Source organism: Variovorax sp. Varisp85 (genome assembly GCF_047304045.1).
Classification (GTDB): domain Bacteria; phylum Pseudomonadota; class Gammaproteobacteria; order Burkholderiales; family Burkholderiaceae_C; genus Variovorax.
Genome location: NZ_JBGLYN010000047.1, coordinates 1 through 48,576, shown reverse-complemented (window position 1 = coordinate 48,576; position 48,576 = coordinate 1). Strand labels below are relative to the sequence as shown.

44 protein-coding genes are annotated in these 48,576 nt (G+C 67.7%); 28 read left to right on the top strand and 16 right to left on the bottom strand.

Annotated elements, in window-relative coordinates; translation table 11 throughout:
• Together ACCC97_RS18815 and ACCC97_RS18810 are read left to right on the top strand one after the other, a co-directional pair.
• Positions 1 to 1,049 (top strand): murein transglycosylase A (locus ACCC97_RS18815; protein ID WP_413334335.1); only part of this gene is annotated, 1,049 nt, incomplete at its 5' end.
• A gap of 125 nt (positions 1,050 to 1,174) precedes the next feature.
• Complete coding sequence (locus tag ACCC97_RS18810) at positions 1,175 to 3,448, top strand: PhoX family protein (protein WP_413334334.1); 2,274 nt, start codon at positions 1,175 to 1,177, stop codon at positions 3,446 to 3,448.
• Between the two features lie 123 nt (positions 3,449 to 3,571).
• On the opposite strand, the gene ACCC97_RS18805 is transcribed toward ACCC97_RS18810, so the two are convergent.
• Positions 3,572 to 4,039, bottom strand: coding sequence for an Lrp/AsnC family transcriptional regulator (locus ACCC97_RS18805; RefSeq protein WP_007829154.1), 468 nt, complete (start codon positions 4,037 to 4,039; stop codon positions 3,572 to 3,574).
• A gap of 105 nt (positions 4,040 to 4,144) precedes the next feature.
• Here ACCC97_RS18805 and mdeB point away from each other — a divergent pair, with 105 nt between their 5' ends.
• From mdeB to ACCC97_RS18755, 10 genes are all read left to right on the top strand, one after another.
• A complete protein-coding gene (mdeB, locus tag ACCC97_RS18800) occupies positions 4,145 to 6,802 on the top strand; it encodes an alpha-ketoglutarate dehydrogenase (RefSeq protein ID WP_413334332.1) in 2,658 nt (885 codons plus the stop codon).
• Between the two features lie 58 nt (positions 6,803 to 6,860).
• Complete coding sequence (locus ACCC97_RS18795) at positions 6,861 to 7,637, top strand: FadR/GntR family transcriptional regulator (RefSeq protein ID WP_007829150.1); 777 nt, start codon at positions 6,861 to 6,863, stop codon at positions 7,635 to 7,637.
• Positions 7,638 to 7,763: 126 nt separating this feature from the next.
• Entirely contained in the window at positions 7,764 to 9,098 is a 1,335-nt protein-coding gene (locus ACCC97_RS18790) for an MFS transporter (RefSeq protein WP_413334330.1), read from the top strand.
• Between the two features lie 16 nt (positions 9,099 to 9,114).
• The gene (ltnD, locus tag ACCC97_RS18785) at positions 9,115 to 10,038 is read left to right on the top strand and encodes an L-threonate dehydrogenase (RefSeq protein WP_413334328.1); all 924 of its coding nucleotides are present in this window, start codon (positions 9,115 to 9,117) and stop codon (positions 10,036 to 10,038) included.
• A 23-nt stretch (positions 10,039 to 10,061) separates the two neighbouring features.
• Positions 10,062 to 11,075: a D-erythronate dehydrogenase gene (gene denD, locus ACCC97_RS18780; protein ID WP_007829145.1), complete on the top strand. Its 1,014-nt coding sequence runs from the start codon at positions 10,062 to 10,064 to the stop codon at positions 11,073 to 11,075.
• 3 nt (positions 11,076 to 11,078) lie between these two features.
• Positions 11,079 to 12,350: a 3-oxo-tetronate kinase gene (otnK, locus tag ACCC97_RS18775; protein ID WP_413334326.1), complete on the top strand. Its 1,272-nt coding sequence runs from the start codon at positions 11,079 to 11,081 to the stop codon at positions 12,348 to 12,350.
• Entirely contained in the window at positions 12,347 to 13,012 is a 666-nt protein-coding gene (locus tag ACCC97_RS18770; protein ID WP_413334324.1) for an aldolase, read from the top strand. The genes otnK and ACCC97_RS18770 overlap by 4 nt, the downstream gene beginning before the upstream one ends.
• 12 nt (positions 13,013 to 13,024) lie before the next feature.
• Positions 13,025 to 13,843 carry a 2-oxo-tetronate isomerase gene (gene otnI, locus ACCC97_RS18765; protein ID WP_413334321.1) on the top strand — a complete coding sequence of 273 codons (819 nt, stop codon included), beginning with the start codon at positions 13,025 to 13,027 and terminating at the stop codon, positions 13,841 to 13,843.
• Positions 13,840 to 15,036 carry an amidohydrolase family protein gene (locus tag ACCC97_RS18760; RefSeq protein WP_007829138.1) on the top strand — a complete coding sequence of 399 codons (1,197 nt, stop codon included), beginning with the start codon at positions 13,840 to 13,842 and terminating at the stop codon, positions 15,034 to 15,036. The genes otnI and ACCC97_RS18760 overlap by 4 nt, the downstream gene beginning before the upstream one ends.
• Complete coding sequence (locus tag ACCC97_RS18755) at positions 15,033 to 15,503, top strand: RidA family protein (protein WP_007829136.1); 471 nt, start codon at positions 15,033 to 15,035, stop codon at positions 15,501 to 15,503. The genes ACCC97_RS18760 and ACCC97_RS18755 overlap by 4 nt, the downstream gene beginning before the upstream one ends.
• On the opposite strand, the gene ACCC97_RS18750 is transcribed toward ACCC97_RS18755, so the two are convergent.
• The 8 genes from ACCC97_RS18750 to ACCC97_RS18715 form a co-directional block, all read right to left on the bottom strand.
• Positions 15,496 to 16,161: a TetR family transcriptional regulator C-terminal domain-containing protein gene (locus ACCC97_RS18750; protein ID WP_007829134.1), complete on the bottom strand. Its 666-nt coding sequence runs from the start codon at positions 16,159 to 16,161 to the stop codon at positions 15,496 to 15,498. The genes ACCC97_RS18755 and ACCC97_RS18750 overlap by 8 nt on opposite strands.
• A complete protein-coding gene (locus ACCC97_RS18745; RefSeq protein WP_413334319.1) occupies positions 16,158 to 17,117 on the bottom strand; it encodes a PDR/VanB family oxidoreductase in 960 nt (319 codons plus the stop codon). The genes ACCC97_RS18750 and ACCC97_RS18745 overlap by 4 nt, the downstream gene beginning before the upstream one ends.
• Positions 17,118 to 17,147: 30 nt before the next feature.
• Positions 17,148 to 17,738, bottom strand: a complete 591-nt coding sequence (locus tag ACCC97_RS18740) for an NAD(P)H-dependent oxidoreductase (RefSeq protein WP_007829130.1) — start codon at positions 17,736 to 17,738, stop codon at positions 17,148 to 17,150.
• A gap of 156 nt (positions 17,739 to 17,894) precedes the next feature.
• The gene (locus tag ACCC97_RS18735; protein ID WP_007829128.1) at positions 17,895 to 18,920 is read right to left on the bottom strand and encodes an ABC transporter substrate-binding protein; all 1,026 of its coding nucleotides are present in this window, start codon (positions 18,918 to 18,920) and stop codon (positions 17,895 to 17,897) included.
• 56 nt (positions 18,921 to 18,976) lie between these two features.
• Complete coding sequence (locus tag ACCC97_RS18730; RefSeq protein ID WP_413334317.1) at positions 18,977 to 20,374, bottom strand: FAD-binding oxidoreductase; 1,398 nt, start codon at positions 20,372 to 20,374, stop codon at positions 18,977 to 18,979.
• 120 nt (positions 20,375 to 20,494) lie between these two features.
• Positions 20,495 to 21,382, bottom strand: coding sequence for an ABC transporter permease (locus tag ACCC97_RS18725; protein ID WP_007829124.1), 888 nt, complete (start codon positions 21,380 to 21,382; stop codon positions 20,495 to 20,497).
• Entirely contained in the window at positions 21,360 to 22,160 is an 801-nt protein-coding gene (locus tag ACCC97_RS18720) for an ABC transporter ATP-binding protein (RefSeq protein WP_413334315.1), read from the bottom strand. The genes ACCC97_RS18725 and ACCC97_RS18720 overlap by 23 nt, the downstream gene beginning before the upstream one ends.
• Positions 22,161 to 22,173: 13 nt before the next feature.
• Complete coding sequence (locus ACCC97_RS18715; RefSeq protein WP_007829120.1) at positions 22,174 to 22,995, bottom strand: creatininase family protein; 822 nt, start codon at positions 22,993 to 22,995, stop codon at positions 22,174 to 22,176.
• 194 nt (positions 22,996 to 23,189) lie between these two features.
• Here ACCC97_RS18715 and ACCC97_RS18710 point away from each other — a divergent pair, with 194 nt between their 5' ends.
• Genes ACCC97_RS18710 through ACCC97_RS18685 form a run of 6 tightly spaced genes read left to right on the top strand, consistent with a single transcriptional unit; the run spans position 23,190 to position 28,424 of the window.
• Positions 23,190 to 23,705, top strand: coding sequence for a DUF1269 domain-containing protein (locus ACCC97_RS18710; protein ID WP_413334313.1), 516 nt, complete (start codon positions 23,190 to 23,192; stop codon positions 23,703 to 23,705).
• Positions 23,706 to 23,752: 47 nt separating this feature from the next.
• Positions 23,753 to 24,919 carry a cytochrome c oxidase subunit II gene (locus ACCC97_RS18705; protein WP_007829111.1) on the top strand — a complete coding sequence of 389 codons (1,167 nt, stop codon included), beginning with the start codon at positions 23,753 to 23,755 and terminating at the stop codon, positions 24,917 to 24,919.
• 26 nt (positions 24,920 to 24,945) lie between these two features.
• The gene (gene ctaD / locus ACCC97_RS18700; protein ID WP_042672769.1) at positions 24,946 to 26,712 is read left to right on the top strand and encodes a cytochrome c oxidase subunit I; all 1,767 of its coding nucleotides are present in this window, start codon (positions 24,946 to 24,948) and stop codon (positions 26,710 to 26,712) included.
• Between the two features lie 59 nt (positions 26,713 to 26,771).
• The gene (locus tag ACCC97_RS18695; protein WP_007829107.1) at positions 26,772 to 27,389 is read left to right on the top strand and encodes a hypothetical protein; all 618 of its coding nucleotides are present in this window, start codon (positions 26,772 to 26,774) and stop codon (positions 27,387 to 27,389) included.
• 10 nt (positions 27,390 to 27,399) lie between these two features.
• Complete coding sequence (locus tag ACCC97_RS18690; RefSeq protein ID WP_007829105.1) at positions 27,400 to 28,101, top strand: heme-copper oxidase subunit III family protein; 702 nt, start codon at positions 27,400 to 27,402, stop codon at positions 28,099 to 28,101.
• Positions 28,102 to 28,109: 8 nt separating this feature from the next.
• Entirely contained in the window at positions 28,110 to 28,424 is a 315-nt protein-coding gene (locus ACCC97_RS18685; RefSeq protein WP_007829103.1) for a cytochrome C oxidase subunit IV family protein, read from the top strand.
• A gap of 24 nt (positions 28,425 to 28,448) precedes the next feature.
• Here the strand turns inward: ACCC97_RS18685 and ACCC97_RS18680 are convergent, their stop codons facing one another.
• The 4 genes from ACCC97_RS18680 to ACCC97_RS18665 all read right to left on the bottom strand — a co-directional run bounded on the left by ACCC97_RS18680 (position 28,449) and on the right by ACCC97_RS18665 (position 32,286).
• The gene (locus tag ACCC97_RS18680; RefSeq protein ID WP_007829101.1) at positions 28,449 to 30,074 is read right to left on the bottom strand and encodes an MFS transporter; all 1,626 of its coding nucleotides are present in this window, start codon (positions 30,072 to 30,074) and stop codon (positions 28,449 to 28,451) included.
• A 29-nt stretch (positions 30,075 to 30,103) separates the two neighbouring features.
• Positions 30,104 to 30,874: an amino acid ABC transporter permease gene (locus tag ACCC97_RS18675; protein WP_007829099.1), complete on the bottom strand. Its 771-nt coding sequence runs from the start codon at positions 30,872 to 30,874 to the stop codon at positions 30,104 to 30,106.
• An 86-nt stretch (positions 30,875 to 30,960) separates the two neighbouring features.
• Positions 30,961 to 31,719: a basic amino acid ABC transporter substrate-binding protein gene (locus ACCC97_RS18670; RefSeq protein WP_413334310.1), complete on the bottom strand. Its 759-nt coding sequence runs from the start codon at positions 31,717 to 31,719 to the stop codon at positions 30,961 to 30,963.
• 90 nt (positions 31,720 to 31,809) lie between these two features.
• Positions 31,810 to 32,286 carry an Lrp/AsnC family transcriptional regulator gene (locus ACCC97_RS18665; RefSeq protein WP_007829095.1) on the bottom strand — a complete coding sequence of 159 codons (477 nt, stop codon included), beginning with the start codon at positions 32,284 to 32,286 and terminating at the stop codon, positions 31,810 to 31,812.
• A 176-nt stretch (positions 32,287 to 32,462) separates the two neighbouring features.
• On the opposite strand from ACCC97_RS18665, the gene ACCC97_RS18660 reads away from it, so the two are divergent.
• From ACCC97_RS18660 to ACCC97_RS18640, 5 genes are all read left to right on the top strand, one after another.
• Positions 32,463 to 36,074 carry an indolepyruvate ferredoxin oxidoreductase family protein gene (locus ACCC97_RS18660; RefSeq protein ID WP_413334308.1) on the top strand — a complete coding sequence of 1,204 codons (3,612 nt, stop codon included), beginning with the start codon at positions 32,463 to 32,465 and terminating at the stop codon, positions 36,072 to 36,074.
• Positions 36,075 to 36,358: 284 nt separating this feature from the next.
• On the top strand, positions 36,359 to 36,694 hold the full coding sequence (gene yajC / locus ACCC97_RS18655; RefSeq protein ID WP_007829092.1) for a preprotein translocase subunit YajC: 336 nt from the start codon (positions 36,359 to 36,361) through the stop codon (positions 36,692 to 36,694).
• Positions 36,695 to 36,773: 79 nt separating this feature from the next.
• Positions 36,774 to 38,657: a protein translocase subunit SecD gene (secD, locus tag ACCC97_RS18650; protein WP_007829091.1), complete on the top strand. Its 1,884-nt coding sequence runs from the start codon at positions 36,774 to 36,776 to the stop codon at positions 38,655 to 38,657.
• 18 nt (positions 38,658 to 38,675) lie between these two features.
• Positions 38,676 to 39,629 carry a protein translocase subunit SecF gene (gene secF, locus ACCC97_RS18645; protein ID WP_413334306.1) on the top strand — a complete coding sequence of 318 codons (954 nt, stop codon included), beginning with the start codon at positions 38,676 to 38,678 and terminating at the stop codon, positions 39,627 to 39,629.
• 157 nt (positions 39,630 to 39,786) lie between these two features.
• Positions 39,787 to 42,165 (top strand): DUF1631 family protein, encoded by a 2,379-nt coding sequence (locus ACCC97_RS18640; RefSeq protein WP_007829089.1) that lies wholly within the window; start codon positions 39,787 to 39,789, stop codon positions 42,163 to 42,165.
• 19 nt (positions 42,166 to 42,184) lie between these two features.
• Here the strand turns inward: ACCC97_RS18640 and ACCC97_RS18635 are convergent, their stop codons facing one another.
• The 3 genes from ACCC97_RS18635 to ACCC97_RS18625 form a co-directional block, all read right to left on the bottom strand.
• Positions 42,185 to 42,703, bottom strand: a complete 519-nt coding sequence (locus tag ACCC97_RS18635; RefSeq protein ID WP_007829088.1) for a DUF494 family protein — start codon at positions 42,701 to 42,703, stop codon at positions 42,185 to 42,187.
• A gap of 151 nt (positions 42,704 to 42,854) precedes the next feature.
• Positions 42,855 to 44,000 carry a DNA-processing protein DprA gene (gene dprA / locus ACCC97_RS18630; RefSeq protein WP_413334304.1) on the bottom strand — a complete coding sequence of 382 codons (1,146 nt, stop codon included), beginning with the start codon at positions 43,998 to 44,000 and terminating at the stop codon, positions 42,855 to 42,857.
• 34 nt (positions 44,001 to 44,034) lie between these two features.
• Positions 44,035 to 45,252 carry a LysM peptidoglycan-binding domain-containing protein gene (locus ACCC97_RS18625; RefSeq protein ID WP_007829086.1) on the bottom strand — a complete coding sequence of 406 codons (1,218 nt, stop codon included), beginning with the start codon at positions 45,250 to 45,252 and terminating at the stop codon, positions 44,035 to 44,037.
• Between the two features lie 159 nt (positions 45,253 to 45,411).
• Here ACCC97_RS18625 and def point away from each other — a divergent pair, with 159 nt between their 5' ends.
• From def to ACCC97_RS18600, 5 genes are read left to right on the top strand one after another with little or no spacing between them, the layout of a single operon-like run.
• Positions 45,412 to 45,930: a peptide deformylase gene (def, locus tag ACCC97_RS18620; protein ID WP_056592978.1), complete on the top strand. Its 519-nt coding sequence runs from the start codon at positions 45,412 to 45,414 to the stop codon at positions 45,928 to 45,930.
• A gap of 4 nt (positions 45,931 to 45,934) precedes the next feature.
• Positions 45,935 to 46,444, top strand: coding sequence for a hypothetical protein (locus ACCC97_RS18615; RefSeq protein WP_413334302.1), 510 nt, complete (start codon positions 45,935 to 45,937; stop codon positions 46,442 to 46,444).
• Entirely contained in the window at positions 46,441 to 47,400 is a 960-nt protein-coding gene (gene fmt / locus ACCC97_RS18610; protein WP_413334300.1) for a methionyl-tRNA formyltransferase, read from the top strand. Before ACCC97_RS18615 ends, fmt begins: the two co-directional genes overlap by 4 nt.
• Positions 47,400 to 48,140 (top strand): AzlC family ABC transporter permease, encoded by a 741-nt coding sequence (locus tag ACCC97_RS18605; RefSeq protein ID WP_056592968.1) that lies wholly within the window; start codon positions 47,400 to 47,402, stop codon positions 48,138 to 48,140. Before fmt ends, ACCC97_RS18605 begins: the two co-directional genes overlap by 1 nt.
• A 32-nt stretch (positions 48,141 to 48,172) precedes the next feature.
• A complete protein-coding gene (locus ACCC97_RS18600; protein WP_126021278.1) occupies positions 48,173 to 48,484 on the top strand; it encodes an AzlD domain-containing protein in 312 nt (103 codons plus the stop codon).
• Positions 48,485 to 48,576 lie beyond the last annotated feature (92 nt).

Below are 48,576 nucleotides of genomic sequence, written 5' to 3'. Positions count from 1 at the left end.
CCGCCACCCCGCCGCGCGACCTCGGTCCGCTCACCGGCTCGCTCGCGCATCCCAAGAGCCGCTGGGTGCCGGTCGGCTGGACGGAACTGCCGGGCTTCGGCGAAGACCCGCTGCACGAGGCGTGGATCGCGCTGCTGGCGAACTGCGTGCGACCCAACGCCGCCTTCGCGCCGCTGTGCCGCGACGTGCGCCAGCTGACCATCGCCACGCCCGAAGAGCAGCGCCAGTGGATGACCGAGCGGCTGCAGCCCTACCGCGTCGAGGCGTTGAACGGCCAGACCGAGGGCAAGCTCACCAGCTACTACGAGCCGGTGTACGAAGCCTCGCGCGTGCCCACCGCCACCTTCAACGTGCCGATCTACCAGGCCCCGGACGGCCTGGTGCCGCGCCGCCCGTGGTACACGCGCCAGGAGATCGAGACCCTGCCCGAGGCGCAGGCCGCGCTGCGCGGCCGCGAGATCGCGTGGATGGCCGACCCCATCGACGCGCTGATGCTGCACATCCAGGGCTCGGGGCGCCTGCGCATCACCGAGGCCAACGGCTGGCAGCACACCGTGCGAATGGCCTTCTCGGCCACCAACGAGCAGCCCTACCGCAGCGTGCAGCAATGGCTGATCAGCCAGGGCGTGGCCAAGGTCGGCAAGTGGCCCGACGACACCAAGGCCTGGGCCGCGCAGAACCCGCAGCGCGTGTCGCAACTGATGTGGAGCAACCCGCGCTACGTGTTCTTCCGCGAAGAGACGATGAGCGAGGTCGACGCCGCCTTCGGCCCGCGCGGCGCGCAAGGCGTGCCGCTCACGGCCGGCCGCTCCATCGCGGTCGACCGCGAGAGCATCCCGTACGGCACGCCGGTGTGGCTGGCATCCAGCGGGCCGGCGGCGCAGCTGCAGAAACTGGTGGTGGCGCAGGACACCGGCAGCGCCATCCTCGGCGCGGTGCGCGCCGACTACTTCGCGGGCACCGGCGCCGATGCGGGCCGCCTCGCGGCGAGCATGAATCAGCCGCTGCGCCTGTGGGCGCTGTGGCCGAGGCAGTCGCCCGCTCCCTGAGCAGGGCGCGGCACCTGGTGGATCAATTCAACCTGACGGGAAGCTGAGTGTTTCATTGAGCCGTCATACGAAGTGCCTAACTTCACGGGCTGGTTTCCCCCAATCCATGAAGAAAGACATTGCGCATGACCGCAAATACCCGCACCGACGATCCTTCGGTCGACCTCGACGACATCGGCACCAACCCCACGTCGAACCCCTCGTTCACCGACCTGATCGCCTCGCGCCTGAGCCGCCGCCACCTGTTCGGCCTGGGCGTCGGCACCGCCGGCACGGCGCTGCTGCAGGCGTGCGGCGGTGGTGGAGGTGGCGGCACCGCGTTCCCGGTGCTGCCTCCGGCACCCGCTCCCGCCCCGGCGCCTTCGCCAGCGCCCGCACCCGCGCCCGCGCCCGCACCTGCCGCTGCGATGAAGCTCGGCTTCAATCCCGTGGCCAAGAGCCTCGCCGATGTCGTGACCGTGCCCGCAGGCTACACCGCCAGCGTGCTCTATCGCCTGGGTGATCCGATCGCTTCGGGCGTCGCCGCCTACAAGAACGACGGTTCCGACGACGCCACCACGTACGACCGTCGCGCGGGTGACCACCACGACGGCATGACCTACTTCGGCATGAACGCGTCGAACAAGTGGGACCCCGCCGGCGCATCGCGCGGCCTGCTCGTGATGAACCACGAGGCCATCACGCCGTTGTTCCTGCACCCCGCCGGCCAGACCATCAGCGGCACCGGCAACGCGGCCGCGCGCACCGTCGCCGACGAAGTGCTGCGCGAGTTCTACCTGCACGGCGTGAGCCTGATCGAGGTCAACAAGAGCGGCAGCACCTGGAGCTACAAGCAGGACTCGACCCTCAATCGCCGCGTCCACACGCTCACCGAGATGAGCTTCTCGGGCCCGGCCGCCAAGACCGACTACCTGAAGACCAAGTACTCGACCGACGGCAGCAAGACCCGCGGCACGCTCAACAACTGCGCCAACGGCACCACGCCGTGGGGCACGTACCTCACCTGCGAGGAAAACTGGGCCGGCTACTTCCGCCGCATCGCCGCCAACGACAATGCCAACCGTACGGCCAAGGAATTGGCGTCCTTCAGCCGCTATGGCGTTTCGAGTACTGGCCGCGAGCTGTGGGCCACCGTCACGCCCGATACGGCCGACAACCTCTACGGCCGCTGGAACACCGAAGTCGTGGTCGTGGGCGGCACCGCCGCCGACGACTACCGCAACGGCTCCAACACCTACGGCTGGGTCGTCGAGATCGACCCGTTCAACCCCACGAGCACGCCGAAGAAGCGCACTGCGCTCGGCCGCTTCGGCCATGAAGGCGCCTGCCTGGGCCCGGTCGTGGCCGGCAAGCCGCTGGTCTGGTACATGGGCGACGATTCGCGCAACGAGTACATCTACAAGTTCGTCTCCACGAAGAACTGGGACGCGGCCGACATCGGCGGCGGCATGGCCGCCGGCGACAAGTACATGGACGACGGCCGCCTCTACGTGGCCAAGTTCAAGGCCGACGGCACGGGTGACTGGCTCGAACTGAAGCTCGGCGCCAACAACATCACCGCGAGCTACTCCGCCTATGCCTTCGCCGACGCGGCCGACGTGGTGGTCAATGCGCGCCACGCCGCCGACGCCGCCGGCGCTACCAAGATGGACCGCCCCGAGTGGACGGCCGTCAACCCGAAGACCGGCGAGGTCTACGTCACGCTGACCAACACCAACGCCAGCTCGCGTCCGATCGGCAAGACCGACGCCGCCAACCCGCGCTTCTACAACGACAAGACGACCACCGGCACGGACCAGAAGGGCAACCCGAACGGCCACATCGTGCGCTTTGCCGACACCAACGGCGACCCGACCGCGGTGACCTTCAAGTGGGACGTGTACCTGTTCGGTGCTCGTTCGACTGCATCGGCCGACGTGAACCTGTCCGCCCTCGGCGCCGACAATGACTTCTCCAGCCCCGACGGCATGTGGTTCAGCCAGGCGGCGCCCGGCCTGCTGTGGCTGGAAACCGACGACGGCGCGTACACCGACGTGACCAACTGCATGCTGCTGGCCGCCCTGCCGGGCAAGGTCGGCGACGGCGGCGCGAAGACCATCACCAACGTCGACGGTTCCACCACCGCCACGCAGGCCACCTTCATCGGCAAGGCCCCCGGCACCGACGGCCTGCGCCGCTTCCTGGTCGGCCCGATCGACTGCGAGATCACCGGCATCGCCGAATCGGGTGACGGCCGCGCGCTGTTCGTGAACATCCAGCACCCGGGCGAGAGCACGGCCAAGGGGAACATCTCCGATCCGACGAAGTTCCTCAGCCACTGGCCCGATGGCGGCAACACCCGCCCACGCTCGGCAACCATCGTCATCACGAAAAACGACGGCGGCCTGATCGGCCTCTGATCGTCGCAGGAGCCAGCCCCCTTTCGGGAAACACCGAGGAACCGGCTTGGCCGGGCCTCTGGTGTTGCCCCCGGCGAGGGGGAAGGCGAAGCGACACGAAGTGCGCGAAGCCTGGGGGAGTACCTACTCCCTCGGCAACGGCAGCGCCGTCTTGTATCTGACCTGCTTCAGTGCAAAGCTGGAGCGGATCTTCTCGATCCCCGGAATCGGCGTGAGCTGTTCCAGGATGAATTTCTCCAGCGCCGCCATGTCAGCCACCGCGATGCGGATCAGGTAGTCGCTGTCGCCCGTCATCAGGTAGCACTCCATCACCTCGTCGTGCTCGGCGATGCGCTGCTCGAAATCGGCGAGCGACTGCTTGCTCTGCGTCGTGAGGCTGATCGAGATGAACACGTTGAGCCCCAAGCCCAGCGCCTTGGCGCTGAGGAGCGCCACATAGCGGCCGATCACGCCGTTCGCTTCGAGCACCTTCACCCGCGCGAGGCAGGGCGATGGCGACAGGTGCACGCGCCGCGCCAGCTCCACGTTCGACAGCGCGCCGTCGCGCTGCAGCTCGTCGAGAATGCGCAGGTCGATGGCGTCGAGTTGCATGAAATGCCGGAAGGTTGAAGATTGACGGAATTTTATGCTGCGACGCTTGCAGGGAATTGGCTTCGCCAGTAGCTAATTTTTCGCGTGGCGGCCTAAAGTGCCGATATGAACGCCCCGATTTCGCCCGACCAGATGCGTGCCCTGCTGCTCGACACGCCGCTCTCGCACGACCCCGACCCCGCCGAGACCGCCGAATGGCGCGACGCCTTCCTGGCGCTGGCGCAAACGCAGGGGCCGCAGCGCGCAAAGCAGATGCTGGTCGAGCTGGCCCGGCTCGCGCGGCAGCAGCGCATCGGCTGGCAGCCCGAACTCGCGACGCCGTACGTCAACACCATCGCGGTGGAAGACCAGCCGCCGTTCCCGGGTGACCTCGCCATCGAGGAAAAGCTCGCCTCGCTGATGCGCTGGAACGCGCTCGCGATGGTGGCCAAGGCCAACCAGGCGTATGGCGAACTCGGCGGCCACATCGCCAGCTACGCGAGCGCGGCCGATCTGTTCGAAACCGGCTTCAACCACTTCTTCCATGCGCGCAGCGAGCAGCACCGCGGCGACCTCGTGTTCTTCCAGCCGCACAGCGCGCCGGGCGTCTATGCGCGCGCCTACCTCGAAGGCCGTCTCGGCGAAGAAGACCTGAACCACTACCGCCAGGAACTCACCGCGCCCGCCTTCACCGACGGCAGCGGCGCGCGCGGCCTGTGCAGCTATCCGCATCCGTACCTGATGCCGGACTTCTGGCAGTTCCCCACCGGCTCGATGGGCATCGGCCCCATCAGCTCGATCTACCACGCGCGCTTCATGCGCTACCTCACGCACCGCAACCTGCTGAATTGCGAGGGCCGCAAGGTGTGGGGCGTGTTCGGCGACGGCGAGATGGACGAGCCCGAATCGATGAGCGCGCTGACGCTCGCCGCGCGCGAGAAGCTCGACAACCTCGTGTGGGTGGTCAACTGCAACCTGCAGCGCCTGGACGGCCCGGTGCGCGGCAACGGCCGCATCATCGACGAACTCGAAAAGCTCTTTGCCGGCGCGGGCTGGAACGTCGTCAAGCTCGTGTGGGGCAGCGACTGGGACGGCCTCTTCGCACAGGACGTGAGCGGTGCGCTCGCGCGCGTGTTCGCCAACACCGTCGACGGCCAGATGCAGACCTTTGCGGCCAAGGACGGCCGCTTCAACCGCGACAACTTCTTCGGCCAGAACCCCGAGCTCGCGCGCCTGGCCGAAGGCATGACCGACGAGCAGATCGACCGCCTGAAGCGCGGCGGCCACGACCTCGTGAAGATCCATGCGGCTTACGCGGCAGCGGCCAGGCACAAGGGCCAGCCGACCGTGATCCTCGCCCACACCAAGAAGGGCTACGGCATGGGCAGCGCCGCGCAGGGCAAGATGACCACGCACTCGCACAAGAAGATGGGCGACGTGGACCTCATTGAGTTCCGCGACCGCTTCAACCTGCCGCTCACCGATGCGCAGGCCATCGCGATGGATTTCTACCGCCCGGCCGAGGACAGCGCCGAGATGCGCTACCTGCGCCAGCACCGCGAGGCGCTCGGCGGCGCCATGCCGCGCCGCGAGACAGCGTGCGACATCGTGCCCAAGCCCGACATCGCGAGCTACGCACAGTTCGCGACCGCCGCGGCCGGCAAGGAGATGAGCACCACCATGGCCTTCGTGCGCATGCTGGGCAACCTCATGAAGGACGCTGCGCTCGGCCCGCGCATCGTGCCCATCGTGGCCGACGAGGCGCGCACCTTCGGCATGGCCAACCTGTTCAAGCAGGTGGGCATCTATTCGAGCGTGGGCCAGCGCTACGCGCCCGAAGACATCGGCTCGGTGCTGAGCTACCGCGAAGCGACCGACGGGCAGATTCTTGAAGAAGGCATCAGCGAAGCCGGCGCCATCGCGAGCTGGACGGCCGCGGCCACCAGCTACAGCGTGCATGGACTGGCCATGCTGCCCTTCTACATCTACTACTCGATGTTCGGCTTCCAGCGCGTCGGCGATGCGATCTGGGCCGCGGCCGATCAGCGCGCACGAGGCTTCCTGCTCGGTGCCACGTCGGGCCGCACCACGCTCGGCGGCGAAGGCCTGCAGCACCAGGACGGCAGCAGCCACCTCGTGGCCGCGACCATTCCCAACTGCAAGGCCTATGACCCGGCCTATGCGGGCGAGATGGCGGTGATCGTCGACGCGGGCATCCGCGAGATGATGGTCGAGCAGAAGGACGTGTTCTATTACGTCACGCTCATGAACGAGAACTACGCGCAGCCCGATGTGCCGGAAGGTGCGGAAGGCGACATCCTGCGCGGGTGCTACCGCTTCGGCGTGTATTCGCCGGCCTCCGGCAAGGCGAAGAAGAAGGTCACGCTGATGGGCTCGGGCGCGATCCTGACGGAAGTCGTCAAGGCCGCGCAGCTGCTGGCCGATGAAGGCATCGAGGCCGAGGTGTTCAGCGTCACGAGCTGGAGCGAGCTTGCGCGCGACGGCCAAGCCTGCGAGCAGCGCGCGCTGGCTGGTGAAGAAGCCGGCACGCCCTTCATCGCGCAGCAGCTCGGCAAGGGCAGCGGCAAGGCACCGGTCATTGCCGCCACCGACTACGTGCGCGCCGTGCCCGAGAGCGTGCGCGCCTTCCTGCCCGAAGGCCGCCGCTACCTCACGCTGGGCACCGACGGCTTCGGCCGCAGCGACACGCGTGCGGCGCTGCGCGGATTCTTCGGGGTGGATGCCGCGAGCATTGCAAACGCCGCGCGGCACGCGCTGAACTGAGCGCCGGCGGCCGCGCAGGGCCTGCGTTAGAGTCGCAGGCCCCACCTCCATCGCACCCATGACCGCCCGCTTCCAGTCCCTCGCTCCCGCCGTCCGCCTCGCCGACCAGGTGGCCGATGCGCTCGCGGCCGAGGTGCGCAGCGGGCGTCTTTCCGAAGGCGACCGCCTGCCGACCGAGGCCGCGCTGGCCGAGCAGTTCGGCGTCAGCCGCACGGTGGTGCGCGAGGCTGTGTCGCGGCTCAAGTCGCTGGGGTTGCTCGACTCGCGCCAGGGCAGCGGCGTGTACGTGCGTGCCGCCGGTGTCGAGCCGCTGCGCTTCGAGATGCCGCACGTCGCCTCGCGCGAAGCCGTCATCCAGATGGTCGAGGTGCGCCGTGCGCTCGAGGCCGAAGTGGCCGCGCTGGCCGCCGAGCGCCGCACGGCCGACGACGTGCAGCGCATCCGCGAGGCCATCGATGCGCTGCATGCGGCGGTCGAGGCGGGCGGCAACGGCGCCGACGAGGACGTGCGCTTCCACCGCGCCATCGCCGAGGCGGCGCGCAATCCGTTCCTGATCGGCACGCTGCAGTACCTGCGCCAGTTCCTGCATGGCGCCACCCGCGTCACGCGCGCCAACGAGGCGCGCCGCGCCGACTTCGCGCGCGAGGTGGCGCAGGAACACGCGCGCATCGTCGAGGCCATCGAGGCCGGCGACCCGCTGCGCGCGCGCGAGGCGGCCAAGAACCACATGGACAACGCGATCCGCCGCATCGAGCTGGCCGATCCCGCGTTCTGGCAGCAGGAAGGCGCGCAACTCGCGCGGCCCCTGGTCGAAGGCTGGCCCGTCGGCAGCTGAGTCCGCCGACACATAAAGACACCAGAAAGTCGCCGCAGGAGGCGTTGCCTTCGGGTTTCCCCGGGTCAATCAACAAAACTCAGATTTGTATGATGACCTGACAAATCAAGCGGGACAAACCTTTTCATGACTTCTTCCACCCTCCCGGCCGGCGCCACGCACGCCGCGCCGTCCGCCACAGCCGATGCCGCGCTCGAAAAGCGCACCTACGCCAAGGTGTTCTGGCGCCTCGTGCCCTTCCTCATGCTCTGCTACGTGGTCGCGTACCTCGACCGCGTCAACGTCGGCTTCGCCAAGCTGCAGATGGGGCAGGACCTGGGCTTCAGCGAGACCGTGTTCGGCCTGGGTGCGGGCATCTTCTTCCTCGGCTACTTCCTGTTCGAGGTGCCGAGCAACCTGCTGCTCAACCGCGTCGGAGCACGCATCTGGATCGCGCGGATCATGATCACCTGGGGCCTGCTGTCGGCCTGTTTCATGTTCGTGAAGACGCCGACCAGCTTCTACATCCTGCGCTTCCTGCTCGGCGTGGCCGAGGCGGGCTTCTATCCCGGCGTGATCCTGTACCTCACGCACTGGTACCCGGCCCACCGGCGCGCGCGGATCATCGCGGTGTTCATGTCGGCGATTCCGGTGGCGGGCATCTTCGGCAACCCCCTGTCGGGCTGGATCATGGACAGCTTCCACGGCGCGGCGTCGCTGAGCGGCTGGCAATGGATGTTCATCATCGAGGCCGTCCCGGCCGTGATCGTGGGCGTGATGGTGCTGGTCTACCTCGACAACGGCATTGCGCAGGCACGCTGGCTCGACGCGGCGGAAAAGGCGCTGCTGCAGCGCGAGATAGCGCGCGATGCCGACCACGGCGCCAAGGGGCCGCACTCGGTGGCTGGCGTGTTCCGCGATGTGCGCATATGGTGGATGGCGTTGATCTACTTCGCCTTCGTCATGGGCCAATACGCGCTGACTTTCTGGCTGCCCACGCTGGTCAAGGCCACGGGCGTGCAGGGCAACCTCCACATCGGGCTGCTCAGCGCGATCCCGTTCGTCTGCGCCATCGTCGCGATGAACCTCTTCGGCCGCAGCGCCGACCGTCGCCAGGAGCGCCGCTGGCACCTGATCGTGCCCGCGCTGATGGGCGCCATCGGCTTCACGGTCGCGGCTTCGTACACGCAGAACACCGCCGTGTCGCTCGCCTTCCTGTCGCTCGCCGCGGCCGGCGTGCTGACCTGCGCGCCGCTGTTCTGGTCGCTGCCTACCGCCTTTCTGTCGGGCACGGCGGCTGCGGCCGGCATCGCGGCCATCAACTCGGTGGGCAACCTCGCGGGCTTCGTGAGCCCGTACCTCATCGGCTATCTGAAAGACCTGACGGGCAGCACGCAGATCGGCATGTACGTGCTGGCCGCGGCGCTGGTGCTCGGCGCCATCGGCGTGTGGCTCACGCCGAAGCAACTCGTGAATCGCTGATCGAAAGAACATCCTGATGACCTCTTCCTCCAACTCTCCAGTCGTCGGCCTCGTGGGCCTCGGCGCCATGGGCGCCGGCATGGCGCAATCGCTGCGCCGCGCGGGTCATGCGCCGCACGTGTTCGACGTGCGCCGCGAGGTGGCCGAAGCCTTCGCGCGCGACGGCGGAACGGCCTGCGGCACGCTGGCCGCGCTCGGCGCGCAGTGCGACATCGTGGTCAGCGTGGTCGTGAATGCCGCGCAGACCGAGTCGGTGCTGTTCGGCGACGGCACCACGCCCGGATGCGCCGCGTCGATGAAGCCTGGCAGCCTGTTCGTGATGTGCTCCACTGTGGACCCGAACTGGTCGGTGGCGCTCGAGGCGCGCCTCGCGAAGCTGGGCATCCTGTACCTCGACGCGCCGATCTCCGGCGGCGCCGCCAAGGCCGCGAGTGGCCAGATGACGATGATGACCGCCGGCACGCCCGCCGCCTACGAGAAGGCAGGCGCCGTGCTCGACGCGATGGCCGCCAAGGTCTACCGCCTGGGCGACTCGGCAGGCGCTGGCAGCAAGGTGAAGGTCATCAACCAGCTGCTGGCCGGCGTGCACATCGCGGCCGCGGCCGAGGCGATGGCGCTGGGCCTGCGCGAAGGCGTGGACCCGGCCGCGCTCTACGAGGTCATCACGCACAGCGCGGGCAACAGCTGGATGTTCGAGAACCGCATGGCGCATGTGCTCGCGGGCGACTACACGCCGCTGTCGGCGGTCGACATCTTCGTGAAGGACCTGGGCCTGGTGCTCGACGTGGCGCGCGCCAGCAAGTTCCCGCTGCCGCTGTCGTCCACCGCGCACCAGATGTTCATGCAGGCCTCGACCGCGGGCTATGCGCGCGAGGACGACAGCGCGGTCATCAAGATCTTCCCGGGCATCGAAGTGCCGGCCCCGAAAAAACAAGCCTGAAGTAGAAAGCAGAGACACACAGCATGAACATCCTCATCACCGGCGGCTGCGGCTTCCTCGGCGCCCGCCTCGCTCGCACGCTGCTCGCGGGCGGCAACCTCGCACTGGCCGGCGGCGCCGCGCAGCCCGTGTCGCGCATCACGCTGGCCGACCGCGTGCCGCCGCCCGCCGACCTGGCCGGCGACGCGCGCATCCAGTTCGTGCAGGGCGACCTGCTCGAACAACTAGGCAACGGCGCGCTGCCCATCGCCGAGACGCAGCTCGTGTTCCATCTCGCCGCCGCCGTCAGCGGTGAATGCGAGGCCGACTTCGACCTCGGCATGCGCAGCAACCTCGACGCCACGCGCGGCCTGCTCGAAGCCGCGCGCCGCGCGGGCCACTCGCCGGTGTTCGTGTTCTCCAGCTCGGTCGCGGTGTTCGGCGATTCGCCTGAACAGCGCCTGCCGGCCGTGATCGAGGACACCACGCTGCCGACGCCGCAGAACAGCTACGGCATCCAGAAATTCATCGGCGAGCAGCTGGTGGCCGACTTCACGCGCAAGGGCTTCGTGCAGGGCCGCAACGTGCGGCTCATGACGGTGTCGGTGCGCCCCGGCCGGCCCAACGGCGCGGCCTCCAGCTTCCTGAGCGGCATGCTGCGCGAGCCGCTGGCCGGCGAGCGCGCGCGCTGCCCGGTGTCGCCCGACACGCCGGTCGCGCTGGCCTCGCCCGGCAACACCGTCGCGGGCATCGTGCGCGCGGCCACGGCCAGCACTGCCGAATGGGGGGCGCGCACCGCCATCAACCTGCCCGCGCTGACGACCACCGTGCGCGAGATGGCGCAGGCGCTCGAACGCATCGCCGGCAAGGAGGCAACCGGACTCATCGACTGGGAGCCCGATGCGGCCATCGCGAAGATCGTCACCAGCTGGCCCAGCCGCATCCACGCGGCACGCGCCGAGGCGCTGGGCCTGAAGGCCGACGCAAGCTTCGACGCCATCCTGCGCGACTACGTTCGCGAGAACGCGCAGGCCGTGAAGCTGCCTGTGAAGGGCTGAGCCATGGCCAAGCTCGTGCTCGGCTGCATTGCCGACGATTTCACCGGTGCCACCGATCTCGCCAACAACCTCGTGCGCGCGGGCATGCGCGTGGTGCAGGCCATCGGCGTGCCCGAAGGCCCGCTCGATGCCGACGTCGATGCCGTCGTCGTCGCCCTCAAGTCGCGCACCATCGCGCCGGCCGAGGCCATCGCGCAGTCGCTCGACGCATTGCGCTGGCTGCAGGCGCAGGGCGCGCGGCAGATCTACTTCAAGTACTGCTCCACCTTCGACAGCACGGCGCAGGGCAACATCGGCCCCGTGACCGAGGCGCTGATGGACGCGCTGAACTGCGACTTCACCATCGCCACGCCCGCCTTTCCAGACAACAAGCGCACCGTGTTCAAGGGCTACCTGTTCGCGGGCGAGGTGCTGCTCAACGAGAGCGGCATGCAGAACCATCCGCTCACGCCGATGACCGACCCGAACCTTGTGCGCGTGCTGCAGGCGCAGTGCAAACGCAAGGTGGGACTGATCGACTATGCGGTGGTGGCGCGCGGCGCGGCCGCCATCGACGAGCGCATCGCTCAGCTGAAGGCCGAGGGCGTGGGCATCGCCATCGTCGACGCGGTGTCGAACGACGACCTGCTGCGCATGGGCCCGGCACTTGCGAAGATGCCGCTGCTCACCGCAGGCTCGGGCGTGGCCATCGGCCTGCCGGCCAACTTCGGGCTTGCGCCTTCGTCGCAGGCCAGTGCGTTGCCCAAGGCCGGTGGCAGGACCGCGGTGGTCTCGGGCAGCTGCTCGCTCGCGACCAACCGGCAGGTGCTCGATTTCATCCAGCGCGGCGGCCAGGCGATGGCCATCGACCCGCTGCGCATCGCGGCGGGCGTGGACGTTGCCGCCGAAGTGCTGGCCTGGGCCACGCCCTTGATCGACAAGGGCCCCGTGCTCGTTTACTCGACCGCCGAAGCCGGCGCCGTGAAGTCGGTGCAAGGCAGGCTCGGTGTCGAGGAGGCCGGCGCGATGGTCGAACGCACCATTGCAGCCATCGCGCGCGGCCTGGTCGAACGCGGCGTACACCAGCTGGTGGTGGCCGGCGGTGAAACCTCGGGTGCATGCGTGCAGGCGCTAGGCATCGCGCAGATGCAGATCGGCCCGCAGATCGACCCCGGTGTGCCGTGGTGCCACGCGCGCTCCGACGCCGCGCCCGAGACGGGTGTGCACATCGCACTGAAGTCCGGCAACTTCGGTAGTGACGATTTCTTCACCAAGGCCTTTACAGTGCTCGCATGACCGAGAACGAAGCCCGCGCAGAAATCTGCCGCGTCGGCCGCAGCCTGTTCGAGCGCGGCTACGTGCATGCCACGGCCGGCAACATCAGCGTGCGGCTGGACGACGGCTTTCTGATCACACCGACCGACGCATGCCTCGGCTTTCTCGACCCGGCCCGATTGGCAAGGCTCGACGCACAAGGCCAGCAGACCAGCGGCGACCGCGCGAGCAAGACCATCGCGCTGCACACGCGAATCTACGCAGCCGCTCGCAAGTTCGATGCGAACACGGCCTGTGTGATCCACACGCACAGCACGCACTGCGTGGCGCTCACGTTGAACAACCCGGGTGACGAGCTGCTGCCCGCCCTCACGCCGTACTTCGTGATGAAGGTCGGCCACGTGCCGGTCATTCCGTACCACCGGCCCGGCGCACCCGAAGCGGCCGAACAGGTGGCGCAGGCCATCGAGCGCCTCGGCGCTGCCGGCACCCCGATCCGTGCCGTGATGCTCACGCGCCTGGGCCCCAATGTCTGGCACGACACGCCGGCCGCCGCCATGGCCGTGCTCGAGGAACTAGAGGAAACCGCCCGGCTTCAAATGCTTGCGAGCGCCGCAAGGCCTGCACCGCTGAACGCCGAACAGATCGATGAACTGCGCCGCACCTTCGGAGCGCGCTGGTAGTAGAAACACCCCATGCCCCAATTCGCCGCCAACCTCTCGATGCTCTATCCGGAGCTCGCCTTTCTCGACCGCTTCGACGCCGCCGCGAAAGACGGCTTCAAGGCCGTGGAGTACCTCTTCCCGTACGACTTTTCGAAAGACGAGATCCTCGCAAGGCTGAAGCACAACGGCTTGCAGCAGGTGCTGTTCAACGGCCCTCCCGGCGACTGGAACGGCGGCGAACGCGGCCTGGCCTGCCTGTCCGGACGCGAGGCCGAGTTCCGCGAAGGCATCGCCAGGGCCATCGACTACGCCGTGGCGCTCGACTGCCCCCGCATCCACGTCATGGCCGGCCTCGTGCCCGAAGGCCTGGAGCGCGATGCGCTGCGGCCCGTGTACCTGGACAACCTGCGCTGGGCCGCGGCCGAAGCTGCCAAGGCAAACCGCGACGTGCTGATCGAGCCGATCAACACGCGTGACATTCCGGGCTTCTTCCTCAACCGCCAGGACCAGGCGCACGAGATCGTCGAGGCCGTCGGCGCACCGAACCTCAAGGTGCAGATGGACCTGTACCACTGCCAGATCGTCGAAGGCGACGTGGCCATGAAGATCCGCAAGTACCTGCCCACCGGCCGCGTCGGCCACATCCAGATCGCCGGCGTGCCAGAGCGCCACGAGCCCGACATCGGCGAGCAGAACTACCCGTACCTGTTCGACGTGATCGACGAAGTGTCGGCGCAGTGCGGATGGCAGGGCTGGGTCGGCTGCGAATACCGGCCGCGCCGCGGTTCGGAGCCGGGCGGCACCTCGGCCGGGCTCGGCTGGTTGCGCGCTTTGCAGCAGCGCGCATGAAGCTCGAAGCGCTGCGCATTCCGGTGCCGCTGCGAGGTTTCGCGGCGGGCGATGCGCAGCTGTTCGACGTCACGCTGGCCGGCGACAGGGTCGGGTCCGTCGTGGCCAGCGCTCAACAGCAGCACGCGCGCGGCACGCTGCTGAGCGCACTGGTCGAGGCGCATGCGCACATCGACAAGAACTACACCGTGCAGGACGTGGGTGCGGCGCAGGGCAATCTGTTCGCCGCCATCGACCGCATGAACAAGCACCGCGACAGCTGGACCGGCGAGTCGCTGCGCCTGCGCATGGAGCGCGCGCTGCACGACGCATGGCAATCGGGCGCGCGCGCGCTGCGCACGCACCTCGATTGGGTGCAGCCCGAGCCGCCCGCCGCCCTGCCCGTGTTCGAGGCACTGCGCGAAGAATGGCGTGGCCGCGTCGAGCTGCAGTTCGTTTCGCTCACGCCGCTCGACCTGTTCGCCGACCTTGCCGCTGGCGAGCGCATTGCATGCGAGGTGAAGCGTGCGGGCGGCGTGCTCGGCGCGTTCGTCTACCGCAACGAAGGCATCGTCCACAAGCTCGGGCGCGTGTTCGACCTCGCGCAGCAGCACGGGCTGGGGCTCGACTTCCATGTCGACGAAGGCCTCGACGCCGAAGCCAGCGGTCTGCGCAGCATCGCGCAACTGGTGCGTGCGCGCAATTTCAGGAACGGCGTGGCCTGCGGCCATGCCTGCTCGCTGTCGGTGCAGGGCGATGGAGTTGCCAATGAAACACTGGCGCTGTGCGCCGGCGCGGGCATTCACCTCGTCGCGCTGCCCACCACCAACCTCTACCTGCAAGGCGCCTGGGACCGCACGCCCGTGCAGCGCGGCATCACGCGCATCCGCGAGGCGGCGGCATGGGGCTTGCGTGCAAGCCTGGCAACCGACAACGTGCAGGACGCCTTCTATCCCTACGGCAGCTACGACCTCCTGGAGACCTTCGGCCTTGGTGTGCAGATGGCGCACCTGGCACCGGCCTCCGACTGGCTCGACGCCGTCACCGTGAGCCCCGCGAAAGCCCTGGGGCTCGCATGGGACGGGCGCATCGCGCCGGGCTGCCCGGCGGACCTGCTGGTGTTGGCGGCAACCGACGAACACGAACTCATCGGCCCGCGCGGACGGCAACGCACCGTCATCCGCGCCGGCCGGGCACTGGAGAAAACACAATGAGCATGGGCAAGCCAATGGCCAATTACGCCGCCGCCAGGCGCGTGGGCGATTTCGTCTTCATGAGCGGCGTGGTCGCGGTCGACCCCGCCACGCGCCGCGCAGTCGCAGGCTACGACGCGATTCCCGAGGCCGCACGCACCGCGCTGCAGGGTGTCGGCTACGCCACGGGGCAGATGTCGGTCGACGTGTTCGAGGCGCCCATCGTCGCGCAGAGCTGGTTCGTGCTCGAGCGCATCCGCCAGATCGCGGCCGAGCATGGCGGCACGATGGAAGACGTGGTGAAGCTGGTGCAGTACTTCCGCCACCTGCCGCACTACGCGTTCTACAACCGCGTGCGCGGCCTGTTCTATCCGGGCGAGCCGCCGGTGAGCACGGTGGTGGAGGTGTCGCGCTTCTTGCCGGGAGACGAAGTGCTGGTGGAAGTCGAAGCCACCATGTACCTGCCCCAGCGCTCGCCTTCTACTTGACGCCCGCGCCCTTCAGCAGGAACTCCGTCACCTGCTCGATCAGGTAGCGCCGGTCCTTGTCGTCGCCCTGCTGGGCCACGTTGCGGAAGTACGCGGCCTGGGTGGCGTGGTCGGCATAGAACTGCGTCACGGCCCAGATGTGGAACAGCACCAGCATCGGGTCGGCCTTGTCCATCAGGCCCTGGTTCATCCAGTTCTGGATCACGGCGGCGGCCTGGTCGGTGCGCTGCTTGCTCGTGTCCATCATGTCGTCGATGACCGGCGCGCCGCGCAACATCTCGGCGGTGAAGATGCGCGAGCGCAGCGGGTGCTCGAACGAGAACATCATCTTGCGCTGGATCAGGTCGCCCAGCACCTTGCGCGGGCCGAAGGCCTCGTCGCTGAAGCCGAACACCACGATCCAGTCGGTGAGGATGTCCTGCAGCACCTGGCGATACAGCGCTTCCTTGCTCTCTATGTAGTAGTGCAACTGCGCCTTCGAGAGCCCGGCCTTGTCGGCAATGGCCTGCGTCGATGCGCCGGCCAGCCCCTCGCTGGCGAACACTTCGATGGCGGCCTGGTTGATGAGGCCGAGCACCTGCGTGTACTTGCGCGAGCGGCCGCGCGTGGCGGGCGCCTCGCCGTCGCCTTCTTCGTTGATGGGAGGACGCGCGCTCACAGCTGGAGTTCCAGTTCCTGCCCCTTGGCGCGCGAGCAGCACAGGGCGACCTTGTGGCGGCGCTCGCTGCCTGTGAGGCAGAAGTCGCGATGCTCGGCGCCTGCACCGTCGCCCTCGACCACGCAGGTGCCGCACAGGCCCTGCTGGCACGACACGGGGATGTCGATGCCGACTTCGTGCAGCGCGTCGACGGCAGTCTGGTCTGCGGCAACGGGCACGCTGATGCCGCGCCGTGCGAGCTTCAGCGTGAAGGGCAGGCCGGTTGGGGTACCGGCATCGGTGGGTGTGGCGAAATATTCGGCGTGCAGCGCGTCTTCGGGCCAGTGCGCGGCCGCGTCGCGCACCGCCTGCATGAAGCCGCCGGGGCCGCACACGTACAGGTGCGTGCCAGGTGCGGGTCGGGCCAGCAGCGCTCGCAGGTCGATACGCTGCGAGGCGTCGCCCTGGTCGAGATGCAGCCGCAGATGCGGCGCCAGCGCGGGGTCGCGCAGCGCGCCGGCAAAGGCCAGGTGCTCCTCGCTGCGCGCGAACACGCAGAGCGTGAACGATGCGCCGCGCGCCGCGAGCGCCTGCGCCATCGCCAGGAGCGGCGTCATGCCGATGCCGCCGGCCATCAGCAGATGGTGCGCGGCCTCCTCGCGCAGCGGAAAGGTGTTGCGCGGCGCGCTGATCGCGAGCAGGTCGCCTTCGCGCACGCGCTCATGCATCGAGGCCGAGCCGCCGCGGCTGTCGAGTTCGCGCTTCACGCCGATCACGTACGAGTTGGCGCCGCAAGGCGCGCGCGCCAGCGAATACGGCCGCGAGAACCCACCAGGCATGTGCACGTCGATGTGCGCGCCGGCCTCGTAGGAAGGCAGCGGCCGGCCCCACGGATGGGCCAGTTCGAAGGCCAGTATTTCAGGCGTCTGCCGCGAGATGCGTTCGACGCGGACGGTGAGCGTGCGTTCGAGGCTCATGGTGATGTGTCTCCCTGCTTTCTGCGTTCTCTAGATGCTGCCCAGCTTGCGCGACACGCGCTCGATGAAGTGGCTGCGGTCGCTTGCAGTCACGGCGTTCATGTCGTGCAGCTGCAGCCACGTCACCTTGCAGCGCCATGCGAACAGCGCGCGCAATGCGCGCGTGAACAGCCGCCGGCCCGGGTCGCCGATCATCATCACGAACCAGCGCGGCGAGCCGCCGGTGGTCACCACCGTGAGCCGCTGGATGTGCCGCAGCCCAGACTTCGCGATCTGCCCCTTGCGCTGCGCCGGCAGGAAGGCCACGCCCGGCAGCCACACCCGTTCGAGCCAGCCCTTGAGCATCGACGGCGGTCCGTGGAACCAGGTCGGAAACACGAACACCAGGTGCTCGGCCCACAGCAGCGCCTCGACGTGGGGTTTCACGCGTTCGCGGATCAGGTCGGGGTTGTCGAGGTAGGCGATGCGCTCTTCGCGGGTCAGCGTCGGGTCGAAGCCCTCGGCGTACAGGTCGATGGCCTTGACGGGGTGCCGCGGCTGGAGCGCTTCGAGCGCGGTGCGGTAGAGCGCGTGGTTGAAGCTGTCAGGGTTCGGATGGCAGTGGATGACTAACGTTTTCATGGTTGAGGGCCGGTTCGCTCAGCGTTTCTTTGTTGCTGGCGAGACGGGGTCAGAGCCCAGGGGATAAAAGGCCGCGCAGTGCCTTATGGCAACCCAGGCGCCGGCATCTGACCCCGGCGCAAGCCCCGCGCGACCCACGGGAAAAAACGAAGCCGCCTACTTGCCCGTCAGCTTCTTGCGGACGTCGACACCGACGCCCTTGTTCACGAACTGCGTGGTGACGACCTTCGACAGGTCGACCTCGCCCGGCTTGTACAGGCCGGCCTTGACCATCTTGTCGTAGAAGTCCTTCACGCGCGCCTCGTCCATCGCGCCGATGCCCTTGGCGAGCGATTCGCCGCTGTCGACGATGCCCATCTTCTTCATCAGCTCGATGGAGCCCTGCGATGCGGCCACGGGCGAATCGGGGTTGATCTTGGCGATCATCTCGTTGGCCGCCTTGTTGTCGCCGTAGAGGTAGTTGTTCCAGCCGATGATCGAGGCCTCGACGAACTTGCGCACCGTCTCGGGCTTGTTCTTGATGAGGTCGGCGCGCGTCTCGACGGTGGTCGAGTAGGTCGAGAAGCCGTTGTCGGCCAGCAGCTGCACCACCGGGTCGAAGCCGGCCTGGGCCTTGATCGACAGCGGTTCCGAAATCGCATAGCCCTGCTGGATCGATTTCTTGTCGGCCAGGAAGGGGCCGACGTTGAAGGTGTAGGGCTTGAGCTGCGAGTCCTTGAAGCCGTGCTCCGATTTCATCCACTGCCAGAAGCTGAACTGGCCGTCCTTGCCGATGAAGGCCACGGGCGCCTTGGCCATGTCCTTGAAGGTGTCGAAGCCCTGGCCCGGGTGCGCGAACATGGCCTGCGGGTCTTTCTGGAAGAAGGCCGCGACGACCACGGTGGGCACGCCGTTCTTCACGTTGTCGAAGGACTGCAGCAGGTTGCCGGTCATCAGGAAGTCGACCTTGCCGGCCGGCAGCATCGGCCGGTTGTTGACCATCGGGCCGCCCTGCTGGATGTCGACGTCGAGGCCGTATTTCTTGTAGGTGCCGTCCACCAGCGCCTGGTAGAAGCCGCCGTGGCCGGCCTGCGCCTTCCAGTTGGTGGCGAATACCACTTTTTCCTGCGCCTGCGCGGCGAAGGCTGCGGTCAGCGCCAGGCCGAAGGCCAACGGGCGGAGATGGAAGGCGGGGATGCGCATGGGGACGTGCTCCTGTGGAGGTTTGGGAAAGTACGGGATGCGAAGACTATTCTTTTTCAGCGGTCGCGGGCCATGTCGGGCGACCAGCCGCGTGTTTTTCCGGGGTTCATCAAACCCATCGGATCGCTGCGCTTCTTGAACTCGATCTGCTGCGTGTCGATGGTCTTCATGCCGCCGTCCTCGATGGTGACGACATGCGGATTGAAGATCTTGCAGCCGCCCTGCGACTCGATCTCGCGGATCAGCTCGTACTGGTGGGCCTCGCCCTTCCAGCGCACGAGCAGGATGCCGAAGGTGCCGCACTCGCCGTTGGCGCGCGCGAAGTCCTGGTGCTGCAGCACGTCGTCGCCGAAGATTTGCAGATGGCGCTCGACCACGGCCGGGTCGAAGGGCTGGGCGTAGGCCACCTGCAGGTAGGTCCAGCTGCGATCGGCCTTCAGAGCCTGCAGCGTCGTGTGGTTGAAGGCGCACTCGTAGGCCGGGGGCAGGCCTTCGGCGAGCAGCTCGGCCTCGGTGCCGGCGACCGAGATCGTGCCGCCCTGTGCATCGGCCAGCGCACGAAAGTCCGCCATCGACCCGGGCGAGACCATGGCGAACACCGCATGCCGGTCGGCAGGAAAACGGTCGCGCATGGCCGTGTAGTAGGGCGAGAAGCGCGCCTCGACCGTGGACAGCAGGAAGATGTCGAGCGCGGGCGCCTGCGCCGCGACGGCGAAGGCTAGCGCGCCGCGGTACGTTTCGAACAGCACCGTGCAGTGCACCCATTCGACGGCCGGGCTCAGCGCGACCTCGACGTCGAGGATCACGCCGTTGGTTCCGTAGGCGTGGTGCACTTGCTGGATCTCGTCGCCATGCAGCTCGATGACGCGCGGCTCGCGCTCCACCGTCATCACGCGCGCGCGCAGCAGGTTGCCGGGGTCGCGCAGGATGCCGTGGCGGAATGAGCCGATGCCGCCGAAGCCGCCCGCGATGAAGCCGCCGATGGACGCCACATGCCAGGTCGAGGGCCACATGCGCAGCGCCTGCCCGGTCTCGCGTGCGGCGAGGTCGATGTCGTGCATGCGCGCGCCGGCCTCGACGCGGATGCGTCCGGGGTTGATGTCGAGCACGCGGCACATCTGCGTCACGTCGAGCACGATGCCGCCTTCGAGTGGCACGCACTGGCCGTAGTTGCCGGTGCCGCCGGCACGTACGGTGAGCGGCAGCTTCCATTTCGCGGCCACGGCGGCGGCCTGCCGCACGTCGTCCTCGGTGCTGACCTTGACGACGAGGTCGGCCACGCAGCCCGCGAGCTGCGCGGTGAGGATGGGGCTGTACCAGTAGAAGTCTTTCGACAGCTGCTTGCGTTGCGCCGGCGCGGTGATCAGGTTGAGGCCGTGCAGGTCTTCGCGCACTGTGTCCCAGTCGGCGGCAGGCGCGCTGGTTCCGTCGCATCCGGCAGGCACGGAGTTCATGGAACTTCCTGTCGTCTCTGTTCGGGGAACACCGCGGAACCGGCTTTACCGGGCCGCTGGTGTTGCCCCCGGTAGGGGGTTTGCGAAGCGACACGAAGTGCGCGAAGACTGGGGGCGAGCCTAGTTCTCACGGCGCATCTCGCTTTCGTGCCAGTGGCCGAGCACGAGGCGCGACAGGGCGGCGAACACGATGAAGATCACGATGCCCAACAACGACACCAGCAGCAGCGCCGCGAACATCATCGGAATCTCGGTGCGGAAGCTCGACTCGAGAATGCGCGATGCAAGACCCGTTTCCTTGCCCGCCGTGCCGGCCGTGAACTCGGCCACCACCGCGCCGATCAGGCTCAGCCCGCCCGCGATCTTCAGGCCCGCCATGAAGTACGGCAGCGCGCTGGGCGCGAGCAGGTAGCGGAAGGTCTGCCACGGCGAGGCCTTGTAGAGCTGGAACAGGTCGCGAAGATTGCTGTCGGCGCTTTTCAGGCCGATGACGGTGTTCGACAGGATCGGAAAGAAGGCCACGATCCACGCGCACAGCAGCAGCGCCGCGGTGGTGTTCGACACGTAGATGAGGATCAGCGGCGCGATCGCGATGATCGGCGTCACCTGCAGGATCACGGCGATGGGGAACAGGCCGATTTCCACCCACTTGAAGAGCGCGAACGCGATCGCCAGAAGCACGCCCCCGACGATGGCCGCACCGAGCGCGAGCAGCGTGAGCTTGATCGTGAACCACAGGGCGCTGGAGAGCGAATCCCAGTTGTCGAACAGCGTGCGAAGAATGAGCGAGGGTGCGGGGAGGATGTAGTGCGGGATGTTGTTGGCGCGCACGGTCCATTCCCAGAGCAGCAGGAGCGCCGCGATGATGACGACGGGCGCCACGATGCGCAGCATCGACTCGCGGCGGCGCAGCTTGTCTTCGTGGGCGCGCAGCGCGGCCTCGGAGGGCACCGCATCCGCATTGGCGTCCGCAAGGGCGACGGGCTCAGTGATCGATGTCGAGGCCATGCAGCGCTCCGTGCAGGGATTGGGACACCGCCGTGCAATGCGCGTTGTAGCGGCTCGATGTGCGGAACTCTTCGCCGCGCGGGTAGGGCTCGTCGATGCGGATCTCGTCGATCACGCGCCCTGGGCGCGCCGCCATCACGACGATGCGGTTCGACAGGTACACCGACTCGTACACGCTGTGCGTGACGAACACCACCGAGAAGCGGTGCTCGCGCCAGATGGCGAGCAGATCGTTGTTGAGCTTGATGCGCGTCATCTCGTCGAGCGCGGCAAAGGGCTCGTCCATCAGCAGCAGGCGCGGGTGCGTGACCAGCGCGCGCGCGATCGACACGCGCATCTTCATGCCGCCCGAGAGCTCGCGCGGATACACGTCGGCAAAGCGCGAGAGGCCGACCATCTCGAGCACCTGCTGCACCACCGGCGCCGCTGCGTCGCGGCTCATGCCGGCGAGCTTGAGCGGCAACCACACGTTGTCGAACACCTTGGCCCAGGGCATGAGCGTGGGCTCCTGGAACACGAAGCCCAGGTCGCGGTCGCTCTGCGTCTTTCCGGTGTTGGCGCCCGACCAGTGCATGTCGCCCGAGCTGAGCCGCGTCAGCCCCGCGATGAGGCGCAGCGCGGTGCTCTTGCCGCAGCCCGAGGGGCCGAGGAAGCTGATGAAGTCGTGCTCGCCGATGTCGAGCGACATGCCCTGCAACGCGAGCGTGCCGTTGGCGAAACGCTTGCTGACGTTGCGCAGGGTGACCAGCGGCGGGGTGGATGGCGTGGTGCTTTCCATGATGGCTGCGAGCCTAGCGCCAGGCGGGTTGGTTGGCGAGGCGCGACAGCGGGAAGCGGTCGACCTCGTGCAGCAGCTCGACGAAGCGGCGGCCCACGTGGTCGAGCACCGCCGCGCCCTTTTCGGCGGTGGCGCGCGTGGCGTCGCCGGCTGCGCCCGCGGGGTTGATGTCGTGCATCTGCCAGCCGAGCTTGCCGCTGGGGGTGATCGACAGGAACTTGTTCTCGGCGGCCAGTTGCTCCGTCATCGAGCTGAAGTTCTGGAACTGGTCCTTGCGCACGCAGTCGGGCGCGAGGTGCAGCATGACCGAGCTTTCGAGATCCCCGGCGTGAATGCCGTGCCGGCCCTCGTGCGCGGTGAACAGGCCCTCGGGCAGGCCCAGCGTGTACCAATTGGCGGCTACGACCATCATGTCGTGTTCCTCGCGCAGGTCGCGCGCAACGATGTCCATCACGCTCATCTGGCCGCCGTGGCTGTTGTAGAGCACCAGCTTGCGCACACCGGCCTTCGCGACGCAGGCGCCGATGTCCTTCCACAGCGAGATCAGCGTGTTGGCGGACACCGTGAGCGTGCCCGGATAGCGCGAATGCTCGTTGCTCTTGCCGTAGGGCACGGCGGGCAGAAACAGCACCGGCAGGTCGTCGGGCAGGTGCGGCAGCGTGGCGTGCACCATGCCGTCGATGGTGGCGGTGTCGGTCGACATCGGCAGGTGCGGGCCGTGCTGCTCGGTCGCGCCCACGGGCAGCACGGCAATGAGCCGTTCACGGTCGAGGCGGGAGAACTCTTCGCTGGTCAGGTCGGACCAGAAACGGCTGCGCAAGGGGACCGGGTTCATCGTGGCGTACCTCGTGGTGACGGGCAGTAGGAGCGGGGATGATGATCTAAATCATCCATTCGGTCAAAAAAAGATGGATTGGCAGGTTACCCACGCCGCGGCCGCCGAATGCAGCACCCCTTGATGGCGGCTCTCCTTGGGCATATAAGTCGTTCATGTTTCCTCGGCTTGTCGCAAGGCGGAAAGGGGACGCTATGAAGAGACGCATCTACTGGCTGATGCCGGACCTGGCGAGCGCCAGGCGGGCGATGGACGATCTGGTGCGGGCGCGCGTCGACGTTGCGCGCATTCATTTCGCCGGACCGGAAGGCATGGACATGGCCGGGCTCCATGCGGCCAACGTGTGGCAGACCTCGGACGTGGTCCACGCAGCCAAGACCGGGTGGGCGGTCGGCAGCGCCTGCGGCATCGTCGTCGGCCTCATGGCTGCCCTGATGTTTCCGATCTTCGGCGACGATCCCGAATGGGAAGTGGCCGTGCTGGTGGCCGTCGTGGGTGGCGTGGTCGGCACTTGGTCGGCCAGCATGATCGGCATTTCCATCCCCAGTCCCAGGCTGCAGCGTTTCGAGGGCGCCATCGCGCAGGGACAGATCCTGCTGATGGTGGACTTGCCGCGTTCGCGCGTGCGGGACATCGAGGCGCTGCTGCAGTCTGCGCATCCCGAGGCCCGGTTCGAGGGCGAAGAGCCGCGAGTTCCGGCGTTTCTCTGAAGCGCGAATGAGCCCTGAACCCATGATGCCGAGCCGAGGGACCGCACATGATCATGGCCGTCGCCCTGTTGCTCATCGTGCTCGGCTCGGTGCTGTTCCACGTCTTCAATCCATGGTGGACGACGCCCCTGGCTTCGAACTGGCAGCCGATGGACGACACCCTGACCATCACGCTGGTGATCACGGGGATCTTCTTCGTCGTCATCAACGTGTTCGTCGCCTACATGCTGGTGCGCTTTCGCCATCGCGAGGGGCACCGGGCGGCGCATGAGCCCGAGAACAGGAAGCTCGAGCGCTGGCTGATCGGCGGCACCACCGTCGGCATCATGGCGCTGCTGGCGCCCGGCCTCGTGGTGTACGCGAACTACGTCAGGGAGCCCCGCGACGCCCTCGTGCTGGAGGTGCTGGGCCAGCAATGGCAATGGCGCTTCCGCTTCCCGGGGCCGGACGGCAAGCTGGGCGCGAGCGACGCGCGCTTCGTCAGCGCCACCAATCCGTTCGGGATCGACCCGGGCGACCCCGCCGGGCAGGACGACCTCCTGATCCCCGGCGACGAGGTGCACCTGCCGCTCGGCAAGCCGGTGCTGGTGCTGATGCGCTCGAACGACGTGCTGCACGACTTCTTCGTACCGCCGTTCCGCGCCCGGATGAACATGGTGCCGGGGCAGGTCAGCCGCTTCTGGTTCACCCCGAGCGTCGCGGGCCGCTACGAGGCGCTCTGCGCGCAGCTGTGCGGCGTGGGCCATCCCAACATGCGCGGCTACGTGGTGGTGGAGGACCCGGCGAACTACAAGGCCTGGTACGCGGCTCTGCCGAGCTTCGCCAAGTCGCAGGCCAAGGCGCCCGAGGCGCCTGCCGCTCCGGCCGGCGCCTCTGCGGCAGGCGGCGCACGCGTCGAGCAGGGCCGCGCGCTGGCGGACGCCAAGGGATGCGTGGCCTGCCACACGATCGACGGCAGCCCGCGCGTGGGGCCGACCTGGAAGGGCCTGCACGGCAAGACCGAGACCATGGCGGACGGCTCCACCGCGCTGGTCGACGAAACCTATCTGCGCAGCTTCATCCGCGATCCGCAGGCCCGCCATGTGAAGGGCTTCCCGCCGGTCATGCCCAAGATCGAAATGACCGATGAAGAACTGGCCGCGCTGGTGGCCTACATCCAGAGTCTGGGCAGCCCGCCGGCGCAGGCTGCCGCCGAACAGAAGGCTGCGCGATGAACTCTTCTTCGCCCACGGGGCAGGCCATGCCCCACGCCGACGACGCCGGGCACCCCGCGCCGCAGAGTTTCCTGACCCGCTACGTCTGGAGCCAGGACCACAAGGTGATCGCCGTCCAGTACGCCTGCACCGCCATCGCAGTGGGCGTGGTGGGCCTGGTGCTGTCCAACCTGATGCGGCTGCAGCTCGGCTTTCCCGGCCAGTTCGAGTTCATCAACGCCGAGCGCTACTACCAGTTCGTGACCATGCACGGGATGATCATGGTGATCTACCTGCTCACGGCGCTGTTCCTCGGCGGCTTCGGCAACTACCTGATCCCGCTGATGGTGGGGGCGCGGGACATGGTCTTTCCCTACCTCAACATGCTGAGCTTCTGGGTCTACCTGCTGTCGGTGGTGGTCCTGATGGCGAGCTTCTTCGTCCCGGGCGGCCCCACCGGCGCGGGCTGGACGCTGTATCCGCCGCAGTCGATCCTGCCCGGCACGCCGGGCCATGCGGGCGGCATCGTGCTGATGCTGGTGTCGCTGCTCATCTTCATCGTGGCGACCACGATGGGCGGCCTCAACTACGTGACCACCGTGCTGCAGGCGCGCTGCGAAGGCATGACGCTGCTGCGCATGCCGCTCACGGTGTGGGGCATCTTCGTGGCCACCATCCTCGCGCTGCTCGGTTTCCCGGCGCTGTTCGTCAGCGGCGTGATGCTGCTGCTCGACCGGACGCTGGGCACCAGCTTCTTCATGCCGGCGCTGGTGTCGATGGGGCAGGTGACAGGCTACAAGGGCGGCAGCCCGCTGCTGTTCCAGCACCTGTTCTGGTTCTTCGGCCACCCCGAGGTCTACATCGTGGCGCTGCCGGCCTTCGGCATCGTCTCCGACCTGATCAGCGTGCACGCGCGCAAGTGCATCTTCGGCTACCGCATGATGGTGTGGGCCATCGTCGCCATCGGCGCGCTCAGCGTGGTGGTCTGGGCGCACCACATGTTCGTGAGCGGCATGAACCCGTACTTCGGCTTCTTCTTCGCGACCACCACGCTGATCATCGCGGTGCCCACCGCGATCAAGGTCTACAACTGGATCCTGACGCTGTGGCGCGGCGACATCCACCTGACGGTGCCGATGCTGTTCGCGCTGGCCTTCCTCTGCACCTTCCTCATCGGCGGGCTGACCGGCCTGTTCCTTGGCAACGTGAGCGTGGACATCCCGCTCTCGGGCACCTATTTCGTGGTGGCGCACTTCCACATGGTGATGGGTGTGGCGCCGCTGCTGGTGGTGTTCGGTGGCATCTACCACTGGTTTCCCAAGGTCACGGGCCGCATGCTCGACGACCGGCTCGGCCAGCTGCATTTCTGGATCACCTTCCTGGGCACCTACCTGATCTATTTCCCGATGCACTACCTCGGGGTGCTGGGCATGCCGCGGCGCTACTACAACTTCGACGGCTACAAGTTCATCCCGCCCTCGGCATTCACCCTGAACACGTTCATCACCGTGGTCGCGCTGATCGTCGGCGTGGCGCAGCTGCTCTTCATCGCCAATCTCGCCTGGAGCGCCTGGCGCGGACAGCGGGCCGACGCCAATCCATGGCGTGCCGCCTCGCTCGAATGGCAGACGCCCGCCACGCCGCCGGGCCACGGCAACTGGGGGCCACGGCTGCCGGTGGTCTACCGGTGGGCCTATGCCTATGGAGAGCCGGGCGCGGCGGAAGATTTCGTCGCGCAGAACGCGCCGCCGCAGGCCGGGGCCGGGGAGCCCGAGCCGGAAGGCCAGAGCGAGGTCCGGGGAGCGCCGGCATGAGCGCAGCGCCGGGCCGTTCCCAAGCAAGCTCGCACCGCAGTGCGCAGCACGGAGGTCTCTTGACGACCGCGGTTGCCGCCTGGAGCGACCGCGGCGGCCGGCCCCGCGATGCGCGCGCGAGCGCGGCCAGCATCGGCCTGTGGGTCTTCATGGGCGTGGCCACCGCGCTGTTCTCGCTCTTCATCGTGGCCTACGTGATGCGCATGAGCGGCGACGACTCGATGACGATCGCGCTGCCGTGGCAGCTCTGGCTCAGCTCGGCGCTGCTGGTGGCGGGCAGCGTGGCGCTGCAAGGGGCCGGTGGCGCATCGCGCGGCGCCGACCCGAAGCGGGCGCGCCGCCTGCTGCTGGCGGGAGGTCTCTGCGCGGTGGGCTTCCTGGGCGTGCAGCTGTGGGCCTGGCAGGCGCTGCTGAGCGCGCAGGTGATGCCGGCCGGCAATCCGGCGGGCAGCTTCTTCTATCTGTTGACCGCGATGCACGGGCTCCACCTGGCAGGTGGGCTGGTCGGGTGGGCCTGGATGGCGCACGCCGCATGGCCCGATCCCGCCAGGGCCGCATGGCGCATCGCGCTGTGCGCGCGCTACTGGCACTTCATGCTGGCGGTGTGGCTGGTGCTGTTCGCGCTGCTGGGGTGGGTGACGCCGGAGGTGGCGCGCTTCGTCTGCGGCACATCCTGAGGAGGCATCCATGAACAACACCGCAACCATCGCGGCAACGCCGTTGAATCCGACCCTTGCCGCAAGCGGCTGGCGCGGGCTGATTGCCGACTGGTCTTCCGATCGCCAGGCGTTCCACGTCTCGTGGGGCAAGGCGATGATGTGGATCTTCCTGCTCAGCGACACCTTCATCTTCAGCTGCTTCCTGACCGGCTACATGACGGTGCGCGTCTCGACCACCGTGCCGTGGCCCAACCCGAGCGAGGTGTTCGCGCTCCACGTGGCGGGCGCCGACGTCCCGTTGCTGCTGATCGCGATCATGACCTTCGTGCTCATCAGCAGCAGCGGCACGATGGCGATGGCCGTCAATTTCGCCTACCGCCGTGACCGCGTGAACGCCGCCACGCTGATGATCGTGACTGCGACCCTCGGCGAACTCTTCGTCGGCATGCAGGCCTTCGAGTGGTCCAAGCTGATCCTGCATGAAGGCGTGCGGCCCTGGGGCAACCCGATGGGCGCGGCGCAGTTCGGCTCGACCTTCTTCATGATCACGGGCTTTCACGGGCTGCACGTGTCGGCCGGCGTGGTCTTCCTGTTCACCGTGGCCTTCAAGCTGATCCGCGGCGACTACGACAAGAAGGGCAACTACCAGATCGTCGAGATCGCCGGGCTGTACTGGCACTTCGTGGACCTCGTGTGGGTCTTCATCTTCGCGCTGTTCTATCTCTGGTGAGGACGACCATGAACCCTGACACCGGCCAACAACATCCGATCGGCCTCTATCTCAAGATCTGGGGGCTGCTGTTCGTGCTCAGCACGATGTCGTACCTGGTCGACTACTTCCATTTCCATGGGTACCTGCGATGGACCCTGATCATTGTCTTCATGCTGCTGAAGGCGGGGCTGATCGTCTCGGTCTTCATGCACATGGCCTGGGAGCGGCTGTCGCTGGTCTATGCCATCCTGGTGCCGCCCCTGTGCCTGCTGGTCCTGGTGTGGTTGATGGCGGCGGAGGCCGGCCACACCTTCCTGACACGGATGACGTTCTTCCACTGATGGCGGCGCGGGCGGCGGCCCGGCTCAGCGCCGCACCACGTAGCGCGTGACCACCGGCGGCGACTCGCCCAGGTGGAACGCCAGCCGGCGCTCGCGCAGCGCCATGTCGCTCGCGGTGGCGCGGTTGAAGCGGCGCAGGTGATCGGTCCACGATTCGTCGACGATCTGCTCCACATAGCGTTCCGGCTGCGCAATGTCGTGCAGCAGCTCCCAGCCGATGGCGCCCTGGCTCAGGCGCGCACGGCGGGTCTGCTGCATCACGAGGTGGAAGGCGGGGGCGCGGGCCGGGTCGATCATGAATTCCACTGTGATGACCACGCGGCCGTCTTCCTGCGGCGCCTCGGCGGGCGGGCCGGCGGCCCAGCCGGCCTGGGCGGGGCTGGTGTCGTCCTCGCCGCTCACGTCGGTCACCCAGCGCAGCGCGGCGAGCATCAGCAGCGTGCCGCTGACGGCAGCCACGCACAGGCTGGCGACCAGCGTGGTGACCGTGGCCACCTGGCCCCAGAGCGCTGCGCCGATCGCGCTCGCGCCCATGATCGCCATCTGGTACATCGACATGCCGCGCGCGCGCACCCAGTCGGGCAGCGCGAGCTGGGCCGACACCGACAGCGAATTGGCCACCGTGATCCATGCCATGCCGCCGAAGAACATCGCCGGCACCGCGACCCATGCATTCGGCGCGAAGGCCATGACGGCGGTGGCGCCCGACTGCAGCAGCGTGCCGCGCAGCACCAGCTGGTCGCGCCCCATCGCCTGGCGCAGCCGCGGCAGGAACAGCACCGCGACGATCGCGCCCGAGCCCATGGCCGCCAGCAGCAGCGTGAAGGTGCCGGCGCCGCCGCCCTCGAGGTTGCGCGCCAGCAGCGGCAGCAGCGCCAGCAGCGCGGTCGAGTGGAAGAAGAAGATCGAGATGCGCGTGAGCACCGCGCGCATGCGCTGCGACTGCCGCACGAACTGCACGCCCACGCGCATCGCGCTGACGAGCTTCTCGCGGCCCAGCGGGTTGGGTGTGTGCTCGCGCCGCCAGCGCAGCACCACGAAGCCCGAGGCCACCGACAGCACCGCGTTCAGCGCGAACACCCACACGGTGCCTGCGCTCGCGATCAGCATGCCGGCCGTGAGCGGGCCGACGATGCGCGAGGCGTTCATCGCGATGCCGTTCAGGCCCAGCGCGGCCGGCAGCTGCGGGCGCGGCACCAGCTCGGGCACGATGGCCGCAAACACCGGCCAGCGCAGCGCCAGGCCGATGCCGTTGGCGAAGGTCAGCGCCAGCAGCAGCGGCGCGGTCATGAGGTCGAGCGCCAGCGCCGCGCACAGCACGATGGCCGTGCCGGCCAGCCAGAACTGCGTGGCCACCAGCCAGCGCCGGCGGTCCAGGATGTCGGCCAGCGCGCCGCTGGGCAGGCCCAGCAGGAACACCGGCAGCGTGGAGGCCGACTGCACCAGCGCCACCCAGATCGGCGAGGTGGTCAGCGAGGTCATCATCCACGCGGCGGCCACGTCGTTCATCCACATGCAGATGTTGGCGACGAGCCAGGTGCTCCACAGCATGCGGAACACGGGAAGCTGGAGCGGCACGAGGGCCGCGAGCTTCGCCGGCTGCGGCCGCACGGGCGGGATGGGCGTCTCTTCGGGGGATATGGGTGGCATGTGGCGCTATTTTGGCGCGCCCGCCGCCGTCATCCCCTGTCGCTGCGCGCGAGGCGGTGTTCGAGGCGGCGAAGAAGCGTCGTCAGCACCAGCGTCATCACCCAGTAGATGACCGAGATCGCGAGGTACGGCTCCCAGTAGCGCGCGTAGGCACCCGCCACGGTGCGCGCCGCGTACGCCAGCTCGGCCAGGCCGATGGCCGAGACCAGCGACGTGTCTTTCAGCAGCGCGATCGCGTTGTTGCCAAGCGGCGGCAGCATGCGGCGGAAGGCCTGCGGCAGCACCACGTAGCGCATCACCTGCGCGGGCGAGAAGCCGATCGAGCGGCCCGCATCGAACTGTCCGCGCGAGATCGACTGGATGCCGGCGCGGAACACCTCGGAGATGTAGGCCGCCGAATTGAGCGTGAGCGCCACCACGCCGGAGATGAGCGCGCCGTGCTCCTGCTTGAGCGTGCGCGCGAGCTCGCCGTCGATCAGGATGCCCGTCGTCGGGTGGATGAATACCGGCATCACCGCGAAGTGGATCAGCAGGATCTGCACGAACAGCGGCGTGCCGCGGAAGAAGCTCACGTACACAGTGGCCGGCCAGCGCAGGAAGAAGCGCGCGACCCAGGTCCACGGTGCGTGGCGCGGATGCGCGAGCCGAGCGAGCGCGAGGCACAGGCCCCAGCTCGAACCCAGCAGCACGCACACCACGGTCATGCGCAGCGTCATCCAGGCGCCTTGCCAGAACAGGTCCTTGTATTCGACCAGGATGTCCCATCGGAACCATCCGAAAAGAAGAATTGGTTGTTCCATCTATCGCCTCCGCTTCATCGCGTCAAACTCAAAAAACACACGGCCGCATCGTGGCGGCCGTGATCGGATCACAGGTGGGGTGCGGCTCAGCGGACGTTCGGGTCCTTGTTGAACCACTTCTTGTAGATCGTCGCGTAGCTGCCGTCGGCGCGGATGGCCGCGAGGCCGGCCGTGAGCTTGTCGAGCAGGGCCTTGTCGCCCTTCTTCACGACGATGCCGAAGCCCTCTTCGGGGAAGGACTTGTCGTCCAGCGTCTTCAGGTCGGGGTTCTGCGCCACGCGATAGGCGATGACGCCGTTGTCGCCCATGGCGGCATCGACGCCGCCGCCGGCCAGCTCGGAAATGATGAGCGGCGTGCTCTCGAAGCGGCGGATGTCGGGGTTGGTCTTGCCGAACTCGCGCGAGGCGATGTCGTCGGCGGTGGAGGCGCTGACCACGGCGATCTTCTTGCCGGCCAGTTCCTTCAGCGAGGCGACCTTGCTGTTCTTCGGCAGCGCGATCAGCTGGCGGGCCGCGAAGTACGGCGGCGTGAAGTCGTAGCTCTGCTTGCGCTTCTCGTTGATGGTCACGCCCGAGATGACGAGGTCGACGTCGCCGTTGTTCAGCGCGCCGAAGATGCCGGTGAAGGGCGTGTTGACGATCTTGATCTTCAGGCCCTGCTGCTTCGCGATGGCGTTGATGATGTCGATGTCGAAACCGACGATCTGCTTGTCCTTGTTCTCGAAGGCGAAGGGCGCGTAGGTGGCGCTGGAGGCCACGGTGAGTTCGCGGTTCTGGGCCTGGGCACTGAATGCGAGCGTGGCGGCAGCGAGGCCGAGGGTCAGGGCGCGGCGGAGGGAGTTCATTCGGGGGTCCTTGTTTTTCGCCGTCCGGCGGGAGGTGGTGGGCGGGGATTTTAGGCTGTCGCTATCGGGCGGCCGCGTCGCCGCATGCACTCAGCGTGCCAGATGCCCCAGCGGCAGCGCGCTGCTCGCCTTCACCTCGCCCAGCGAGAAACTGGTGTGCAGGTCCTTCACATTCGGCAGGTTCATCAATTGCTGGCGCGCAAAGGACGAGAAGCTGTCGAGATCCTGCGCCACCACCTGGAGTTCGAAGGTGCCGGTGCCGCTGATGTAGTGGCAGGCCACCACCTCGGGCATCCTGCGGATCGCGTCCTCCAGCTTGCGGGTGGCCTCGTGGGTGACGCGCTCGGTGTCCACGCGCACGAAGGCAAGCACGCCGAGCCCGATCTTGTGGCGGTCGATCTCGGCGTGGTAGCCCTTGATGACGCCTGCCTCCTCGAGTGCCCGCACCCGGCGCCAGCAGGGCGCGGCCGAGAGCCCCACGCGTTGCGCAAGCTCGGCGTTGGTGAGGCGACCGTCGGCCTGCAGTTCTTGCAGAATTGCGAGGTCGAACTTATCGATGCTTTCCATTGGTGAGGATTTTAAGCAAGATTCTTTCTGGAAGCCGCTTTTTCGAGGCAAAGAACGCAAACACCTGTCGCCAACCCCGGCATACACTTTGCGTGACCATGGGCTCGCGCCCTACCGGGCACAGACCCAAGCAATCAGCCAGGCCCACAAGGCCCTGCCATACGGAGACAGACACCATGAACGCCCCGCTGCCCGAGCACATCCGCAAGGCGCTAGAAACCGTCACGCTCGACGACAAGTACTCCCTCGACTACGGCCGTGCCTTCATGAGCGGCGTCCAGGCCCTCGTGAAGCTGCCCATGCTGCAGCAACTGCGCGACAAGCAGGCTGGCAAGAACACCGCCGGCTTCATCAGCGGCTACCGCGGCTCTCCGCTAGGCGGCTACGACCAGGCGCTGTGGAAGGCAAGCAAGTTCCTCAAGGAACGGAACATCGTCTTCCAGCCCGGCGTGAATGAAGAGCTGGCGGCCACCGCACTGTGGGGCACCCAGCAGCTGGGCTTCTCGCCCGCGGGCACCAACAAGTTCGACGGCGTGTTCGGCATCTGGTACGGCAAGGGCCCGGGCGTGGACCGCTGCTCCGACGTCTTCAAGCACGCCAACATGGCCGGCACCACCGAATTCGGCGGCGTGATCGCGGTGGCGGGCGACGACCACATCTCCAAGAGCAGCACGGCCGCGCACCAGAGCGACCATATCTTCAAGGCCTGCGGCACGCCGGTGTTCTTCCCCACGAGCGTGCAGGAAATCCTCGACCTGGGCATCCATGCCTTCGCCATGAGCCGCTTCTCGGGCGTGTGGTCGGGCATGAAGACGATCCAGGAGATCGTCGAGTCGAGCGCCACGGCGATGATCGACCCCGAGCGCGTCGAGATCGTCATCCCCACCGACTTCGAGATGCCGCCCGGCGGCCTGCACATCCGCTGGCCCGACCATGCGCTGGAGCAGGAAGCCCGGCTCATGCACTACAAGTGGTATGCCGCGCTGGCGTACATCCGCGCCAACCGGCTGAACCACAACGTGATCGAGGGCCCGAACGACCGCTTCGGCATCATGGCCAGCGGCAAGGCCTTCAACGACACGCGCCAGGCGCTGATCGACCTCGGCCTGGACGACGCGGCCTGCCGCCAGCTCGGCATCCGCCTGCACAAGGTGGGTGTGGTGTGGCCGCTCGAGGCGCAGCTCACGCGCGAATTCGCCACCGGCCTGCAGGAGATCCTGGTGGTCGAGGAGAAGCGCCAGGTCATCGAATACCAGCTCAAGGAAGAGCTCTACAACTGGCGCTCCGACGTGCGCCCCAACGTGGTCGGCAAGTTCGACGAGGGCGAAGTGCACGCGGCCGAGGGCTACTCGGGCGGCGAATGGTCGATGCCCAACCCGACCGCGCACACCCTGCTGCGCGCCAATGCCGACCTGAACCCCGCGCTGATCGCCAAGGCCATCGCCTCGCGCCTGAAGAAGACTGGCCTGCTGGCCGCCGCCGGCGCTGACATGGCCGCGCGCATCGATGCCCAACTCGCCATCCTCGAAGCCAAGGAACGCGCGATGGTGGTGCAGCAGGCCTCCACCAGCGTGGCCGACGCCACGCGCCAGCCCTGGTTCTGCTCGGGCTGCCCGCACAACACCAGCACCGTGGTGCCCGAAGGCTCGCGCGCCATGGGCGGCATCGGCTGCCACTTCATGGCGACCTGGATGGACCGCTCCACCATCGGCTTCACGCAGATGGGCGGCGAGGGCGTGCCATGGGTGGGCCAGCAGCCCTTCACCACCGACCAGCACATCTTCGCGAACCTGGGCGACGGCACGTACTTCCACAGCGGCCTGCTCGCCATCCGCCAGAGCATCGCGGCGGGTGTGAACATCACCTACAAGATCCTCTACAACGACGCGGTCGCCATGACCGGCGGCCAGCAGGTCGGCGAGCGGCCGGAAGGCCACTCGGTGCTGCAGATTGCCGAGAGCCTGCATGCCGAGGGCGCCGCGAAGGTCGTGATCGTGACCGACGAGCCCGAGAAGTACGAGGGCGTGCACATCCCCGGCGACCATGTCCAGGTGAAGCACCGCGACCTGCTCGACGAGGTGCAGCGCGAGTTCCGCAAGATCCCCGGCACCACGGCCATCATCTACGACCAGACCTGCGCGACCGAGAAGCGCCGCCGCCGCAAGCGGGGCACGGCCGTCGATCCGGCCAAGCGCGTGGTCATCAACGAGCTGGTCTGCGAAGGCTGCGGCGACTGCAGCGTGCAGAGCAACTGCCTGTCGGTCGAACCGCTGGAGACCGAGTTCGGCCGCAAGCGCACCATCAACCAGAGCAGCTGCAACAAGGACATGAGCTGCCTGAAGGGCTTCTGCCCGAGCTTCGTCACCGTCGAAGGCGGCCAGCTCAAGAAGAAGGGCAAGAACAAGGGCGCCACGCCGGCCGAGTTCGGCCTGCTGCCCGAGCCCGCGATTCCGTCGCTGGTCGGCGGCAAGGTCTGGGGCGTGGTGGTGGCGGGCGTCGGCGGCACCGGCGTGATCACCATCGGCCAGCTGCTCGGCATGGCGGCGCACATCGAGGCCAAGGGCATCGTCACGCAGGATGCGGCCGGCCTCGCGCAGAAGGGCGGCGCCACCTGGAGCCACGTGCTCATCGGCGACACGCAGGACGACATCCGCACCACGCGCGTCGGCACCGCGGCGGCCGACCTGATCCTGGCCTGCGATCCGCTGGTCACGGTCAACGGCGAAACCATGGCGCGCATGCGCGAAGGGCGCACGCACGTGGCGCTCAACAGCCACAGCTCGCCGACGGCGGCTTTCGTGCGCAACGCCAACTGGCAGAACCCCGAAGACGCTTGCGCCGCCGAGATCGCGCGCGCCGTGGGCGTCGACGGCATGGGCACCTTCGACGCCGATGCCGCCGCCACCACGCTGATGGGCGACAGCATCTACGTCAACCCGATGATCCTGGGCTACGCCTGGCAAAAGGGCTGGATCCCGCTGGCGCACGAGTCGCTGATGCGCGCCATTGAACTCAACGCCGTGGCCATCGAGAACAACAAGACGGCGTTCGAATGGGGCCGCCAGGCGGCGGTGCGTCCTGAGGAGCTGCAAAAGCGCGTGCGTCCCGGCCAGGTCATCGAGTTCAAGAAGCGCGAATCGGTCGAAAGCCTGGTCGCGCGCCGCGTCGAGTTCCTGACCGGCTACCAGAACGCCGCCTACGCCGACGAATACAGGCAGTTCGTCGGCAAGGTGCAGCAGGCCGAATCGGCCGCCGGCAAGAGCACCGCGCTGACCGAAGCGGTCGCGCGCTATCTGTTCAAGCTGATGGCCTACAAGGACGAGTACGAAGTCGCCCGCCTGCACACCGATCGCAGCTTCCTCGACCGCGTCGAAGGCATGTTCGAGGGCGACTACAAGCTCAACTACCACCTGGCGCCGCCGCTCATCGCGAAGAAGGACGCCAAGGGGCAGCTCCAGAAGCAGAAGTTCGGCCCCTGGATGCTCACGGGCTTCCGCTTCCTCGCGAAGCTGAAGGGCCTGCGCGGCACGGCGCTCGACATCTTCGGCCGCACCGAGGAGCGCAAGACCGAGCGCGCGCTGATCGGCGAGTACCGCGCCAGCATCGAGGAAGTGATCGGAGGCCTGCGCGCGGACAACCACGCGCTGGCGCTGGAAATCGCGGCCCTGCCCGAGCAGATCCGCGGTTACGGCCACGTGAAGGATCGCAACCTGGCGGCGGCCCGCACCCGCTGGAGCGAGCTGATGGCCAAGTGGCGCAATCCGCAGGGGCAGCGCGCGGCGGCCTGATCTTCAAGGCTGGTCGACCATGCAACGGGCGCCCGATGGGCGCCCGTTGCTATTCAAAACATAGCAAAACGGCGCGCAATCCTCTGCCCGGAAAGCCCTCCCGGCCGCGCCGGATAAGCGCGCGGAGCGGTCATCTGCGCCGAATACAATGGCCGGTGCTGTGCGCGGCCAAGCCGCGCCGCGCTTTGACTTGCGGTCCGCCTCCTTCGCGGCCGCGAAGCCCAAGGAACCGCGGGCACGTCCTGCGCTCCCATCGTTTTCTCTTCCCTCTGCTGGAGACTCTCTTGTTCATTTCCTCTGCTTTCGCCCAGACCGCGCCCGCTGCAGCCGGCGGCGGTGACATGTTGTCCTCCCTCGGCAGCATGCTGCCGCTGGTGCTGATGTTCGTGGTGCTGTACTTCGTCATGATCCGGCCCCAGATGAAGCGCCAGAAGGAAGCCCGCGCCATGATCGAGGCCCTGGCCAAGGGCGACGAAGTCGCCACCGCCGGCGGGGTGCTCGGCAAGATCACCTCGATCGGCGACCAGTACCTCGGCCTCGAAATCGCCAATGGCATCGAGATCAAGATCCAGCGCAGCGCCGTGGTGCAGGTCTTGCCCAAGGGCGCCGTCAAGCAATAAAAGCGTGAGCTGAACCTTGCGCCTTGCGGCGCAGGGCCCCAATTCACGCCGTGTTCCGTTTCAGAAAAAGCGCTTTCTCATGAACCGTTACCCGGTCTGGAAGTACGCGATCATCGTGGTCGTGTTGCTCGTGGGGCTCATCTACGCCCTGCCCAATTTCTTTGGCGAGGCGCCTGCGGTGCAGGTGTCGGCTGCGAAGTCGACCGTCAAGATCGACGCGTCGACCCGGGCCAGGGTGCAGGAGCTGCTCAAGACGGCCGGCCTCACGCCCGAACTGCTGAGCCTCGAACCCACCGCGGTGCGGGCGCGGTTCGCCACCACCGACGACCAGATCAAGGCGCGCGATACGCTGCAGCAGGCCCTGGTGCCGAACGCGGACGAACCCTCCTACGTGGTGGCGCTGAACCTCGTGTCGCGCTCGCCCTCGTGGCTGACCGCGCTGCATGCCTTCCCGATGTACCTGGGCCTCGACCTGCGCGGCGGCGTCGACTTCCTGCTGCAGGTCGACATGCGCGGCGTGCTCGACAAGAAGGCCGAATCCTTCGCCGGCGACATCCGCATGGGGCTGCGCGAGAAGAAGGTGCGCGGCAGCGCCGTAAACCGCAACGGCCAGACCGTCGAAATCACGCTGCGCGACGCCGACAGCGTGGAAACCACCCGGCGCCTGATCCAGGACACGATGCCGGACCTCAGCACCGTCGAGAGCCAGCAGGGCACCGAATGGCGCATCGTGGCCAGCATCAAGCCCGAGGCCGCGCGCCGCATCCAGGACGCGGCGCTCAAGCAGAACGTCACGACGCTGCACAACCGGATCAATGAACTCGGCGTGGCCGAACCCGTGATCCAGCAGCAGGGCATCGACCGCATCGTCGTGCAACTGCCCGGCATGCAGGACCCGGCCCAGGCCAAGACCATCATCGGACGCACCGCCACGCTCGAAATGCGCATGGTGGACGAAAGCGCCGAAGGCCGCTCGGCTGAACTGAGCGGTGGGCCGGTGCCTTTCGGTTCCGAGAAATTCCTCGATCGCCAGGGCCGTCCGGTGATCGTGAAGAAGCAGGTGCTCGTCACCGGCGAGAACCTCACCGACGCGCAGCCCGGCTTCGACCAGCAGAGCAACCAGCCCAAGGTCGACCTGACCATGGACTCGAAGGGCGGCACCATCATGCGTGACGTGAGCCGCGAGAACTACAAGAAGCGCATGGCCATGCTGATCTTCGAGAAGGGCAAGGGCGAAGTGCTCACGGCCCCGTCGATCAACGGCGAACTGGGCAACCGTTTCCAGGTGTCAGGTTCGATGACCGTGTCCGAAGCCAACGACCTCGCGCTGCTGCTGCGCGCCGGCTCGCTGGCCGCGCCGATGGAAATCATCCAGGAACGCACCATCGGCCCGACGCAGGGTGCGGAGAACATCAAGAAGGGCTTCGACAGCGTGATGTACGGCTTCGCCGCGATCATGGTGTTCATGTGCATCTACTACGCGCTGTTCGGCCTGTTCTCGTCGATCGCGCTGGCCGTCAACCTGATGCTGCTGGTGGCCATTCTCTCGATCCTGCAGGCCACGCTCACGCTGCCGGGCATCGCGGCCATGGCGCTGGCCATCGGCGTGGCGATCGACTCCAACGTGCTGATCAACGAGCGCGTGCGCGAGGAACTGCGCAACGGGGCGTCGCCGCAGGCGGCGATCCATGCGGGCTACGAACGCGCCTGGGGCACCATCCTCGACTCCAACGTGACCACGCTGATCGCGGGTATCGCGCTGCTGGCCTTCGGCTCGGGTCCGGTGCGCGGCTTTGCGGTGGTGCACTGCATCGGCATCGTCACCTCGATGTTCTCCGCCGTGTTCTTCTCGCGCGGCCTCGTGAACTTCTGGTACGGCCAGAAGAAGAAGCTCAAGACGGTGTCCATCGGCACGGTGTGGCGGCCGAAGACCGACGGCGCGGCCGTGGCCGAAACCAAGTAAGAGGCAGAAGAGGCAGCCATGGAATTCTTCCGCATCCACAAGACCATCCCGTTCATGCGCCACGCGCTGGTGCTGAACATCATCTCCTTCGTCACCTTCGCGCTGGCGGTGTTCTTCCTGTTCCACCGCGGGCTGCACCTGTCGGTGGAGTTCACCGGCGGCACGGTGATGGAAGTGGCATACACACAGTCGGCCGACGTCGGCAAGGTGCGCGACATCGTCGGCAGGCTGGGCTACACCGAAGTGCAGGTGCAGAGCTTTGGCAAGTCGGTGCAGATCCGCCTGCCCGTGAAGAAGGGCGTGACCTCCGCCCAGCAGAGCGCACAGGTGATGGACGCGCTGAAGGTGGCCGAGCCGACGGTGGAGCTGCGCAGCAACGAATTCGTCGGCCCGCAGGTCGGCGACGAACTCACCACCAATGGCCTGAAGGCCCTGGGCATGGTGGTCGTCGGCATCATGATCTACCTGGCGTTTCGCTTCGAGTGGAAGTTCGCGCTGGCCACCGTACTGGCAAACCTGCACGACGTGGTGATCATCCTGGGCTTCTTCGCCTTCTTCCAGTGGGAGTTCTCGCTGGCGGTGCTGGCGGCGGTGCTGGCGGTGCTGGGCTATTCGGTGAACGAATCGGTCGTGATCTTCGACCGGATCCGCGAGAACTTCCGCCGCTACCGGAAGATGTCGACCACCGAGATCATCGACAACGCGATCACCTCGACCATCAGCCGGACCATCATCACCCACGGCTCCACCCAGCTGGTGGTGCTGTCGATGTTCTTCTTCGGCGGCCCGACCCTGCACTACTTCGCGCTGGCGCTGACCATCGGCATCTGCTTCGGCATCTACTCGTCGGCCTTCGTGGCGGCGGCGATCGCCATGTGGCTCGGCGTGAAGCGCGAAGACCTCATCAAGGGCGGCCCGACCAAGCGCGACGGCGAATCCGAGGACGACCCGAACGCCGGCGCCGTGGTCTGACGGATACTTCGGGGTTCAACACAGCGGCGGCGGCCCGGCTGCCACCGCGGTTCGCATGCAACGCCGGGCGCTCTCCGCACTTGTGCGGTGGCGCTTCCCGATGCAAGCTCGCAGTTGTTGCCGACGAATCGACCATCCTGGCCTTCCCGACTTTTCAATGAGCATTGCGCGGTCCGCCTCTTCCCTGCAGCTCGCACGCGAGACGCGTGAGCGTTTCGTATCGGCCACCGAGGGCGCCATTGCGCCGCTGGCCGGCGCGATCCGGGACCGGTTGACGGCCCTGGCCTCCGAGGTCGGCAACGCCCGTTCCATGCAGGAAAACCGCGACGACTTCGTCGCGTTCCAGGGCCACGCCACGCAATGGGTGACGCTCGCGCAGGCCGGCTGGCGCAAGGCGCTGGGCACCACATCCGGCGCCATGACCGCGCCTGCGGCGCTGCGGCTCGAACTGATCGGCAATGAAGTGGTGGAGAGCAACATCCTCTCCTCGCGCCTCGCGCAGATGATCCACGACAAGGCCAGCTTCGAGCTCAGCGACCTGCGCCTGCGCATCCAGCACCTCGAAGGCACGACAGAGCTCGACGCCAAGGACGTGCTCAAGCCCGAGACGCTGGCCAAGCTGCTGGTCGACCAGTGGCTGGCGGCAGGCCTGAGCCGCGGGTTGTGGGCCCGTGTGCAGGACACGGTGCAGCAGGGGCTGGTCGAGGTGATCGTCAAGGCCTACGAGAGCGCCAATGCCTATCTGATCGCCAATGGCGTGATGCAGGAGATCGATCTCAAGAGCTTTGTCCGGCGCACGGGCAATGCAGGCGGCGGCGGATCGGGCGTCGCGCCGGTCGACAGCGGCATGACCGGCGGTTCTACCATTGCGCAGCGCCCCGGGTACGGATTCGAAGGACATCAGCAGGCGTCCATGCCCTCGACCATGGCGCCCACGTCGACCACCGGCGGCTCGCCGCTGATGATCGCGCGGCAACGTGCGCAGACCGCACTGCTGAGCCTCAAGCGCTTCGTGACTGCGCGCATCGGCGGCGACGCGGGCGGTGCCGCCGCACAGTTCCAGGCCGGGGGTGCGGAAGGGCGCGCCACGGGCGGCGGCGGCCAACCGGGCCAGGGCGGCGGTGCGGCGCCCCGCGTGTTCTCCAGGACCTTCGCCGGCGCCATCGCCGACGCCGAGGTCGCCTACCGGATGGCCGCCACGCAGTACATGGATGGCGCGGGCGAACAGGCCACGCTGATCCAGCAGACCGCCGTCGACCTGCGCCGGCGCTCCACCGAACTCAAGAAGCGCGCGCCCACCACGGCCGACAAGGCCACGGTCGAGATCGTGGCGCTGATGTTCCAGGCCATTCTGGCCGAAGAGCGCATTCCGTTCTCGGCGCGCGTGTGGTTCGCGCGCCTGCAGATGCCGGTGCTGCGCGTGGCCATCGCCGAGCCCGAGTTCTTCGGCACGCTGCAGCACCCCGCGCGCATGCTGATCGACCGCATGGGCTCCTGCGTGATGGGCTTCGATGCGGCCGCCATCACCGGCAGCGCGCTCGAAGGCGAGATCCGCCGCGTCGTGCAGGTGATCGAGCAGTATCCCGAAACCGGCCAGCGCGTGTTCAAGCTGGTGTTCGACGAATTCGTCGCCTTCCTCAACCGCTACCTGACCCAGAGCGACACCACGCAGCGCGTGATGAGCGTGGCGCAGCAGGTCGAGCAGAAGGAGACGATGGCGATCCAGTACACCATCGAGTTGCGCAAGATGCTCAACGACATGCCGGTGCGCGACGAGATCCGGGAGTTTCTCTTCAAGGTCTGGGCCGAGGTTCTCGCCATTGCCGCGCTGCGCTACGGCGCGCAGGGCGAACAGACCGTGATGCTCAAGCGCGTGGCTTCGGAGCTGGTATGGGCCGCGAGCGCCAAGCCCAACCGAACCGACCGCGCCCGCGTGATCCAGGACCTGCCGCAGCTGCTGCAGCGACTGCGCCAGGGCATGGCCCTGCTCGGCATCGTGGACGAGCCGCAGGAGGCGCACATCAAGACCATCGGCGCCACGCTGTCCGACGCCTTCCTGTCGAAGACCGAGGCGATCCCGCAGGCCAAGATCGAGGCGATGGCCGAGCGGCTGGCACACCTGGAAGATTTCGTGACCGACGTGGGCGGCACCGCCGATCTGCCGCTCGATGCCCACAGCATCGAGCTGCTGCTGGGCGTGGATGCGGCCTCGATCGAGGTCATTCCCGACGCCGCCGGCACCAAGGTGCCCGAGGACATGCTCGCCTGGGCGCATGAGCTGCAGGTGGGCAACTGGTTCATGCTGGACCACAACGACCGCGTGAGCCAGGTGCAGTTCGTCTGGCGCAGCGATCGCAAGCAGCTGCACCTGTTCGCGTCGTCGGATGGACGCAGCTTCCTGATCCAGGCGGGGCGGCTGGCGACCTACCTGCAGGCCGGGTTGCTGGTGCCGGCGGAAGAAGAAACGCTCACAGTGCGTGCCACGCGCGAAGCGCTGGCGAAGCTGGATGCGAATCCCGAGCGGCTGCTGAACTAGCCGCCAGCTCCTGCGGCGCCTAGTGTGCCGTGCGGCCCTCGCGCGACTCGCAGAGCTCGTCGAGCACCAGCGCATCGGGTTCGATGCCCGTGCTCCAGTGCACCATCAATACGATGATTTTCAACTCGTCGAGTGCGACCGGGTCGCCGGGCGCCGCCATGGCACGCTCGACGACGATCTCGCGCAGGCCGCAGGGCAGCACGTTCGACGATTCGAGAAAGCGGATGAAGCCGAGGCACTCGGCGCCGAGGTGCTCCTGCTCGGCCTGCGAGTAGATGCGCATCGCATCGGCGGACTGCGGCATGGCCGCTTCGGGGGTGCCCCGGAGAACGACCGTGGCGCTGCCCTCGTCGTTGGCGCTGCGCTCGATCTGCATGCCTTGCGTGGCAAGGCTCAGGCCGTCGAGCCAGTGAAGGGCCTCGCGGATTTCCTCTGCCTCGAAGCCGTGTGCGCTGAGCTTGCGGCCCAGCTGATCGGGTTCGGGACAGGCATCGCCGCGCCAATAGTTTTCGTACACAAAAACAAGCACTTCGAACATGAGCCCAATATAGCCGAGGAAAGTTGCTCGTCCCCAGGCTTCGTGCACTTCGTGTCACTTCTCCTTCCCCCTGCCGGGGGCGGGCCGGCCGCTTCGGGCGGCCGTGCGCGGCGGCCCCCGCAAAAAAAAGGCGCGGCCTTGGGCCTGGGAATCAGCCGATGGCCGTTCTTTGGAAGAGGCCGCCGGGCAGGCGTGCGATATGGCCGTCCAGCTCGAGCTCGAGCATTTTCGCCTGGAGTGCCGCGGCGCTCCAGCCGGTGCGCGCGCTGAGGGCATCGAGACTCACGGGGTCGTGGCCGAGAGCCTCCAGAAGCGGGTCTTCGTCGGTGGCGACGGCAGCCGTGCTTCCATTTCCGGACGCGGGCGTCGCCGCCGCTCGCGGCTGCAGGGGCGGCAGCTCTTCGAGAATGTCGTTGACCGATTCCACGAGCTTCGCGCCCTGGCGGATCAGCGCATGGCAGCCGCGCGATTGCGGCGAATGGATCGAGCCCGGGATGGCAAACACTTCCTTGCCCTGCTCCGACGTGAGCCGCGCCGTGATCAGCGAGCCCGACTGCAGCGCCGCCTCGACCACCAGCGTGCCGCGTGCCAGCCCGGCGATGAGCCGGTTGCGCTTCGGAAAATTCTGCGTGAGCGGCGGCGTGCCCAGGGGCAGCTCGCTCACGATCAGCCCCTGCAGCGTGATGCGGTGCGCCAGGTCGCGGTGCCGCGCGGGGTAGACCCGGTCGAGCCCCGTGCCCACCACGGCCACGGTTGCGAGCCGGGGCGCATCGCCGGCCGCATCGAGCGCGCCCTGGTGCGCCGCGCCGTCGACGCCCAGCGCGAGGCCCGACACCACGGGCAGCCCCGCCTCGCCCAGCGCCCGCGCGAAGCTGCGCGCGTTGGTGGCGCCCTGCGGCGTCGGATTGCGGCTGCCCACGACGGCGATGCTGTGGCCGAGTTGCGTGAGGTCGAAGTCCGTGGCACCGAGCACGTAGAGCATCAGCGGCGGGTCGGCCATTTCAAGCAGCGAGGCCGGATAGCCGCTGTCGCCCAGCGTCACGATGCGGCGCGAGACGCCGCCATCGGCCGCCTGCAGCCATTGCCAGGTCTGGTCGATCTGCGCCTGCAGGCCGGGAGGCGGCTGCAGCAGCGCTTCGGCCTGGGCCAAGGAGACGACCTCGCGCAGCGCGGCAGGGGGCTGCGCAAAGATGCCGTCGGGCAGCCCGAAGGCCGCGAGCAAACGGCGTGCGGCACCGTCACCGATGCCGGGCGTCAATGAAAGCCGCAGCCAGCCTGCGAGTTCTGCGCGTTCCAAACGAATGTGCGAGGAATGAAGCCGGGGTCGCTGGTCAGGGGTTGACGAGGAAGTCGCCGGCGCGCGGAGTGTCGTTGATTTCGAGCACCAGCGCGTAGGACACCTTCTCGAAGGTGCGGAACACCATCAGCAGGCCGATGCGTTCGTTCGGCAGCTTGATGGTTTCCTTGCGGGCGCCGGTGCGGTCGAGGATGGTTTCGCCGTTCTTCAGGATGGCCAGCACATGGCCGTTGTCGATGCCGTCGCGCGTGCCCTTGTTGATGGCCACCACCTGGTTCTGTGCCGCGAACTGCACCGCGTTGCCATAGACCGACACGATGCGGCCGTCCACCTGGGTGGAGGGCGCGCGCGGCGCGTAGCTCAGCAGCTGGCGCGGCGGCTCGGGCAGCAGGCGGTCGCCGGCGCGCATTTCCTCGCGCGACGCGACGATGTCGATGCTGGCAGGCACCACCGTGATGACGTCCTTGTCTTCCACCGTCTCGACCGTGGTCGACTCGCCGCGCTGCAGCCGGGCCTTGCCCAGGTACTGCGCCTCGTAGCCGAGGATTTCGCCCGTGCCCGGGTCCTTCAGCGGCGTGGCGTTGCGGAAGATCCGGAAGTTCTGCACCGGTCCCGGCACCTCGACCAGCGGCGCTTCGGCGCTGCCGCGGGCATAGGCCCGGTCGCCGCGCGACAACAGGACGCGGCTGTCGTTGCCCGCGACGATGCGCGGCGCGCTTTCCAGCGTGCCGGCGTCCACCACGATGGGTTCGCTGAGGAAGGGCTCGATGATGCTCGGGTTGAGCGTGGGCAGTGCCATGCCGGCCAGCGAGTCGAAACGGGTGCGAGGTGACAGCTTGATGGTTCCGCCGTCGCCGCTGAAGCCGCCGCGGCGGGTGGTCAGGCGGGCGCGGCCGCCGCTCTTGTCCAGGTAGAGCACCTGGCCCGGATAGATCCGGTGCGGGTTGGCGATTTCATTGATGTTCATGCCCCACAGCTCCGGCCAGCGCCAGGGGCGCAGCAGGTAGAGGCGGGAGATGGCCCAGAGCGTGTCGCCGGGCTTGACGGTGTATTCGTCCGGCGCCTTGGGCGACAGTTCGCTCAGCGGCACGCCGGCCTGGGCGGTCTGCTGCGCCGTGGCGCGCTGCTGCGGGGTGACGGGGTAGTTCTGGGCCCAGGCTGTCGTGGCGCCGCAACTGCCGATGACCGCCAGGGCTGTCAGCGTGGCGAGGAGGGAGGGGCGCTGGCGTTCGGTGAGTCTGAGCTTTTTCATGTCTGGATGGGTGAGCGCCCACGGTAGCGCGGCGCATACGAATCTCACAATTTGCTACGAATTCTGCGCTGAAGCCCTTTGGAGGGCAACGATTTCGGGCTCCTGCGGCGCCTTGAGTCGCGGAATTGGCGAAAATAGCCACAACTTTCCCCCGATTTCATGGCCAAACGAATCATTCTGAGTTACCCGGACAAACGCCTGCACACGGTGGCCAAGCCGGTGCAGGGCGTCGACGCGCGCGTCAAGGCGCTGGTCGCCGACATGCTGGAAACCATGTACGACGCCAGCGGCATCGGCCTGGCGGCGACCCAGGTCGACGTGCACGAGCGCGTCGTCGTCATCGACATTTCCGAGGAGCGCAACCAGCCGATCGTGTTGATCAACCCCGAGATCACCTGGGCCAGCGACGAGAAGGTGCTGAACGAAGAGGGCTGCCTCTCGGTGCCCGGCATCTACGACGGCGTGATGCGATCCACCTCGGTCAAGGTGCAGGCGCTCGACGAGAACGGCGAGTCGCGCACCATCGAGGCCGACGGCCTGCTCGCCGTGTGCATCCAGCACGAGCTCGACCACCTGCTGGGCAAGGTGTTCGTCGAGTACCTTTCCCCCCTGAAACGCAACCGCATCAAGAGCAAGCTGCTCAAGCAGCAGCGCGAAGACCTGCGCGAACGGGCCTGATCCCATGCGCGCACGCGGTTTCGGTTCCCTTGCCGCACAGGCGGTCGTCGCCGTCGCCACCCTGGGTCTTGCCGGCTGCGCCAACGAGCCCACGCGCATCCAGCCGGGCGCCACGGCCGCCGACACCCTGCAGCGCCTGGGCGCGCCCACGGGGCGCTACCCGCTGACGGGCGGCGGCGAGCGGCTGCAGTACTCGCGCATGCCGGCCGGCTTCGAGGTGACCGACATCGATGTCGACGCCTCGGGCAAGGTGGTCTCGGTGACGCAGGTGCTCAGCGAGGCGCGCTTCGGCCAGGACATCAAGGTCGACCAGTGGCGCCAGAACGATGTGGTGGCCTTCTACGGCCGCCCCTATGAAATCACCCGCGTCAGCTCCTTCGACGGTGTCGTCTGGACCTGGCGCTACAAGGCCGTGAACGAGCGCCGCATGCTGTACATCTACATCGATCCGACCGGCGTGGTCCGGCGCTATCACACGGGGGACGATCTCGAGCTCGATCGGATCCGCGATTGAGCCGCCTCAGAGTCGTTTTCGCGGGCACGCCCGAGTTCGCGCGCGTCGCGCTGGAGGCCATTGCCGCCGCCGGCCATGACGTGGTGCTGGTAATGAGCCAGCCCGACCGGCCCGCCGGCCGCGGCATGAAGCTGCAGGCGTCGCCCGTCAAGCAATGCGCGGTCGCCAACAATTGGCCCGTGGCCCAGCCGCGCAGCCTGCGGCTCGATGGCAAGTATCCCGACGAAGCCTCGGCCGCGCGCGACACCCTGCTGGCCGCCAGGCCCGACGTGATGGTGGTCGCGGCCTACGGCCTGATCCTGCCCCAGTGGGTGCTCGACCTGCCGGTGCACGGCTGCCTCAACATCCATGCGAGCCTGCTGCCACGCTGGCGCGGCGCCGCGCCGATCCACCGCGCCATCGAGGCCGGCGACGCACGGACCGGCATCACCATCATGCAGATGGACGCCGGGCTCGACACCGGCGACATGCTGCTGCGCGAGGCCGTCGACATCGGCGACGACAACACCGCCCGCCTGCACGACCGGCTGGCCGAACTGGGCGCAAGGATGATCGTCGAGGCGCTTGCGGATATCGGCGCGCTCGTCCGCACGCCGCAGCCGGCCGAAGGCGTCACCTACGCCAGCAAGGTCGAGAAGCACGAGGCGCTGATCGACTGGGCCCAGCCGGCCGACGCCATCGTGCGCCGCATCCGCGCCTTCGACCCCTTTCCCGGCGCCAACAGCCCGCTCGATGGCGAGACCATCAAGCTCTGGGCGGCCCATGCGGTGCCGTCACCCATGGCATCGGCCGCGCCGGGCACGATCCTCGCCGTCAGCGATGCCGGCGTGGCCGTGGCGGCGGCTGCCGATTCGGTTGTCGCCGTCACCGAACTCCAGCGGCCGGGCGGCAAGCGCCTCGCCGTGGCCGATTTCCTGCGCGGCTTCGACCTGAAGCCCGGGCAGGTGTTCGGCTGATGTTTCTCTCGCAAAGCATCCGCGGCCGACCGGAATTCCGCATCGGCATGCGCGACATGTCTCCGGTGGCGCTCGGCATCGGCGCCTGGGGGCTGATGACCGGCGTGGCCATGGTCAAGTCGAACATGAGCGTGCTCGAGGCCGTGGCGATGACCCTGCTGGTCTATGCGGGCAGCTCGCAGCTCGCGGCCATTCCGCTGCTGTTCGCGGGCGCGCCGGCCTGGGTGATCCTGGCCACGGGCTTCTGCGTCAACCTGCGCTTCGTGGTGTTCAGCCTGCACCTGCGCCCCTACCTCATGCACATGCCGCGCTGGCGCCGCATGCTGCACGGCTACCTTACGGCGGACATGAGCTACGCGCTCTTCACCAAGAAGTACCCGAAGCCGCCGCTGACCATCGCCGAGCAGGAAGCCCAGGAGGCCTACCTCACCGGCAACTACTTCGTCACCTGGTGCGCCTGGATGGGCATGAGCCTGCTAGGCGTCGCGCTGGCCAACTTCATTCCGCAGAAATGGGGCCTGGGCTTCGCGGGCGTGCTGAGCCTGGTGGCCATCGTCTGCTCGATGGCGACCACGCGGCTGCGCGTGCTGGCCGGGCTGATCGCCGGCGCCACGGCCGTGGCGGCCTATGCGCTGCCGCTGAAGCTCAACATCGTGGCCGCCATCGGCGTGGCCGTGCTGCTGTGCTTCTGGCTCGAGAAGCAGCTCGGGCTCGACCCGAACGCGGAGGACGACAAGTGAGCAGCGCCGGCGCTACCACCGACTGGTGGACCATGGCCGTGATCGTCGGCCTGGCCCTGGTCACCGTGCTCACGCGCTGCTTCTTCTTCATCCTCGACCGGCCCTGGGGCCTGCCCGAGTGGGCGCACCGCGCGCTGCACTACGCGCCGGCCGCCGCGCTCGCGGGCGTGATCGCGCCCGAGATCGTCATGACGCAGGGCCACCTCATCACCACGCTGCACGACGCGCGCCTGTACGCGGCGGTGGTCGGCGCCGCGTACTTCTACTGGCGGCGCGGCGTGCTCGGCACGATGCTCGCGGGCATGGCTGTGTACCTGCCGCTGCACCTCGGGCTGGGCTGGTAGGCCGCCGCGGGGGGGGCCCCCCCCCGGCCCCCCCCCCCCCCCCCGGGGGGGGGGGGGAGGGGGGGGCGGCGGGGGGAATAACCGGGGGGGGG

What these genes read in the sequence shown, in the direction of transcription:
- secD (WP_007829091.1), top strand. Translation starts at nt 36,774, where the DNA reads ATGAACCGTTACCCGGTCTGGAAGTACGCGATCATCGTGGTCGTGTTG.
- ACCC97_RS18675 (WP_007829099.1), bottom strand. Translation starts at nt 30,874, where the DNA reads ATGGAACAACCAATTCTTCTTTTCGGATGGTTCCGATGGGACATCCTG.
- ACCC97_RS18790 (WP_413334330.1), top strand. Translation starts at nt 7,764, where the DNA reads ATGACTTCTTCCACCCTCCCGGCCGGCGCCACGCACGCCGCGCCGTCC.
- ACCC97_RS18755 (WP_007829136.1), top strand. Translation starts at nt 15,033, where the DNA reads ATGAGCATGGGCAAGCCAATGGCCAATTACGCCGCCGCCAGGCGCGTG.
- secF (WP_413334306.1), top strand. Translation starts at nt 38,676, where the DNA reads ATGGAATTCTTCCGCATCCACAAGACCATCCCGTTCATGCGCCACGCG.
- ACCC97_RS18685 (WP_007829103.1), top strand. Translation starts at nt 28,110, where the DNA reads ATGAACCCTGACACCGGCCAACAACATCCGATCGGCCTCTATCTCAAG.
- ACCC97_RS18720 (WP_413334315.1), bottom strand. Translation starts at nt 22,160, where the DNA reads ATGGAAAGCACCACGCCATCCACCCCGCCGCTGGTCACCCTGCGCAAC.
- denD (WP_007829145.1), top strand. Translation starts at nt 10,062, where the DNA reads ATGAACATCCTCATCACCGGCGGCTGCGGCTTCCTCGGCGCCCGCCTC.
- ACCC97_RS18660 (WP_413334308.1), top strand. Translation starts at nt 32,463, where the DNA reads ATGAACGCCCCGCTGCCCGAGCACATCCGCAAGGCGCTAGAAACCGTC.
- ACCC97_RS18600 (WP_126021278.1), top strand. Translation starts at nt 48,173, where the DNA reads ATGGCCGTGATCGTCGGCCTGGCCCTGGTCACCGTGCTCACGCGCTGC.
- otnK (WP_413334326.1), top strand. Translation starts at nt 11,079, where the DNA reads ATGGCCAAGCTCGTGCTCGGCTGCATTGCCGACGATTTCACCGGTGCC.
- ACCC97_RS18665 (WP_007829095.1), bottom strand. Translation starts at nt 32,286, where the DNA reads ATGGAAAGCATCGATAAGTTCGACCTCGCAATTCTGCAAGAACTGCAG.
- ctaD (WP_042672769.1), top strand. Translation starts at nt 24,946, where the DNA reads ATGCCCCACGCCGACGACGCCGGGCACCCCGCGCCGCAGAGTTTCCTG.
- ltnD (WP_413334328.1), top strand. Translation starts at nt 9,115, where the DNA reads ATGACCTCTTCCTCCAACTCTCCAGTCGTCGGCCTCGTGGGCCTCGGC.
- ACCC97_RS18740 (WP_007829130.1), bottom strand. Translation starts at nt 17,738, where the DNA reads ATGAAAACGTTAGTCATCCACTGCCATCCGAACCCTGACAGCTTCAAC.
- ACCC97_RS18810 (WP_413334334.1), top strand. Translation starts at nt 1,175, where the DNA reads ATGACCGCAAATACCCGCACCGACGATCCTTCGGTCGACCTCGACGAC.
- ACCC97_RS18715 (WP_007829120.1), bottom strand. Translation starts at nt 22,995, where the DNA reads ATGAACCCGGTCCCCTTGCGCAGCCGTTTCTGGTCCGACCTGACCAGC.
- ACCC97_RS18760 (WP_007829138.1), top strand. Translation starts at nt 13,840, where the DNA reads ATGAAGCTCGAAGCGCTGCGCATTCCGGTGCCGCTGCGAGGTTTCGCG.
- ACCC97_RS18805 (WP_007829154.1), bottom strand. Translation starts at nt 4,039, where the DNA reads ATGCAACTCGACGCCATCGACCTGCGCATTCTCGACGAGCTGCAGCGC.
- ACCC97_RS18670 (WP_413334310.1), bottom strand. Translation starts at nt 31,719, where the DNA reads ATGAACTCCCTCCGCCGCGCCCTGACCCTCGGCCTCGCTGCCGCCACG.
- ACCC97_RS18795 (WP_007829150.1), top strand. Translation starts at nt 6,861, where the DNA reads ATGACCGCCCGCTTCCAGTCCCTCGCTCCCGCCGTCCGCCTCGCCGAC.
- ACCC97_RS18680 (WP_007829101.1), bottom strand. Translation starts at nt 30,074, where the DNA reads ATGCCACCCATATCCCCCGAAGAGACGCCCATCCCGCCCGTGCGGCCG.
- ACCC97_RS18615 (WP_413334302.1), top strand. Translation starts at nt 45,935, where the DNA reads ATGCGCGCACGCGGTTTCGGTTCCCTTGCCGCACAGGCGGTCGTCGCC.
- mdeB (WP_413334332.1), top strand. Translation starts at nt 4,145, where the DNA reads ATGAACGCCCCGATTTCGCCCGACCAGATGCGTGCCCTGCTGCTCGAC.
- ACCC97_RS18735 (WP_007829128.1), bottom strand. Translation starts at nt 18,920, where the DNA reads ATGCGCATCCCCGCCTTCCATCTCCGCCCGTTGGCCTTCGGCCTGGCG.
- ACCC97_RS18640 (WP_007829089.1), top strand. Translation starts at nt 39,787, where the DNA reads ATGAGCATTGCGCGGTCCGCCTCTTCCCTGCAGCTCGCACGCGAGACG.
- ACCC97_RS18710 (WP_413334313.1), top strand. Translation starts at nt 23,190, where the DNA reads ATGAAGAGACGCATCTACTGGCTGATGCCGGACCTGGCGAGCGCCAGG.
- otnI (WP_413334321.1), top strand. Translation starts at nt 13,025, where the DNA reads ATGCCCCAATTCGCCGCCAACCTCTCGATGCTCTATCCGGAGCTCGCC.
- ACCC97_RS18605 (WP_056592968.1), top strand. Translation starts at nt 47,400, where the DNA reads ATGTTTCTCTCGCAAAGCATCCGCGGCCGACCGGAATTCCGCATCGGC.
- ACCC97_RS18770 (WP_413334324.1), top strand. Translation starts at nt 12,347, where the DNA reads ATGACCGAGAACGAAGCCCGCGCAGAAATCTGCCGCGTCGGCCGCAGC.
- ACCC97_RS18730 (WP_413334317.1), bottom strand. Translation starts at nt 20,374, where the DNA reads ATGAACTCCGTGCCTGCCGGATGCGACGGAACCAGCGCGCCTGCCGCC.
- ACCC97_RS18625 (WP_007829086.1), bottom strand. Translation starts at nt 45,252, where the DNA reads ATGAAAAAGCTCAGACTCACCGAACGCCAGCGCCCCTCCCTCCTCGCC.
- ACCC97_RS18705 (WP_007829111.1), top strand. Translation starts at nt 23,753, where the DNA reads ATGATCATGGCCGTCGCCCTGTTGCTCATCGTGCTCGGCTCGGTGCTG.
- ACCC97_RS18745 (WP_413334319.1), bottom strand. Translation starts at nt 17,117, where the DNA reads ATGAGCCTCGAACGCACGCTCACCGTCCGCGTCGAACGCATCTCGCGG.
- def (WP_056592978.1), top strand. Translation starts at nt 45,412, where the DNA reads ATGGCCAAACGAATCATTCTGAGTTACCCGGACAAACGCCTGCACACG.
- ACCC97_RS18690 (WP_007829105.1), top strand. Translation starts at nt 27,400, where the DNA reads ATGAACAACACCGCAACCATCGCGGCAACGCCGTTGAATCCGACCCTT.
- ACCC97_RS18635 (WP_007829088.1), bottom strand. Translation starts at nt 42,703, where the DNA reads ATGTTCGAAGTGCTTGTTTTTGTGTACGAAAACTATTGGCGCGGCGAT.
- ACCC97_RS18725 (WP_007829124.1), bottom strand. Translation starts at nt 21,382, where the DNA reads ATGGCCTCGACATCGATCACTGAGCCCGTCGCCCTTGCGGACGCCAAT.